At 44.0% G+C, this 57,671-nt stretch carries 50 protein-coding genes, 1 tRNA gene and 2 rRNA genes (1 of these 53 running past the window's edge); 33 read left to right on the forward strand and 20 right to left on the reverse strand.

The window, feature by feature from the left end; translation table 11 throughout:
• Positions 1–80, forward strand: a 5S ribosomal RNA gene (rrf, locus tag ACXAGV_RS14430); the annotation flags it as partial.
• Positions 81–222: 142 nt separating this feature from the next.
• Positions 223–338, forward strand: a 5S ribosomal RNA gene (gene rrf, locus ACXAGV_RS14435).
• A 93-nt stretch (positions 339–431) separates the two neighbouring features.
• On the opposite strand, the gene ACXAGV_RS14440 is transcribed toward rrf (ACXAGV_RS14435), so the two are convergent.
• The 8 genes from ACXAGV_RS14440 to ACXAGV_RS14475 form a co-directional block, all read right to left on the reverse strand.
• Positions 432–962 (reverse strand): acyloxyacyl hydrolase, encoded by a 531-nt coding sequence (locus ACXAGV_RS14440; protein ID WP_474873858.1) that lies wholly within the window; start codon positions 960–962, stop codon positions 432–434.
• 277 nt (positions 963–1,239) lie between these two features.
• A complete protein-coding gene (locus tag ACXAGV_RS14445; protein WP_474873859.1) occupies positions 1,240–2,031 on the reverse strand; it encodes a hypothetical protein in 792 nt (263 codons plus the stop codon).
• 137 nt (positions 2,032–2,168) lie between these two features.
• Positions 2,169–5,258, reverse strand: a complete 3,090-nt coding sequence (locus ACXAGV_RS14450) for an error-prone DNA polymerase (RefSeq protein ID WP_474873860.1) — start codon at positions 5,256–5,258, stop codon at positions 2,169–2,171.
• Between the two features lie 41 nt (positions 5,259–5,299).
• A complete protein-coding gene (locus ACXAGV_RS14455) occupies positions 5,300–6,811 on the reverse strand; it encodes a Y-family DNA polymerase (protein WP_474873861.1) in 1,512 nt (503 codons plus the stop codon).
• Complete coding sequence (locus tag ACXAGV_RS14460) at positions 6,811–7,560, reverse strand: recombinase RecA (RefSeq protein WP_474873862.1); 750 nt, start codon at positions 7,558–7,560, stop codon at positions 6,811–6,813. Before ACXAGV_RS14460 ends, ACXAGV_RS14455 begins: the two co-directional genes overlap by 1 nt.
• Before the next feature lie 248 nt (positions 7,561–7,808).
• Positions 7,809–8,321, reverse strand: coding sequence for a hypothetical protein (locus ACXAGV_RS14465; protein WP_474873863.1), 513 nt, complete (start codon positions 8,319–8,321; stop codon positions 7,809–7,811).
• Between the two features lie 2 nt (positions 8,322–8,323).
• Positions 8,324–10,075 carry a DUF885 domain-containing protein gene (locus ACXAGV_RS14470; RefSeq protein WP_474873864.1) on the reverse strand — a complete coding sequence of 584 codons (1,752 nt, stop codon included), beginning with the start codon at positions 10,073–10,075 and terminating at the stop codon, positions 8,324–8,326.
• A 38-nt stretch (positions 10,076–10,113) separates the two neighbouring features.
• Positions 10,114–10,449, reverse strand: coding sequence for a DUF1820 family protein (locus tag ACXAGV_RS14475; RefSeq protein WP_474873865.1), 336 nt, complete (start codon positions 10,447–10,449; stop codon positions 10,114–10,116).
• 187 nt (positions 10,450–10,636) lie between these two features.
• Between ACXAGV_RS14475 and ACXAGV_RS14480 the strand changes: the two genes are divergently transcribed.
• Positions 10,637–12,274, forward strand: coding sequence for a M28 family metallopeptidase (locus tag ACXAGV_RS14480; protein ID WP_474873866.1), 1,638 nt, complete (start codon positions 10,637–10,639; stop codon positions 12,272–12,274).
• Between the two features lie 267 nt (positions 12,275–12,541).
• Positions 12,542–13,309, forward strand: coding sequence for a glycosyltransferase family 2 protein (locus ACXAGV_RS14485; protein ID WP_474873867.1), 768 nt, complete (start codon positions 12,542–12,544; stop codon positions 13,307–13,309).
• A 104-nt stretch (positions 13,310–13,413) separates the two neighbouring features.
• On the opposite strand, the gene slmA is transcribed toward ACXAGV_RS14485, so the two are convergent.
• Together slmA and coaBC are read right to left on the reverse strand one after the other, a co-directional pair.
• The gene (gene slmA, locus ACXAGV_RS14490) at positions 13,414–14,001 is read right to left on the reverse strand and encodes a nucleoid occlusion factor SlmA (RefSeq protein WP_012516568.1); all 588 of its coding nucleotides are present in this window, start codon (positions 13,999–14,001) and stop codon (positions 13,414–13,416) included.
• A gap of 115 nt (positions 14,002–14,116) precedes the next feature.
• A complete protein-coding gene (coaBC, locus tag ACXAGV_RS14495; protein WP_474873868.1) occupies positions 14,117–15,346 on the reverse strand; it encodes a bifunctional phosphopantothenoylcysteine decarboxylase/phosphopantothenate--cysteine ligase CoaBC in 1,230 nt (409 codons plus the stop codon).
• Between the two features lie 205 nt (positions 15,347–15,551).
• Between coaBC and radC the strand changes: the two genes are divergently transcribed.
• From radC to mutM, 9 genes are all read left to right on the forward strand, one after another.
• Positions 15,552–16,229 (forward strand): RadC family protein, encoded by a 678-nt coding sequence (radC, locus tag ACXAGV_RS14500; RefSeq protein ID WP_474873869.1) that lies wholly within the window; start codon positions 15,552–15,554, stop codon positions 16,227–16,229.
• Positions 16,230–16,321: 92 nt separating this feature from the next.
• Positions 16,322–16,681: a hypothetical protein gene (locus ACXAGV_RS14505; protein WP_474873870.1), complete on the forward strand. Its 360-nt coding sequence runs from the start codon at positions 16,322–16,324 to the stop codon at positions 16,679–16,681.
• Positions 16,682–16,775: 94 nt separating this feature from the next.
• The gene (locus tag ACXAGV_RS14510; RefSeq protein ID WP_474873871.1) at positions 16,776–17,465 is read left to right on the forward strand and encodes a YjbF family lipoprotein; all 690 of its coding nucleotides are present in this window, start codon (positions 16,776–16,778) and stop codon (positions 17,463–17,465) included.
• Positions 17,465–18,214 (forward strand): capsule biosynthesis GfcC family protein, encoded by a 750-nt coding sequence (locus ACXAGV_RS14515; RefSeq protein WP_474873872.1) that lies wholly within the window; start codon positions 17,465–17,467, stop codon positions 18,212–18,214. The genes ACXAGV_RS14510 and ACXAGV_RS14515 overlap by 1 nt, the downstream gene beginning before the upstream one ends.
• A gap of 26 nt (positions 18,215–18,240) precedes the next feature.
• Positions 18,241–20,343 carry a YjbH domain-containing protein gene (locus ACXAGV_RS14520; protein ID WP_474874058.1) on the forward strand — a complete coding sequence of 701 codons (2,103 nt, stop codon included), beginning with the start codon at positions 18,241–18,243 and terminating at the stop codon, positions 20,341–20,343.
• A gap of 331 nt (positions 20,344–20,674) precedes the next feature.
• Positions 20,675–20,911, forward strand: a complete 237-nt coding sequence (gene rpmB, locus ACXAGV_RS14525; protein ID WP_012516576.1) for a 50S ribosomal protein L28 — start codon at positions 20,675–20,677, stop codon at positions 20,909–20,911.
• A gap of 11 nt (positions 20,912–20,922) precedes the next feature.
• Complete coding sequence (gene rpmG / locus ACXAGV_RS14530; protein WP_012516577.1) at positions 20,923–21,078, forward strand: 50S ribosomal protein L33; 156 nt, start codon at positions 20,923–20,925, stop codon at positions 21,076–21,078.
• Positions 21,079–21,441: 363 nt separating this feature from the next.
• On the forward strand, positions 21,442–21,903 hold the full coding sequence (locus ACXAGV_RS14535) for a hypothetical protein (RefSeq protein ID WP_474873873.1): 462 nt from the start codon (positions 21,442–21,444) through the stop codon (positions 21,901–21,903).
• Between the two features lie 3 nt (positions 21,904–21,906).
• Complete coding sequence (mutM, locus tag ACXAGV_RS14540) at positions 21,907–22,716, forward strand: bifunctional DNA-formamidopyrimidine glycosylase/DNA-(apurinic or apyrimidinic site) lyase (protein WP_474873874.1); 810 nt, start codon at positions 21,907–21,909, stop codon at positions 22,714–22,716.
• Positions 22,717–22,832: 116 nt separating this feature from the next.
• Here mutM and coaD read toward each other — a convergent pair whose 3' ends face one another.
• The gene (coaD, locus tag ACXAGV_RS14545; protein ID WP_474873875.1) at positions 22,833–23,321 is read right to left on the reverse strand and encodes a pantetheine-phosphate adenylyltransferase; all 489 of its coding nucleotides are present in this window, start codon (positions 23,319–23,321) and stop codon (positions 22,833–22,835) included.
• Between the two features lie 107 nt (positions 23,322–23,428).
• Positions 23,429–24,154: a 3-deoxy-D-manno-octulosonic acid kinase gene (locus ACXAGV_RS14550; protein WP_474873876.1), complete on the reverse strand. Its 726-nt coding sequence runs from the start codon at positions 24,152–24,154 to the stop codon at positions 23,429–23,431.
• 72 nt (positions 24,155–24,226) lie between these two features.
• Here ACXAGV_RS14550 and ACXAGV_RS14555 point away from each other — a divergent pair, with 72 nt between their 5' ends.
• From ACXAGV_RS14555 to glpG, 8 genes are all read left to right on the forward strand, one after another.
• The gene (locus ACXAGV_RS14555; RefSeq protein WP_474873877.1) at positions 24,227–25,252 is read left to right on the forward strand and encodes a glycosyltransferase family 9 protein; all 1,026 of its coding nucleotides are present in this window, start codon (positions 24,227–24,229) and stop codon (positions 25,250–25,252) included.
• Positions 25,253–25,339: 87 nt separating this feature from the next.
• Positions 25,340–25,813 carry a hypothetical protein gene (locus ACXAGV_RS14560; RefSeq protein ID WP_474873878.1) on the forward strand — a complete coding sequence of 158 codons (474 nt, stop codon included), beginning with the start codon at positions 25,340–25,342 and terminating at the stop codon, positions 25,811–25,813.
• The gene (locus ACXAGV_RS14565; protein ID WP_474873879.1) at positions 25,810–26,985 is read left to right on the forward strand and encodes a hypothetical protein; all 1,176 of its coding nucleotides are present in this window, start codon (positions 25,810–25,812) and stop codon (positions 26,983–26,985) included. The genes ACXAGV_RS14560 and ACXAGV_RS14565 overlap by 4 nt, the downstream gene beginning before the upstream one ends.
• Before the next feature lie 9 nt (positions 26,986–26,994).
• Positions 26,995–29,439, forward strand: coding sequence for a putative bifunctional diguanylate cyclase/phosphodiesterase (locus ACXAGV_RS14570; protein ID WP_474873880.1), 2,445 nt, complete (start codon positions 26,995–26,997; stop codon positions 29,437–29,439).
• 161 nt (positions 29,440–29,600) lie between these two features.
• Positions 29,601–30,797 carry a glycine C-acetyltransferase gene (locus tag ACXAGV_RS14575; RefSeq protein ID WP_474873881.1) on the forward strand — a complete coding sequence of 399 codons (1,197 nt, stop codon included), beginning with the start codon at positions 29,601–29,603 and terminating at the stop codon, positions 30,795–30,797.
• On the forward strand, positions 30,794–31,819 hold the full coding sequence (gene tdh / locus ACXAGV_RS14580) for an L-threonine 3-dehydrogenase (RefSeq protein WP_474873882.1): 1,026 nt from the start codon (positions 30,794–30,796) through the stop codon (positions 31,817–31,819). The genes ACXAGV_RS14575 and tdh overlap by 4 nt, the downstream gene beginning before the upstream one ends.
• Positions 31,819–32,130 carry a thiosulfate sulfurtransferase GlpE gene (glpE, locus tag ACXAGV_RS14585; RefSeq protein WP_474873883.1) on the forward strand — a complete coding sequence of 104 codons (312 nt, stop codon included), beginning with the start codon at positions 31,819–31,821 and terminating at the stop codon, positions 32,128–32,130. Before tdh ends, glpE begins: the two co-directional genes overlap by 1 nt.
• A gap of 157 nt (positions 32,131–32,287) precedes the next feature.
• Positions 32,288–33,151 (forward strand): rhomboid family intramembrane serine protease GlpG, encoded by an 864-nt coding sequence (gene glpG, locus ACXAGV_RS14590; RefSeq protein ID WP_474873884.1) that lies wholly within the window; start codon positions 32,288–32,290, stop codon positions 33,149–33,151.
• A 204-nt stretch (positions 33,152–33,355) separates the two neighbouring features.
• Here glpG and ACXAGV_RS14595 read toward each other — a convergent pair whose 3' ends face one another.
• Entirely contained in the window at positions 33,356–33,769 is a 414-nt protein-coding gene (locus tag ACXAGV_RS14595) for a flagellar basal body-associated protein FliL (RefSeq protein WP_474873885.1), read from the reverse strand.
• A 148-nt stretch (positions 33,770–33,917) separates the two neighbouring features.
• Between ACXAGV_RS14595 and ACXAGV_RS14600 the strand changes: the two genes are divergently transcribed.
• The 4 genes from ACXAGV_RS14600 (at position 33,918) to ACXAGV_RS14615 (ending at position 36,189) form a co-directional block, all read left to right on the forward strand.
• Positions 33,918–34,487: a chorismate--pyruvate lyase family protein gene (locus ACXAGV_RS14600; protein ID WP_474873886.1), complete on the forward strand. Its 570-nt coding sequence runs from the start codon at positions 33,918–33,920 to the stop codon at positions 34,485–34,487.
• On the forward strand, positions 34,484–35,344 hold the full coding sequence (ubiA, locus tag ACXAGV_RS14605) for a 4-hydroxybenzoate octaprenyltransferase (protein ID WP_474873887.1): 861 nt from the start codon (positions 34,484–34,486) through the stop codon (positions 35,342–35,344). Before ACXAGV_RS14600 ends, ubiA begins: the two co-directional genes overlap by 4 nt.
• 163 nt (positions 35,345–35,507) lie before the next feature.
• Positions 35,508–35,882 (forward strand): type II toxin-antitoxin system RelE/ParE family toxin, encoded by a 375-nt coding sequence (locus ACXAGV_RS14610; protein WP_474873888.1) that lies wholly within the window; start codon positions 35,508–35,510, stop codon positions 35,880–35,882.
• A 1-nt stretch (position 35,883) separates the two neighbouring features.
• On the forward strand, positions 35,884–36,189 hold the full coding sequence (locus ACXAGV_RS14615; protein WP_474873889.1) for a helix-turn-helix domain-containing protein: 306 nt from the start codon (positions 35,884–35,886) through the stop codon (positions 36,187–36,189).
• Positions 36,190–36,310: 121 nt separating this feature from the next.
• Here ACXAGV_RS14615 and ubiK read toward each other — a convergent pair whose 3' ends face one another.
• Positions 36,311–36,562, reverse strand: coding sequence for a ubiquinone biosynthesis accessory factor UbiK (ubiK, locus tag ACXAGV_RS14620; protein ID WP_012516595.1), 252 nt, complete (start codon positions 36,560–36,562; stop codon positions 36,311–36,313).
• Positions 36,563–36,672: 110 nt separating this feature from the next.
• Here ubiK and rep point away from each other — a divergent pair, with 110 nt between their 5' ends.
• Positions 36,673–38,688 (forward strand): DNA helicase Rep, encoded by a 2,016-nt coding sequence (gene rep / locus ACXAGV_RS14625; protein WP_474873890.1) that lies wholly within the window; start codon positions 36,673–36,675, stop codon positions 38,686–38,688.
• Between the two features lie 219 nt (positions 38,689–38,907).
• Here the strand turns inward: rep and ACXAGV_RS14630 are convergent, their stop codons facing one another.
• Together ACXAGV_RS14630 and ACXAGV_RS14635 are read right to left on the reverse strand one after the other, a co-directional pair.
• Positions 38,908–41,508, reverse strand: a complete 2,601-nt coding sequence (locus ACXAGV_RS14630; protein WP_474873891.1) for a bifunctional diguanylate cyclase/phosphodiesterase — start codon at positions 41,506–41,508, stop codon at positions 38,908–38,910.
• A 103-nt stretch (positions 41,509–41,611) separates the two neighbouring features.
• Positions 41,612–42,019 carry a c-type cytochrome gene (locus ACXAGV_RS14635; RefSeq protein WP_014947775.1) on the reverse strand — a complete coding sequence of 136 codons (408 nt, stop codon included), beginning with the start codon at positions 42,017–42,019 and terminating at the stop codon, positions 41,612–41,614.
• 265 nt (positions 42,020–42,284) lie between these two features.
• Here ACXAGV_RS14635 and ACXAGV_RS14640 point away from each other — a divergent pair.
• Positions 42,285–42,361, forward strand: a tRNA-Arg gene (locus ACXAGV_RS14640).
• A gap of 2 nt (positions 42,362–42,363) precedes the next feature.
• Here the strand turns inward: ACXAGV_RS14640 and ACXAGV_RS14645 are convergent.
• From ACXAGV_RS14645 to ACXAGV_RS14655, 3 genes are all read right to left on the reverse strand, one after another.
• Complete coding sequence (locus tag ACXAGV_RS14645) at positions 42,364–43,221, reverse strand: helix-turn-helix domain-containing protein (protein ID WP_474873892.1); 858 nt, start codon at positions 43,219–43,221, stop codon at positions 42,364–42,366.
• A 74-nt stretch (positions 43,222–43,295) separates the two neighbouring features.
• Positions 43,296–44,693, reverse strand: a complete 1,398-nt coding sequence (locus tag ACXAGV_RS14650; protein WP_474873893.1) for a sugar porter family MFS transporter — start codon at positions 44,691–44,693, stop codon at positions 43,296–43,298.
• Between the two features lie 10 nt (positions 44,694–44,703).
• A complete protein-coding gene (locus tag ACXAGV_RS14655; protein WP_474873894.1) occupies positions 44,704–46,365 on the reverse strand; it encodes a sulfatase family protein in 1,662 nt (553 codons plus the stop codon).
• A 591-nt stretch (positions 46,366–46,956) separates the two neighbouring features.
• On the opposite strand from ACXAGV_RS14655, the gene ACXAGV_RS14660 reads away from it, so the two are divergent.
• The 4 genes from ACXAGV_RS14660 (at position 46,957) to ACXAGV_RS14675 (ending at position 55,131) form a co-directional block, all read left to right on the forward strand.
• Complete coding sequence (locus ACXAGV_RS14660) at positions 46,957–49,296, forward strand: TonB-dependent receptor (RefSeq protein ID WP_474873895.1); 2,340 nt, start codon at positions 46,957–46,959, stop codon at positions 49,294–49,296.
• A 241-nt stretch (positions 49,297–49,537) separates the two neighbouring features.
• On the forward strand, positions 49,538–51,829 hold the full coding sequence (locus ACXAGV_RS14665; protein WP_474873896.1) for a beta-glucosidase: 2,292 nt from the start codon (positions 49,538–49,540) through the stop codon (positions 51,827–51,829).
• Between the two features lie 11 nt (positions 51,830–51,840).
• The gene (locus ACXAGV_RS14670; protein WP_474873897.1) at positions 51,841–53,547 is read left to right on the forward strand and encodes a sulfatase family protein; all 1,707 of its coding nucleotides are present in this window, start codon (positions 51,841–51,843) and stop codon (positions 53,545–53,547) included.
• Positions 53,548–53,946: 399 nt separating this feature from the next.
• Positions 53,947–55,131 (forward strand): MFS transporter, encoded by a 1,185-nt coding sequence (locus ACXAGV_RS14675; RefSeq protein ID WP_474873898.1) that lies wholly within the window; start codon positions 53,947–53,949, stop codon positions 55,129–55,131.
• 42 nt (positions 55,132–55,173) lie between these two features.
• Here the strand turns inward: ACXAGV_RS14675 and ACXAGV_RS14680 are convergent, their stop codons facing one another.
• Positions 55,174–55,884 (reverse strand): GntR family transcriptional regulator, encoded by a 711-nt coding sequence (locus ACXAGV_RS14680; protein WP_474834267.1) that lies wholly within the window; start codon positions 55,882–55,884, stop codon positions 55,174–55,176.
• Positions 55,885–56,094: 210 nt separating this feature from the next.
• Here ACXAGV_RS14680 and ACXAGV_RS14685 point away from each other — a divergent pair, with 210 nt between their 5' ends.
• Together ACXAGV_RS14685 and ACXAGV_RS14690 are read left to right on the forward strand one after the other, a co-directional pair.
• A complete protein-coding gene (locus tag ACXAGV_RS14685) occupies positions 56,095–57,138 on the forward strand; it encodes a Rieske 2Fe-2S domain-containing protein (protein ID WP_474805514.1) in 1,044 nt (347 codons plus the stop codon).
• A gap of 19 nt (positions 57,139–57,157) precedes the next feature.
• On the forward strand, positions 57,158–57,671 hold the 5' portion of the coding sequence (locus ACXAGV_RS14690; RefSeq protein ID WP_474873899.1) for a PDR/VanB family oxidoreductase. The gene runs 440 nt beyond the window's last position; only the first 514 of its 954 coding nucleotides appear in the window; the start codon lies at positions 57,158–57,160; its stop codon lies beyond the right edge, outside the window.

A 57,671-nucleotide genomic window follows, 5' to 3' on the forward strand; every position in this document is an offset into this window, starting at 1 on the left:
ATTCCGAACTCAGAAGTGAAACGTATTAGCGCCGATGGTAGTGTGGGGTTTCCCCATGTGAGAGTAGGACACTGCCAGGTCCCATTAAGAAAAACCCGCCTAACGGCGGGTTTTTTGCTTTATATAGAAGCTATAGCATTTTATGTATGCGAGCTAACAGAATTTAGTGAAGTTGATAAAGCATCAGCTTTACGCAGTAAACGCTACTGCAAACCAGTTTTTCCTGGCAGCCATAGCGATACGGTACCACCTGAAACCATTTCGAACTCAGAAGTGAAACGTATTAGCGCCAATGGTAGTGTGGGGTTTCCCCATGTGAGAGTAGGACACTGCCAGGTCCCAATAAAAGAAACCCGCCTAACGGCGGGTTTTTTTGCGTTTGGAAGAAAGAAAAATGATGGGGTCAAAGTCACGACACTGACCCCATTTCTTTAGAAATGGTAGGCGTATGATAAGTTAAGGAAGTCTAGTCCTGGGTTGTCGTTATTAAAGCCACCATTTGAAAAGTGCATATAACGCAAAGCAACGTGTTGTTTTTTATCAATCTCTACAAATACACCTAATCTGTCTTCAAATTGGTAGTTAGAGCCAATATCTTTACCCGCTACTTTTTGATCGCCAATGTAGCTTGCGCCAATACCTGCTTCTAAATACACAGGGTATTTGTCATAAAGCGTCGATATTTGTTTCATAAAGACAGGGGTCAAAGACACTCCATAGCTTGTACTGTGCGTGTCATTCTCGCCATATTCCCAAACAACAGCGCTCACTTCCCAGTAAAGCTTAATGTCTCCAAACCAATCTGTAGCTAATGTTTGTTCAAGCGGTCTGTATGCGAGACGCATACCGTCAATATCATCGAACCCATGCATATAGTCTACGCTGACGGTTTGCTTTGCTTGTACGCTACTAGCGGAAAAAATGACGTAAAAAGTAAGTAAAAGTAGTGATAACTGTTTCATAAATGCTCCTTGATCTGATAATCAACAAGCAAAAATTTTTCCAAATAAAAAAGGTAATTATTTCAATTAGATAAACTTTATTTAAGGTCGGGTAGCTAGTTTGCAAAAGTCTATATTACTGACTTCCTTGCAGTTTTTACAAGGGCTAGGAGCTTTGCTTCATTAATCGATCACAGTCTTTGTTTTAAGAAACTACTGTAAGAAGAGCGCAAGTAGCAGACCTTTCAAATGCACATGTGAATAGAAGTGCTGTCGTTCTTGCAATGCGACGGGTTCTTTAATTCCAAACTTCTTCAGCTTGCAACCCCTGTTCTTTTAGAAGCTGTTGAGACAATTTTTCAAAAGAAATTATTCCGTATTTTGCTTTTATACTATTAATTAACTCGGGGTTTGAGGCTATGAAATCATTTAGTTCACTGATGATGTCTTCATGGTAAAGCGTAGATAAAGAAAAAGGAATTTCGTTATGAGGAAGTGTTAAATCTAAAGTAAAGGCATCTTTTTTATAAGGCGGCTGTGAAAAGTGCTGACTAACAAAGTACTCTAAATCTAGCCCATCAACGCGCTCTTGATACAATAGGGCTAAGCCTTGTTGAATATCTGTAACCCACGTTATTTTGGTGCGCTGATTATCTATTCTATCTTGCCAGTTTACGGGTGTGAAACCTAATGGCATAGCAAGATGCTTTATCTTTTCAATACCCTTTCCAGCGTTCTGTCGTTTTACAATTGTACCTGTAATCGCATTTGTTAATGGGTATGAAAAATACTTATCGTTCGACGTGGTAATACTGTTGTACCAACCTCGATTATCTGGGTATACAAAATCTACATTGCCTTTAACTAGCTCGAGTTGAAGCCGCCTTATCGGTAAACTTAAATAGACAAACTCATGACCAGAAACTTCAGAAAACGCCTCTAAAATTGACCAAGCTACCCCTTTATCTACGGGCGAAGAAAAATCGTAGTGAGGGAAGTAGGCTAAGTTTTGTGCGCCAACTATGTATTTATCTGCGTAGGCATTAAAACTAAATGAGCAAATAATAAAAAGCGCAACCCATCGCATCATTTTGTACTCCGAAAATGACAACAATTCTCTACAGGTATAGCGGAGTTATTCGAGTGTTACTTCACGAAGAGGAAGTTATTAATCAAAAAATCGCCATTATGTATACCATAATCTATTACTTTGCCGCTGTAAAAAATTCAGTGAAAATCTCTAGAGTTCAATGTCAGCTTTTCGAGCCAAGACGTACGGTCAATAAGCTTACCTGCAATGATATGAATTACTCCCTCTTTAGAGCGTTCAATAATACCGTTAACCTGAAGAAGTTTAGCTTTTAAGAACGTTTGTTGCTGAGCTCTCGCCGTAGCTTGCCATACCACAACGTTCATATTGCCTATATCATCTTCTAAGGTCAGAAAGGTGACGCCTGCGGCAGTGCCTGGGGCCTGTCGTCCTGTGACAGCTCCAAGTACTTTAACAATAGATTTATTCTTTTTGTCTTTTAGCGAATCAGACCAGCTTATATCTTTAAGCTCATGTTGTTGCTTAAGCAGTGAAATAGGATGGTTATTTACAGACAAGCCTGTCGAGGCATAATCTTCAAGTAAGTTTTCTGCTTCAGAGGGTTTAGCGTCAAGGGTTGCGGCACTTTTATCTGCATAAAAATCATCGGTATCAAATAACGGTAAACGCGTTTGTGTATCCATAATTCGCCAGCGAGTTTCGTACCGGTTCCCTGAAATAGTGCGAAGGGCATCTGCGCTAGCCAGTGCCTCTAGTTCATTACTTTTTATCGATAGCTGCTGTAACTGTTCAACGTTGGTGTAGCCTTCATCTGAACGGTTTTGAACAATAATCTGAGACGACGCTTCACTTAAACCCTTAATAAGCTTAAGACCAAGCTGAATGTACTTTTCTTGGCCTTTTACAACCAAAGTGTGCTCTGCGTTTGACTGGTTCACGCAGGGCGCCTCTACCCGTATATGATGACGCTTAGCATCTTGAACTAACTGAGAAGGAGAATAAAACCCCATGGGCCAGCTATTTAACAGCGCCACGTAAAACTCAACGGGAAAGTAAAACTTCAGCCAGCAAGACACATAAGCTAATACCGCAAAAGATGCTGAGTGCGATTCAGGAAAGCCATACCCTGCAAAGCCTTTTATTTGCTCAAATAAGTTGTGGGCAAACGTACTGTCATAGCCTTTGTTCGTCATACCCCTAATAAGCTTATCTCTGAACTCAAAAATTCTGCCGTCCTTTTTCCAGCTCGCCATGGCGCGCCGCAGCTGGTCAGCTTCTCCGCCACTGAATCCAGCTGCAACCATGGCAAGCTGAATCACTTGCTCTTGAAAAATAGGCACGCCCATGGTGCGAGACAGAACTTTCTCCACATCTTTAGATGGGTAGCTAATGGTTTCGTTGCCGTGGCGACGTATCAAATAAGGGTGAACCATGTCGCCCTGAATAGGGCCTGGTCGCACAATGGCTATTTGTACGACCAAATCGTAATAGCGACGTGGTTTTAATCTTGGCAGCATAGACATCTGAGCCCGAGATTCTATTTGAAAAACGCCTACGGTATCGGCGCGACAGATCATATCGAATACCTGTTTGTCATCTCCGAGCTTAGTGATAAATGGAATACTGGTTTCAACAGAGTATTGTTTATTGATAAGAGAGAATGCACGACGAATAGCGCTTAGCATCCCTAGCGCTAGCACATCTACTTTCAAGAGACCTAAGGTTTCAATGTCGTCTTTATCCCATTGAATAATAGTGCGGTCTTCCATCGCGGCGTTCTCAATAGGAACGAGATCGTAGAGCGGCCCTGCGCTAATAACAAAACCGCCTACATGCTGCGATAAATGTCGGGGCGTACCCAGTAAAGCTTCGGTGAGGGTAATTAACTGCTGTACTCTAGGCTCTTCAGGGTTTAGTCCAAGCCCAGCCAGCTGAGATTTCCACGGAATAACGCTGTCTCGGCGATTGATTTGTTTAACCACAAAATCAAGCTGTGACTCGCTGAAGCCCAGCGCCTTGCCCACATCTTTAAAAGCCGATTTAAAGCGATAGCAAATAACTGTAGCCGCGATAGCGGTTCTTTCTCGGCCGTACTTTTGATAAATGTATTGGATGATCTCTTCACGACGTTGATGCTCAAAATCCACATCAATATCTGGCGGTTCGTTACGCTCTTTGGAAATAAAGCGCTCGAACAGCACACTTATTTGCCTAGGGTCCACTGCGGTTATTTCCAGACAATAGCACACCACAGAGTTGGCCGCAGAGCCGCGCCCTTGATATAAAATGCGCTGCCGCTTGGCAAACTGAACAATATCGTAAATGGTTAAAAAGAAATACTCGTACTCTTGTTCAGTAATAAGTGTTAGTTCTTTTTCTATGATCTGGCGGATCTCAGAGGTTATACCTTCTGGAAAGCGCACTTTAATACCGGCTTCTACGCGCTCCCGTAAATACGATGTAGGCGTATACCCTTCTGGCACAAGTTCAGAAGGGTAGTGATAGCGCAATTCTTCTAAAGAAAACGTGAATACCTGGGCTAGGGCATTGGTATTGGCTATCCACTTCTCAGGGTAAAGCTTCTTTACTTTTTGTATGGGGCGCAAGCTTCGTTCTGCGTTACTCAATGCTTCCCGACCTATTTTATCTACGCTGGTATGCACGTTAGTAGCATGTAATACATGTTGAAGCGGCAGTCTGTCAGCGTGATGCATGAGCACACCTGTACAGGCAATAATAGGGAAAGGGTAGGTAGACTGCAGATGGTTGTAGTGCGCAAATCTCTGATGATCCTGCCCGTCTAATAGGCGCTGAGCACCAATATAGGCATCAATGCTGGAATGCTTTTGTAGCCACTCAGCCCAATGCTTGTCGTGGGCCTCTTTTCCGTTTGGTAGCCAAATGAATTTGCAATGACGAATGGTACGCAAGTCCCACTCGGCCAGTTGATATTCACCTTTCTCAGAACGACGCCTCGCGTTAGTAATAATTCGGCATAGCTCGCTATAGGCCGCTTTGTTCGGGCACAACAGCACAAAAGATAAAGTGTCATCAAATACGAAGTAACTCCCCACAATAAGCTTAATAGGTAGGCCTTGATGTTTAATTTCATCAAAAGCCCTTACCACTCCCGCTACTGAGCACTCGTCAGTAATGGCAAGTGCGTCGTAACCAAGGAAAGAAGCGGTGGTAACAAGCTCTGCGGGGGATGAGGCACCGCAAAGAAAGCTATAATTGCTTTGGCAAAAGAGTTCGCTGTATTTCATGGTATCGCTTTTACCTCTACTTTTTCTTTAACCGCGTACGGCTAGCAAAAAAGGCCATGTACCCACCAGCGGCTCTCTTCGTCTTTGAACACTAACAGCCTTACGCATTGCTCAGTTTGTGCGATGAAATAATCACGCTTTGCTGGGCTGTCATGCCACCACTCGCTATGTAATCGCACGGGGCCAAAGCAAATTTGGGTAGCCTGAATAAGCGGTTTAGGTACATCAAAGGTGAAGGTGGGCGCAATGTCACTGCTATAAGCATAATTATCGATGCAGCTACCGGCGCTCGACTCAGTCATCGTCATATATTCAAACTGGTGGCTGTCGGCAGCGCGCGGTTGAAACGTACTGTTATCGCCTAGCTTCGCGTTTAAGCGCCCAATTAATTGCTTCTGTGCAATATCGTTAAACCTGTCGCTAAAAAAGTCGTCATTCTGCGTATCCATTTCTTCGAACTGCTGACAGGTAAGCGCAATCGCTGTGGCAGGCTCAGGTAACTCCAAATTCTCAGTTTTAAGGCTAAATAACGGTAGCCAACTCTTCACCGAAGACTGAGGCAGTGCAGAGTGAATATTAATATCCATTACAGGTGCTTCTCTAAAATGAATATGCACACTGATGCTGGATGTATATAAGTTTCTTGCCCGTAAATAGTGTGACAAATGCTCAAACTGCTGCGTGACAAAAGGCGTTAGGTGCTGCGTGTTTTCAATATCAAAAGGCAGTAAAGTAAAGTTATCAAAGTGCTCTAAAGGCCTAAATAACGTAACGCGTGGAAAAGTTTCTCCCCTTAACGCAGTAAGATACATAATAGTGTTATTGTCAAAGCGCCGCCCCAGCTCTTGTACCGGCATGGCCAGTAGTTGGTGTACGCAGGAAACGCCCACTCTTGCCAACGAGTCAATGACCTTGGGTGACAAAGCCGTAATAGAAAGCGGGCATGCACTTAGGGCTTTTTTTATATCATCGGGCGTATGTAGGTAGGTATTAAATTTATGAAGCGCTAATACTTTTGCGGCCTCAATTGTCCATGCGCTAGCAAAATGATAGCGAATATCTGCCTCTGCCAGAGCTTGAGTTAAAGTTTTCCACAGTGGCGTATGACCGCCATAGTAATGGATTAGGTTATCTAGCCTTACTGCCAGACCATTTACGCCATTCGAATGAATGTGGCTGTCTAATACGATGTCAGAAGCCAGTGGATAAAGCCGATGTGCTAACTGCGTCAGCATATGCTTTTCGGCTTCTTCACTGAATGGCAGAATATGCACGTAAGGGCATAGCGCCGCTGCTTGGGCAAGTCCATGACCAATTTCAATGCCTTCTTTTTTCGCAATATCATTACACTGGGTAATTTTGTTCGTTTTACTGCAATACACAGCAATAGGTGTATTCGACGGTAATGAGGAAGAACTTCCGTTAGCTTCGCTTCTAGGGTCGTTTCTACGATCGCTTTTTAGCGCTTGCCGGTGCGCATGATTAGTTTTAGCAGCTTTAATGTGGCTGTCCAAGGTAAGTTGGTAACAGTAAATATAAGCCCACAGCATCATTAGCTCACAGAGTGTAATGCCTGATTGGAAAGCGTGTTATGTGCCATGGCCCATTTAATGGCGTGATTGTCAGGGGTCCAATGATGAGAAATAACAATGTTATCTTTGGGCCACCCATGACGCTGTTTGCGTATATTCACCGACAAGGCGTGGGGTTTGCCAAGTAGCGCAATATCTAAAGTGATGGGCAATGAGCTGTCGTTTTGATTCGAAGGAGTGGCTTGTGAATCACTTAAGTTGGCCTTCGGAGAACCTAACTGTGATGCCTGCTGTTGCGGTGGAGTATACAGCAAGCACAGCGCGTCATTATGCGTTGCCGCTACCTGTAGGCGTCGTGCTTCTTTTTGATTTACAGCATTGCTCCACAGCACTACGCAATGGCAAGCCGTACTTTTTAAACATTGCTCTGCTGCCCACAACGACTCTTGTTCAGTGCTTGGTTTTACCACCAGCACTTGTTGCGCTTTAAGCCCTAGGTTTTCTAACCACGATGACTGTAGTAGCCCGGGAGGGTTAATAAATACTACCAGTTTGTGTGTACGGTGTTGGCATATAACCCGTTTAAAGAGTGAAAGTTCACCCACGCCGGTTAACGAAGAGATACGAACAAGGCCTGTAGATGCAACGCCACCATTAAGTGCTTTATCCAGACACGGAAAACCTAGCGAAAACTTAGCTTCACTTTGCTTCTGATCTCTGGCCCGCCAAATATGCGGATGGTTATTAAGCACAGATAACGATTTATTCATGGCACCCAAAATAAACTGTATTTTTATACAGTATTATAGGGCAGCAATAACCCTTTTCAAGACAAAAGGTTTTTTGCTTGTTGGTTTAAGGGCTAACTTACTGATTAGTTTGAAAAGGTAAAAAGATTAAACTTTTAAAAGCGTAGGGATTTGGACTAGGGTCGCTGATCTTACTACATAGCAAAGCAGGCGACCCTGTCATACAGTTAGCGCTGTATCAGCGCTAACAAGGAGAGTAGAGTAGAACGTTACTCTTCAGGTGATGGTTCTTTTGAGGCCTTTGCTGTAGTACCGCTTACAGTTGCTGTAACGGCTTGGCAAAAAGCAATAAATCCATCTGCGGTATTTTTTGCCCACACCATGCGAACGTTACTAGGTAGAGCCTTTACCACTTCACGAATTTCCTCAAGCGTTACTTCTTCATTCTGCAACGCTTTATTTAAAGACTCTTCAAGAGACATACCTTTTTCACAACAAGCCATAATAATGCTTGAAAAGTTGCGCATAAGCGAGTGCAGCGCATTGTATTGAGTTTGGTCTATAAGGCGGCTTTTATAGGCACTTTCAATACGTGCAGTAAGATTTTTCTCCAACGCATCTGTAACAAGAACGAGATTGCGATAAGCATACGTAACCTTATTGCTGGTCTGTTTGTTTGAGTGGCGCAACAGCGCCAGTTCTTTCTGTAAGTTCTGCGCTCGCAGCACAAAGTAAATTAAAAACAGGATAAGTAATCCAATAACACCAAATGCAACGATCATGTTTATTGTGCCTTTTGTTCTTCTATAAACGTGTTGATGTTTTGCTCCAAGATAAACAGTGGAACTGAGCCGTTTTCTAACACGGCACGGTGGAATTTGCGCACGTCAAAACGCTCTCCTAGCGCTTTTTCTGCTTTCTTGCGAAGGCCTTTAATTTTGATTTCTCCAATCTTGTAAGACAAGGCTTGCGCAGGCCAAGAGATATAACGATCTATTTCAGTATTAACGTTGTGTTCTGAAAGCGCGGTGTTTTCCATCATATAATCAACCGCTTGTTGACGGCTCCAGCCCATGGTGTGCATACCGGTATCAACAACCAAACGACACGCACGCCACATTTCGTAGCTTAAGCGACCGAAGTTGTCGTACGGCGTTTCATAAATACCTGCTTCAATACCTAAAAACTCAGAGTACAGACCCCAGCCTTCACCAAACGCTGAAATATAGGTGTTACGACGTACCATAGGTAAGTCTTCAAGCTCTGCTGCCAACGATATTTGAAGGTGGTGGCCAGGCACCGCTTCGTGCAAGGTTAGTGCAGGCAATGCATACAAAGGGCGTTTATCAAGGGCATAAGTGTTTACCCAGTAATATCCTGGCTGGTCATCGCGGCTAGGATGAATATAACGGCCTGTTGTATATTTGGGCGCTATAGCCTCTGGTACAGGCGCTACACCGTAGGGCGTTCTTGGCAGATACTCAAAGAGCGAAGGAAGCTTTGCGTCCATTTTCTTTGCGATAAACGACGCTTCTTTTAGTAAATCTTCAGCGCTGGTGGCATAGAATTGCGGGTCTTCGCGTAAAAACGCAATGAAGTCGTTAATGTCGCCATCAAAAGCAAGTTCATCCACAATTTGCTGCATTTGCGCGCGAATGCGTTTTACTTCAGACAAACCTAAATCATGGATTTCCTGAGGGGTCATATCCGTAGTGGTGTAATGCTTGGCTCTATTGGCGTAATACGCCACGCCGTCTGGCCAGTTATTCGCGGCTATATCTTCACGGGCATTAGGAATGTATTCCTCTACCATGAAGTCGTAGAACATTTGATACGCAGGCAACACACTGCTGTTTATGGCAGCTTTGCCTTGCTCCATTAATGGTGATTTCTGTTCGGCAGTAAAGTACTCAGGAAAACGGGTAAACGGAGAATAAAAACCACTGTCTTCAGCCTTTTCAACAACGTAAGACGCCACTGAGTTCTCAAACCCTTTCAGCACGACTTTAGGTTGCGTGTAGCCTTCTTTTAGCGCTTGTTTCATGTACGCAATTTGTTGGTCAAAATAAGGTTTCAGCGCGTTTAGGCGGCTTATGTAGGCTTGATAATCTTCAACGCGCTTAAACGTAGATAAGTTAGGAAGCGAGGCCATGGCACCATGAAAACCATACTCTGAATTGATAGGCACTAGGTGAGCGCGATACATATACTCGTCCACATAGTTAGCTAAACGATATTGTTGCATCAGCAAGGCAATATAAGCGTCAGTAGAGATATTTTCTTTTTTATATTGGCTTAAGGCTTTTTGAAACGCGCGCCATTGTTCATTTTGTGCTTTCAGAGCTTTGGGAGAATTATCTGGTAATACGTGAGCGAGTGAAGTATCGCCTTCGCGAGAAGCTAGAAGCGGGGAAACCGAAAGCTCATACTGCCAAATGTCATCAAGTAGTTGGTACAAGCTTTCATCGTCAAGGTCCTTTGCAGATGAACTAACGCTGCAAATAAATAGTAATGCAGCTAACAGATAGCGATACATAAGGGTCTCCGGTAACCTTTACCGGAATGATCCGGCGGTTACTCTTTCGTTGGTGTATATATTGGACTAGGGAAAGCCGTTACTTTATCAGATTTATTTTCTAATTTAGTAATTTTGGCTGTTCCTTTTTTATTTACGGCGTCAATGCGTAAAACGTTGTGCATAGGAATATACGTTTTTGTTACTTCAGAAAATTCGGCTTTTAACCTTTCATGGCTAGGATCGACAACAACGCTCGTATGGGTATCCCATACAAAGTCGCCTATCTCGATAAAGCCAAATAAAGCACCTTGTATAAGGGTTTTTACATATAGCTCGTAGCGTTCTCCATTGCTGATGAACTGAACGCGGTAAAGAATATCGTCTTTCGACATGGGTGCTGCTCTTCACTAAAAATATAGATACTCCCGGAAATTGCTCCGGCGTTTGGCCCACAATTTTACCTTGCTCCTAAAATGCGAGCAACGGTAGGAAACACATGGTAAACGTAAGCAGTTTAATGGTATTCCCCCTATTAACTGCGTTACCATGATGCACACTTAGTTATATGGTGAAATTAGAATGATAAAAAAACTCCTGATAGGTAGTGCAATGACAGCAATGAGCTTTGCTACTACTGCACATAACCACGCATCGACAGACAATGCTTTTAACCCTGATACACAGCGAATTAAATCACATCTGTTTTTCTTAGCAGACGATTTACTTGAAGGTCGTGATACTGGCTCTCGCGGTCATGAAATTGCGGCGCTTTATATTGCTACCGAATTTGCCAAATATGGTTTGAAGCCGGCAGGTACAGACGGCTACGTACAAAACGTATCGTTTCGTAAAGCCAATCTGGTTCAAGAGTCTCCTAAGTTTACCTTCACCCAAAACGGCGAGACCATTGATTTTGATTACCCAAAAGAGTACTTAGCTAGCCCAAGTTTGCTCAGCACAGAGGGCAATGTAAAAGGCGAAATGGTCTTTGTCGGCTACGGTATTGTAGCTGACGAGCTATCTCACAACGATTACAAAGACCTAGATGTGGAAGGTAAGATTGTTGTGGCCCTTGCTGGTAAGCCAAGCGACTTTCCATCAGAAGAGGGCGCTCACTTTGCATCTGGCTATCAAAAGCAAAAGTATGCGGTAGACAATGGTGCTATTGGCATGATCACTATCACAACACCTAAAAATGAAAAAGTGCGTCCTTATCAAAGCCGCTTGAACTACATCCATACACCGCGTATGGCTTGGTTAGACGACAAAGGTCAGCCTGCAAATAGCTTTTCTCAACTTAAAGGCGGCGCTTATATGAGTGAAGGTGCTGCGCGCAAGTTATTTGAAGGCGCAGAAAAGAGCCTTGATGACGTTTATGCAGTTCTTGAAGCTGACAAAGTACCGCAAGGCTTTGCATTAAACGGTGTGGTAGATATTAGCAAGAAGAGTGTTCACGACACTATTACAAGCCCGAATGTTGTGGGTATATTAGAAGGTTCAGACCCTGAGCTTAAAAACGAATACGTAGTTTTCTCTGCTCACTCTGATCACATTGGTTTTGCCAAAACAGTGAAGAAAGACAACATTAACAATGGTGCAATGGACAATGCATCGGGTACGTCTGTAATGTTAGAAACTGCACGCTTGTTTAGCGAAATGAAAGAAAAGCCAAAGCGCTCAATTCTGTTCGTGTCGGTAACCGGTGAAGAGAAAGGCCTGCTAGGGGCAGACTATTTTGCTCGTAACCCGACCGTACCTGTTACATCAATGGTGGCGAACGTAAACCTAGATATGCCAATTCTAACCTACGAGTTTGCAGACGTTATTGCCTTTGGTGCGAACCACAGTGATTTACAAGAATCAGTGGAAAAAGCGGCTGCTAACGCCGATATCGAGCTAAGCCCGGATCCATGGCCTGAGCAGGCACTTTTCACTCGCTCAGACCACTATGCGTTTGTAAAACAAGGTGTACCTTCAGTATTTATGGTGCCGGGTCTTAAATCTAAAGATCCTAACGTAGATGGCAGCAAGGTATTTGGCCAGTTCTTATCTACGCACTATCACAAGCCTAGCGATGATATTAATCAGCCATTTAACTGGAATGCGGCGGAGACGTTCACCAAAGTTAACGCGCAAATTGGTTGGACGTTAGCAAATCAAAAGAATAAGCCTAAGTGGAACGATCGCGACTTCTTTGGTAACACGTTTAGCAAGTAACATATATTTGCTCGACACTAAAAAGCAGCATTTTTATGCTGCTTTTGCCCCTCAAGCAGATATTACAATTGTAGCAAGCTCGCCTATGCGTTGGCGATGACTGACCTATTGCAGGCATTAACCTTTCAAGGCCTGACAGAAAGTGCTATTTTTTCGCGTTAAAGTTGGCTTCAGTCAGAATATAAATTGAGGTAACTTTCCTTATCGGCTAGCACTTTTTAAAGATCACCTAATGAATAACGCGCATGAAAAATTAAGGATTAAATCATGAAGATTACGCTTTCTGTGATTGTGATCACAAAGAATGAAGAAGATCGAATATCACGTTGCTTAAGCTCAGTAACAAACATTGCCGATGAAATAATTGTCTTTGATAGCGGTAGTACCGACAAGACCGTTGAGATAGCTAAAAAATTTACTGATAAAGTGTATGTTACTGATTGGCAAGGCTATGGAATCCAAAAGCAAAGAGCGCTGGATAAGGCAGCGTGCGACTGGGTTTTATCGATCGATGCAGATGAGGAAGTAGATTCAAAACTTGCTCAAGAAATAACAAGTCTTTTAAATCAAGATTTTATTGAGCACAATGCTTATAAAATGAGATGGAAAAACATCATCTTCGGTAAACCCACTCGGTTTGGTAGAACTGCGAGAGCGTGTACTCGGTTGTTCAAAAGACAGGGTTCCAGATTTGATGAGGCTATTGTTCATGAAAAAGTAATTTTCGAAGGTGAGACTGGCATAATTAAAAAAGGCTTTTTAAATCACTACTCTATTCGAAATTTTGAGCATCTTCTTTATAAAAACAGACTCTACGCAGTATTGATGGCTGAAAAGAAATTCGCCAAAGGCAAAAAGAGTCATGGAATATTGCTGGCGGTTCTTAGAGGGCTAATCAATTTCATACAAATATATGTATTCAGGCTTGGCTTTTTAGATGGTAGCAGAGGGCTTTTGTACGCAGTAATTTATGCTCAGTATACTTTTAATAAGTATGCAGGCTTGTGGTCTCTCGAGCAGCAAAGTAAACAGTAGCTAATAGAATTAACTACGGTAGATGTTAAAACACTTATCAAAAGATGACTGCAACAAGAAAAGGCGCTCACATGCGCCTTACAAGTTAGTATCTATGACTTGCTTTACACAAACATCTGTTTAAACGCGGCCCATTGTTCATTGAATTGCTCGGTGGGTTTGCGAGTAAAGCCGCTGCGAATAAAGCCGTTAATACGTCCGTCGGTATAACAAATCATCATATTGGCAATAATCGCTTCATCGGCAGAAAGGGTTTTTCCTTCACGCAGCTTGCGTTCTCTTAGTACTTGCTTAAGCTGGGTTTCTAAACGCTCAAAAAGCTTGGCGATACGTGCACGTAGTCGGTCTTGCTCACCCATTAACGCGTCGCCGTTTAAAATACGGGTAATGCCTGGGTTCTTCTCTGCAAAGCCTAAAATAAGGTGAAGAATTAGCTGACAGCGCGTGAGCGAGTCTTTTTCTTCATTAACAATTTTGTTGATACGCGTAAAAAGCGTTTCTTCAATAAATTCGATAAGCCCTTCAAACATTCGCGCTTTACTGGGAAAATGACGATACAGTGCTGCTTCAGACACACCGACTTTTTCCGCTAACTTAGCAGTAGTGATACGTTGACCTGGGCTGGTTTCTAACATTCCAGCAAGTGCTTGCAGAATTTGGGCTCTGCGATTTGTTTTTTTGACAGCAGGCATGACGAAAGTGGTTCCTCCGCTACCGAGTTATAGCAACCCGGGCTCCATGTTAAGTTGGCTTACGCCAAAGCGTTTATATTTATCGTTTTTATTATCGACACTTAATAAGTATCTGTTAGTTTTTGTTGTTTAAAGCGCAACGTTCCGCAATGAGCACGAGCAGCTGCTCGGCTAGTGCATTTTTGCTGGTGGCAGGCAATCGTTTATCGCCGTCTTGCCATATTACATGCAGCGCGTTTTTATCGCTATTAAACCCCAGACCTTCAGCCGTTATATCATTTGCCGCAATCATATCTAGCTTCTTTTTAGCAAGTTTGCCGCGGGCATAATCTTCCACATTTTGGCTTTCAGCTGCGAAGCCTACGCAAAATGGACGGTCTTGTCTGTTAGATACAGTTGCTAGAATATCAGGGTTTTTAACAAAAGTAAGTGTTAACTCATCACCTGTTTTCTTTATCTTATTGTCAGCCACCGTGCAGGCCTTGTAGTCGGCTACCGCTGCGGTGCTAATAAAAATATCTGTAGAAGGGACAAGTTTTTCACAAGCGTTGAGCATTTCATCTGCGGTGGTAACATCAATACGATTACAATGCGTAGGCGTAGAAAGCGCTACCGGACCTGCAACTAGCGTTACTTTCGCGCCCGCTTGAGCCGCGGCTTGCGCAATAGCAAACCCCATCTTCCCAGAGCTGTGATTAGAGATATAGCGTACTGGGTCTAACGGCTCTCTGGTTGGCCCTGCGGTAATCGTTATTTGCTTTCCCGCTAGGTTTGTTAATGCTAATGCCAGCCCTGAAGTCTTATCTTCATTTTCATTTAATACATTGGCAATATCTACAGGTTCAACCATGCGGCCTGAGCCTACATCACCACAAGCTTGCTCACCACTTGCTGGGCCAATAAAGGTTACACCGTCTTCTTGAAGTGTAGCAATATTGCGCTGTGTCGCTGACGCCTTCCACATCTGCTGGTTCATTGCTGGGGCAATAAAACGTTTAGCGGTTGTGGCTAAATAAAGCGTTGTCAGTAAATCATCTGCCATGCCGTGAGCAAGTTTAGCGAGTGTATTTGCTGTAGCAGGAGCAATAAGTAGGATGTCGGCCCATTTTGCTAATTCAATATGCCCCATCGCGGCTTCTGCAGCTGAGTCTAGAAGGTGCTGATGCACCGGATTTCCTGACACAGCTTGTAGCGATAAAGTGCTCACAAACTCTGCGGCAGAGTCGGTGACAACAACACGTACGTTTGCACCTAATGCGGTGAGCTTTCGCACTAAATCTGGGGCTTTATATGCCGCAATACCACCCGTTACGCCCAACAAAATGTTTTTATTAGCAATAGACATAAAAGAACACGAAATCTAAATATTAATATTAGCCTACCATGGTGACAAAAAATCGGGTAGCTGAACAAAAGTCGATCTTGGCGTTTTGATACTGTTTGTCTTATATCTGCTCAACTTCAAAAGAAGAAACCCGCCTTTTATACAGTCGTTAATTTCTTTCAATTCATCTATAACCACTATTTTATGACGTTAACGGACTAAGAGCATGTCGATAAAGGTATGGCCGATAAGCGAAAGACCAAGAGAGAAGCTATTGCAGCACGGTGCAGAAAGCTTAAGTGATGCTGAGCTTATTGCTGTTTTGCTGGGAAAGGGCGTTAAGGGTAAGAGCGCTGTGTCTGTCGCGCACGAATTGCTAAAAGAACTTGGATGTTTGCGAGGCGTGGTAACGGCTACAAAGGAAAGCTATGCAAAAGTGCCTGGCGTCGGGCCGTGCAAATACGCACAGTTTCAAGCGGGGTTCGAAATATTTAAACGCAACTTAGAAATAAAACTTAAGCGCCAAGATGTATTTAATAATGTAGATGATACTAAGCGTTATTTACAGGCTAAATTAAGAGACTGCGAAAGAGAAAAGTTTGCGCTTTTGATGCTTGATAGCCAACATCAGCTTATCGCTTTTCGTACCATGTTTAACGGAACGATCAATAGCGCAGCAGTGTATCCGCGAGAATTGATCAAGCAAGTTATGATCGACAACGCGGCGGCGATCATTTTGGTCCACAATCACCCTTCAGGCGTAGCAGAGCCGAGTCATGCAGATATTCGCTTAACGACAGAGATCAAAAATGCTATGGCATCGATCGACGTGCCCGTGCTGGATCATTTTGTGGTTGGAGATAAAGAAACCATTTCATTTGCGCAGCGAGGCTTGCTAACATAAGAAACTTAAGTCATTTATCGATTATTATCTAGTCAAATGGTTGAAAATGATTTAGCATAGGATTTAGTGGGCAATTTTATTAAAGGACTGTTATGAAGAAGTCAATCATTGCATTATTTGCAGCTGCAACTATGGCAGCTGGTGTTAACGCACAAGAAGGTGAAGGCGGTGCTGGTGCAGGTGGTGCGGGCGCAGTAAGCGGTGGTCTAATCGCTACTGGTGTTGTAGCTGCTGGTATTATCGCTGGTGTTGCAAACAACAACTCTGCAGACGCGCCAGGAAATGGTGGCACTGATCCAGGTCAACCTACTTGTGAAGGTGACGATCCATTGGTAGACGGCGTATGTGTTGGTACAACTAACACTGTTACTGTAACTACTTCTGGCACAAGCACTGTAACTAAAACAATTACTGTGCCTGTTACATTTACTTACGCACCGACCGTACAGTAAATTTAAGAGTATTCGAAAAAGCCGCTTTTTTTAGCGGCTTTTTTTATTTTTACAGCAAAATTTAATTGTTTTTAGTTTTTGTCGGCGTACCTTAATGAAACTACACATTCTATCAGCCGTTTTTGGCCTTCTTTGCCTGTCTCTTTCAGGATGTTCCACAACAACAATTGCCTACTACAATACGCTTAAACTTGCCCTTAAAGACCGCACGGTAACTTATACCGTTGAAGAAATCGCGGCGAGTAAGGCGGATCTTATGCAAATTAAAGCGGGGGAACGAGACGCCGCCTCTCTTGCATTAGCCTACATTGACGGTGATAAGTATAAGTGGGTGTCGGGTGACAAAGTTATCTTCACTATGCATCACGGTATTATTGTGAAAACGGAAGGTTTAGATAACGACCTCTTTTACACAAGCAATTTGCAGCATAATCCGTTAGCCACCAATGATGTTTTGCCTTTTAGCTGGAAGCGTAAAGTTGATGTTGCTTCAATAGGCTACGGGGTTCCAGTGAACTCTTCATGGCGTATTGTGGGGGAAGAAACCCACAACTATCTTGGCTTTTCTGTACCCCTTATTAAAGTAATTGAAACCGTAGATTTTTCAGAATATACCCCCTTTATTGATGTGGGGCTGTCGTGGGAAAATACCTACTTCTTGCACAAACATACGAAAGAACTGCTGGCCTCTAAGCAAAAGTTCAGCCCAGAGGGAGACGTATACGACATGGTTTATTTAAGCCGCGTCGTGCGTCAGATGAAAAAACAAGGAGTAACGCAATAATGAAGTTTATTTCTACGCTTTTTATTGCCTTGGGTCTTATTACATCCTCAAGTTTGTACGCCAATGACGGTATTGTAAGCGTGACGGTGAACAAGCAAACCTATCAATTTGACCGCCCAATTAGACTATCGAGTGTATTGTCTATTGTGGCAGACAGTGGCGACTGGTATTGGCCAACAGCTTCTGTATTTGATTCAACCAATCCAACAGCTGAACGCGAAAAAGAGATAGCGTTGTCGCAAATAAGAGAACTTTTGGTTAGCTTTGATAAAAATTCAGACACCCATAAAGCACTTCAAAATCTCTTAGACCAAGTATCTTCGTGGACGGTGTCTACGCGCATAGATATGCCTATATCTTACAACCGGGCTCGGTTGTTTTTCGAAGACAACCCTATGTTCCAGCCCGGAAAATATTGGATCCGTTTGAATGGACGTCCTAATGTCGTGCATTTCTCAGGCGCTGTAGTAAAGCCAGGTGCCTATCAGCATCAAAGCGATACCTCGATTTATACGGCTGCTCATTCGGTTAAAAAAGCGGTAGACGCAGACAGAAGCGTAGTTTATGTCATTGACCCAATGGGTAACATAGAAGAAAAAGGGATTGCTTACTGGAATTTAGATTTTGCTCAGATTATGCCGGGTAGTCAGGTTTATGTGCCTATTTCTTCAGAGCTTTTCAGCAATAAACTTAAGCAATTAAATAAGCGCGTTGCCGCGTTAGCAGTACATAGGGTTTTACCTCAATGAGTGCGCCATTATTATTTAAGAAAAAGATATCTAAAAAACTAATATCTAAGAAAAAAACACTCGCGCTGGTAATTGGCAGTGCACTATCTTCCAGCACCCTTGCTGATACCCAGCTTCGTGTTACGCCCTCACAAATGGTGCAAGGCGGAAACGGGCTTATACAAACGCCAACTGCGCGTATGCGCGACGAAGGCGGTATGGCCATCAATTATACCGACAATGGTGAATACCGTTTCTGGTCAGTTAATATCCAGCTTTATGATTGGATGGAAGCGACTGCCCGCTACACCGATGTGCGTACGCGTTTATATAGCCAGGTTGACTCCTTCAGCGGCGATCAAACCTTAAAAGATAAAGGGTTAGACGTTAAATTCAGGCTTTGGAAAGAAAGTTACTACCTACCTGATATCAGCGTTGGTTTCAGAGATTTCGGGGGTACAGGCTTTTTTGAAAGTGAGTACGTAAACGCCAGTAAATCGGTAGGACCATTTGATTTCCATTTAGGCTTAGGCTGGGGATATTTGGGGACAGCAGATGATATTACTAATCCATTTTGTGAGGTTAAAGATAGCTTCTGTGAACGCCCTGGCGGATTCTCAGGCCGCGGTGGCAAGGTCGATTACGATCAGTTTTTCAAAGGTACTACCGCGTTTTTTGGTGGCGTAGAGTATCAAACACCATGGGAGCCGTTAACGCTAAAACTTGAGTTTGAAGGCAACGATTACTCCCGAGACAGGGCGGGACAGCTAGAGCAAGATTCTCGCTGGAACGTGGGAGCGGTATATCGCTATAAAGACTTTGATTTCTCATTAAACTACCAACGTGGAAACACCCTAGGTTTTGGTGTGACGTATCGCTTCAATATGAATACTGCGTCTCAAATCAAATTTGACGATGCGCCGCGAAATTTAATGGGAAGAAATGCGCCATCTAATATTAAAGATGTGAACAAATCACGTCTTTATAACGACCTTTATAACTCAGGTGGTTTCCTCTTATCCGATGCTGAAATTACAGAAGATAGCGCGACCTTTTACGGGACGCAGGTCAAATACCGCGACCAAGATGAAGCTATCGAGCGGGTAGGCCGTGTTGCGGCTTCAGAGCTTCCAGATAGCGTTAAAACCTATCATATGGTAGATAATCGCGGTGGCCTTCCACTGGTCGATACTCAAATAGACGCTGAAGCCTTTATCTCAGCTGCGCGATACGAATCGGTCGATGCAGAAATAACGGAAACGTACGTGAGAACATCGCCTTCCGAAGAGGTAAAAGAAGGATACGACCCTGAAAATACCTCGGGTTTCTTCTACAGTGCTGACTTCTTTTTCACCCAGTCGTTTGGTAACCCAGAAGATTTCTTTCTTTATCAAACAGGGTTAATGCTAAATGGCGGCTATGCGTTAAACGAAAACTTCTCGGTGATGAGCAGCGCACGGGTAACACTGCTTGATAACTTCGATAAGTTTAATTATCTCGTTGACGGTGAAGATGTGTCACTACCACGTGTACGTACTCGGGTTCGTGAATATGTGTCTGAAAACGATGTATGGTTAGATACTGCGTTTTTACATTACAAAGACAATATTGCCGAAGACCTTTATGCCCAAGCATACGCAGGTTACCTTGAAACTATGTTCGCAGGTGTAGGCGGAGAAATTCTTTATCGTCCTGTCGATAGTAATGTCGCCTATGGCATCGATATCAACTACGTTAAGCAGCGTGACCCTTACAGTCAAACCGGCTTAGAGGATTACGATGCGATCACCGGTCATGCGAGTGTTTATTGGCAGCCTGAGTTCCTTGATGATACCCAAATCACGGTTAGTGCAGGTCAATTCTTGGCAAAAGACAAGGGTGTTAATATTGATTACGCCAAGCGCTTTGATAGCGGCATTATAGTGGGAGCATATGCTGCCTTCACTGATGTTTCATCGGAAGAATACGGAGAGGGAAGTTTTACCAAAGGTTTCTATATTTCCATTCCTACCGATTTGTTCTTGCTTGAACCGTCGAAAGGTCGTGGTCTGTTCCCTTGGGTGCCAATCTCGCGTGATGGTGGTCAACTACTACGCCGTCCTTCACGGTTAATAGATTTAACAGAAGTTAGGTCACCTTTTTATGACTAAATAAGAAAAGCGCCACGTTATTGTGGCGTTTTTTTTTAGCATTTTAACAGATAGGGCTAGGTTAAAATTTAAGTGCGAATACCCTATTTATTCGTAGCTAAACAGCGAAGAGAAAAGTACAATACGGGCCACAAAAAAGAGTGTTGGTGGTATTTTGCGCAAAAATCGTACGTAAAAGTAACCTTTTTGTACTTTCTTATTGAAATGATCCTGCCTTTGCTGTATAAAATGCGCCCTCTAATTTATAGTAATACGTCATTTGACCCAACCACTGTTTGAGCGCTTGGGATTAACTGACGCGACAGTTATCGTTGTTCTGGAGACAAATACAATGTCAAGAGTATGCCAAGTAACAGGTAAGCGTCCAACGGTTGGTAATAACCGTTCACACGCACGAAATGCGACTCGTCGTCGCTTTTTACCAAACCTTCAAACACACCGTTTTTGGGTTGAGAGCGAAAGCCGTTTTGTAAAACTACGTTTGTCTGCTAAAGGCATGCGTATCATCGATAAGAAAGGTATTGATTCAGTACTAACTGACATCCGTGCCCGTGGTGAGAAAATCTAAGGAAGCCGACAATGCGTGATAAAATTAAACTAGTTTCTTCAGCAGGTACAGGTTTCTTCTACACTACTGATAAAAACAAGCGTAACATGCCAGGCAAAATGGAGATCAAAAAGTATGATCCCGTTGTGCGTAAGCACGTTATGTTTAAAGAGGCCAAAATCAAGTAATTAGCTTGCTTTTGTCTCCACGAAAACCCAGCCTTTGCTGGGTTTTTTGCTTTTGAAACTATGAATATAGATTGTTTTTCCTAAAGATCGCGCTTGATCGCGACAGACACAAAATGATCCCTACGTGTTTATACACGAAAAAGCGCCTTTCCTATTTCTGATCGAACTCCAAATATTGAGCGATCTACGGTTTCAACAAGATAAACGATTCGCAGAATAAAGCCTCAACAACACAAAGTGTTAAGTAGAAAGCGCCTTACAAAAAGCCAAGCAAGCTAACTGTAAACATTGAATTAGCTTATGAGAGAATGAGGTATTACTATAATGCACTATATGTGGCTTACCAGTTGACGGGAACAACGCGTGGCAAGAATTTCTCAGCGAGCAATGAACAACGTGGTTATCGTTGCAATGCTTATTATGATTGCACTGTTTAACTTAGACAGCTTGCTACCTAAGAAAAATACGATACAAACACGCAGTTTGTTACCTGAAGAAGCTTACGTGCTTAAGATAGAGCACGATAACAATAGCTTAGAACGCATAGGGCAACAGTGGCGTCAGAAAGGTCCTGAAACAAGTCTAATAGTTACACCAGATGAACAGTTTTCTCACTGGCAACGCGCTATGCTGCATCCGGTGACGGAAGTGCCTGAATCGATCGTCAGTACTCAGCCATATGTTGTTGTGGTATGGCTTGCCGGCAACAGTAACGGCAATGTTTATGCAATTTACCCCAATACATCACCGATAGTGATCAAATTCGAAAATAACTGGTACACGTTAACCAATACCGATCTAGATAAATTATTACCTTGGACATGATAAATGCCTGAATTACCAGAAGTTGAAGTAAGCCGGCTAGGCATATCACCGCATTTAATCGGCAATACCATTACTAATGTAGTGGTACGGGAACGAAGAATGCGCTGGCCCATACCTGAGGAGGTCTCAAGTGTTGAGGGTCAAAAGGTAATTGCGGTAAAACGCCGAGCGAAATATCTGCTGATTGAAACAGCAACAGGCACGCTGATTTTACACTTAGGTATGTCAGGCAAGCTGCGTGTCATCGAAGCAACTACACCCGTTGTGAAACACGACCACGTGGACATTGTTTTAAATACCGGTAAGTGTTTGCGGTTAAACGACCCTAGGCGCTTTGGTGCAGTGTTATTTCAAGCACCCAATACGCAACAAGCAATGTTCGACAACTTAGGCCCAGAGCCACTTACAGACGACTTTGATGATAAGCACTTGTTTAGTTTATCGCGCAACCGCAAAGGGCCGGTGAAAAACTTCATCATGGATAACGCTATTGTGGTTGGAGTCGGTAACATCTATGCGAACGAAGCCTTGTTTCTTGCGGGCATCGATCCGAGAAGAGCGGCAGGAAACATTAGTGCAGAGCGCTATAAGTCACTTACTGCAACAATAAAGCAAGTGCTCGCTAAAGCCATCGAGCAGGGCGGTACTACGCTTAAAGACTTTGCACAAACCGATGGTAAGCCCGGTTATTTTGCGCAGCATTTAAATGTGTACGGAAGAAAAGGTGAGCCTTGTGAAGTGTGCGGTAAAGCCATTGAAAGCAAGGTGATAGGGCAGCGCAATACCTTTTTCTGTACTCGCTGCCAACGCTAATAGCTAAAAAAGAGTCATAGCGAAAAAAGAGTTATGCTAGAAAGGTTTACAGCTAGAAAACTCGCTTAAAGCAACTTAACACTGTAAAGCGACTGTACTGGACAACGCCGGTTTACCTAACTCTTTTTACCTAACCTGTCTCTTAACGCTTGCTCTACTACGGGGTGGCAAAAACCACTTACGGCCCCGCGATGCAAGGCTACTTCTTTCACTAAAGTAGAAGAAATAAACGAGTTTTCTTCAGCTGGAGTTAGAAATACACTTTCAAGCTTCGGGTTAAGGCGTCGATTCATATTGGCCAGCTGGAATTCGTATTCGAAATCAGATACCGCCCGCAAGCCACGAATCAAAATAGTCGCGCTTTGTTCATCCGCAAAGTCCGCAAGTAAACCAGTAAACCCTACTACTTCAACATTAGGCAGATCGGCGGTAACTTTCTTTATCATTTCTACCCGTTCCTCTAACGTAAAGAGCGGTTTTTTACTTGGATTAGAAGCGATAGCCACAATAACGTGAGAGAAAAGCTGAGATGCGCGTTCAATAAGGTCTGCATGACCGTTCGTAATTGGGTCGAAAGTACCTGGATAGAGTGCTCTAGTGTGCATAAAATTGAATCTTATCGTTGTATAGGGTTTATAGTTCTATGGGGCTACTGTACCACATTAATTTGTGATGCTAAGTGATGTAACCAATACGTTTATAATTCGCAGTCCTAGCGCTTCACCAATTCGTTATAGCCATTTAAGCATGCAGTCCAATCGTCTTCTTTCCAGTGAAATATTGAGTTTTTGGCTTGCTCTTTATGTAAAGAGCGCAGTAGGCGATCTAGATTGCCCTGCTTCCAGCTATCGCCCTGACGTTTTGAACAGCGATCAAAATCAATAAGCCAAATCTGTTTATCGCTATCTATCATGATATTGCGAATATTCGCATCGTGATGATAAACCTGACAATTGTGCATACGCGCTAGCGCTCGTCCCACTTCATGCCATTCCCTTTGTGATAATGGCTGCTGGCACAAAACATGATGAAGGTCGTGGCTGTTAGGGATGCTAAGTGTAATCAGATCTCCGCGGTAGATTAACCCTCTGCGGTGAATGCGAGCAGCAACAGGTACTGGTACTAACAGGCCCTCAGCGCGCATGTATTCGAGCAGCCTAAATTCTTCGAAAGGTCTAGAGCGTTCAACGCCGTTAAAGAAATACTGGTCGCTGAGTACTTTGCCTACTAGGCCTCCCCGCATAAAATGGCGTAAAACCCAGTGTTGATCTTCATGCTCTATAAAGATGGTTGTACCGCGCCCTTTAGCTTGGCCTGTTATTTTGTTTTGCATTTGCCAAAACTCAGGGCTGAACATTTCAGTGTTGGGCTGACTGACCAAGGTATTGTCGAAAATAAAGTGGTGCCCTGCACCTATGTCTCGTCGCATTGTCGCCATGTTGCCCACAACTTATGGTAAATTTCACATTCTAATGATTTATTTTGGTTTTTCAGCAACGAGAGAGCTTCTGTGGCAAAAAAGATTTGTTTAATGCGCTTATCGGCTATTGGAGATGTGTGTCATGCCGTCGCTATGGTTACCCGAATTCAATCGCAGTGGCGCGATGCTGAAATTACGTGGGTAATAGGAAAAGTTGAGTATCAGCTGGTGAAGCTAATGCCAAATGTGCGGTTCATTATTTTCGATAAATCAAAAGGGAAAGCTGCAGTCGAATCCTTGAAAGAGGAAGTCGCAGGTGAAACTTTTGATGCTCTATTGATGATGCAGGTGGCGTTGCGGGCTAATTTAGCCTCACGAGTGATTAAAGCCAAACAGCGCATAGGCTTTGACTGGGCACGCAGTAAAGAGTTGCATTGGCTATTTGCTAATAAGCGAGTTGCTGCCACAAAACACGCCCACGTACTTAAAGGTTTCATGGATTTTGCCGATGCATTGGGCGTACCAGAGACTAAGCCAGTATCGTGGAATATTCCCGTTGCGCCTGAAGATGCACAGTGGGGAGAAGAACAAGCCAAAACCTTGGGGAAATATGTTGTTATTTCACCTGCTGCAAGTAAAGCGGAAAGAAATTGGTTGCCACAGCGATACGCAAGTATTGCAGATTATATCCAAGAGGCTGGTGTCAGCGTGATATTATGTGGCGGTCCAGGAGATTTAGACCGCAAAACCGCAGATGCAATTAAATCGTATGTGAAATATCCACTTAAAGATTTTACTGGGCTAACAACATTGCATCAGTTGCTTATGTTACTCAAGCACGCCCACTTAGTTATTGCACCAGATACCGGGCCTGCCCACATGGCAACCGCCGTGAGTACGCCAGTTATTGGGCTATACGCACATTCTAACCCACGCAGAACCGGGCCTTATAACGACCTTGATAGGATAGTCTCTGTGTATGATGAATGTGTAGAAGAACAAAAGGGGAAACCTTGGGACGCGTTGCCATGGGGTACTCGGGTCAAAGGGAGCCAATTAATGGAAAAAATTACCGTAGACATGGTAAAGCAAAAAGTTGCGCCGTTTCTTGCTTAATTTTTTTATCGTAAGGTAAAACAACCAACTATTATCTACACTTAGCTTTGTGAAGTGTACTTCTGTGAAACAGGGAGCTGTTACTTAATGAAAAAGCCCGCTTTGCGATGGCTGTCCGATATTTACGCTTTTACCACATCAAAAATAGTGCTACTGGCATTAGCAGTGCTAGTACTGTGCGTGTCTAAAGTAAATGCGTCGGAACTTAACGTCATGGTGAATGAAAGCGTAATGGTTGCAGAGCTTAATCGCTCTGAGCTTCGTCAGATCTTTACAGGACAGCGCCAGTATTGGGACAACGGCGCTAAAATAACGGTTTTTGTACTGCAAGACACCGACGAATTACATCGTCAGTTTTGTCGCGATATTCTTCAAATGTTTCCCTATCAGTTATCTCGGCTTTGGGATCAAATTACCTATTCCGGCCAAGGTATCACACCTATCAGAGTGACCTCTTATCAAGCCTTAGTTGATGCACTGGAAAATACAGAAGGTGCTATTGGTTACGTTGAGCGAACTGATATCGTTAAGCTAAGACGCGTTGAGGTAGAACTAAAATGAAAAATCACATTGCTTTTGCGCTCGGTATAGTTAGTTCATTTGTTGCTAATGCGCAAACAGACTTCACATGGCATGGCTATGTTTCACAAGGCATTACCCAGTCGAAAGACAGTAGTTTTATCACCGACGATAATAACGTAACTGGTGAACTCACCGAGATTGGCTTAAATAGTTATTATCAACTTGCAGAAAACATTTCCATTGCTGGACAAATAAATTATCTAGACGGTGGTAACCGCTTCGAGCAGGGTGCTCGACTCGATTATTTATTTGTTGATTGGAAACTGCCTAACTTACCTGGCGGGTGGCGTGGAAAAATTCATGCGGGGCGTTTTAAAAATACCCATTGGCTATATTCCTCTACCAGAGACGTCCCTCAAACGCGATATACCTCAGTGTTGCCTCAATCAGTCTATTTTGACGGCTTTCGTGATGTTGCACTGGGCAGCAATGGCATTTTGACCAGTTTTTCTCATTACGGCAAAGAATATACGTGGGAGCTTAACTGGAGCTACGGGCGCTCAAATATCAATGACTCTCAGCGTGACTTCCTTTTAGGTAATGAAGCTAAAGGAAAAATAAAACAAGACTTTGTGCACCAAGCGAGTGTGTTCTTACAGCCTTCATCAATGACATGGAAAATTGGCGCGAGTTGGCTTAATTCTGATTTCAGATACATGCCATCACAAGATGACAATCGATTGTCAGGCGGGGCTAATGTAGAACGATTTATGCTCTCAGCGCAGTATTTTTCTGAGAATTGGGAATTATCTGCTGAACTGCTTCGTGAAAAGCAAGACAGCCAAGGACTGTTTGCGCCAGATTTCGCTGAGAAGCGCACTGGAGAAGGCGGCTTTGTTCAATTTAGGTACCTTTTTAACAACCACGTTAGCGGCCTGTTGGGCTACGATACATACATCAATGATACCTCCGACAGTAATGGCAAAGACCTAGAGGCAAGGACAGGAGGCCTTATCCCTGCCTACTTTGGGTATCAAGATACGTACACGTTGGGGTTGCGTTGGGACATTGCACCAAAATGGAGAATCCAGGGAGAGTATCACTGGGTTGAGGGGGCGACTCGGGTGGTGAGTTTATTGAACCGTGATGTGGCATCTCACGCTGATAAACATTGGAAAATGTGGTCAATACAGTTCATGTATTGGTTTTAAGGGTAATAAATGAAGGTTCAGGTATCTTTTACCACTAAAACCATCGCTATATTACTGGCAATGGTTTTAACCGTGACCATTGTAATCTCTACCGTGCTAATTCAAGAGTCTGAGGCGCAGGTTGTGCTGCAGCAGCGTGAAAGCCAAATCAGCAATCAACGTCGCGTGCAGTTGTTTGAAGATATTCTCCATAGCCGCATGATCACCCTTATTGATATCATAAGCCGAAGGGATGGCGCGTACTCGAATAACCTCGAAGAACTCCACAGCACTTTAGATGAGCTAAGTGAGTATCTAACGCTAAATTTTCAGGTTGAAACACTTTATCTGTTTGATGAGAATGGCATTGTCGGACAGCCAGCGTATCCAGTTGATGACAATATTGAGCGGCTTGTGGACACTACGCGAGCAACATTTGAAAGCCGTTCATTATTGTCGTGTGAGAATGTATGTACTCACTATATATCAATACCAATAATGACGCAGAGCGATAAAGTGCCGGTTATCATTGTGTCTACTTCTATGCGGGAACTTCTGTATTTGTTTAGCCGGGCTACTGATGTACATAAGGTGGCAATTGTCCAGTTGAATGAATCACAAGAAGGTAGACTTTCATTAAAGGTAGCGAGCCAAGTTACCGCGGCCAATCGACATTACTTAAACTTGCTCGTTGACGCTTTGCCGGCTAACTGGCGTGTTGACGACCTCGTTATCAAGGGAGTTAATGTAGGTTTAGATAGCCAACAGCTTTTAATGAGTCTTCTGCCTTTCGACCATGCTGCTGGCGACCATCCCTATTTGCTCATAGTGCAGGACGTGTCGGCTATGATGCGACAAAACGAGCAATATCGATACGTTGTTATCTCTAGCGCCATAGGTTTGTTTTTGCTTTTCTCTGCGCTACTTTATCTTTTCTTAAATCAATACCGCACAAGGCTTTTAGACATAAGCGAGCGCCTGCCTATGCTGGCAGAGCATAAGTTTAATGAGTTTTATACAGTTGCGGCCAAGCGCCGAAAACTGCCTGTGTTTAAGCTAACTGATGAGCTGGACGTGGTTGAGGAAGCGGCGAATGATTTAGCGCGCCAGCTAGAAAGCTTTGATGGTCAAATGGCAATCAATACCGCTAAGCTTGAAAAAATGGCAATGTTTGACGTTCTCACTGGACTGCCTAATCGCAATATGCTGACGTTTCAAATAGAGAAACAATTGGCCAATTCCGTGCGAGACGAAAGACTGGTTGCCTTAATGTTCATGGACTTAGATGACTTTAAGAAGGTTAACGATAGTCATGGGCACGACGTGGGCGACAAGCTGCTTAAAGCCGCAGCGATGCGAATTTCAAAACCTATTCGGGAATCTGATATTGCGTCTCGTTTTGGTGGCGATGAATTTGTTGTGTTGCTGTCTAACATAGAGAGCAAAAAACATGTCGACACGGTCGCGCAAAAAATTATCGACGAGTTTCAAGAGCCTATCATTGTCGATGGCGTTACTTTTTACGTTTCAATCAGCATTGGTATTGCTATTACTAACCACTCACGCGCCACGCCGGTTGAGCTGCTGCGTCACGCCGATATTGCAATGTACGAAGCTAAGGCAAAGAAAGGCGCTGCGTTTAGGGTGTATGACGCCACAATGAACCTTAAGGTAATGCAAAAAGTTGAGTTAGAATCTGAAGCCCGTGAAGCCCTTAGAGGTAACCAGTTCAGCCTTGCCTTGCAACCGCAAATTGACATTCACAGCGGCAAACTTATGGGCTTTGAAGCGCTATTGCGCTGGTATCACCCTAAAAAAGGGCATATTTCACCCGGTGACTTTATTCCACTGCTTGAAAATACGTCGTTTATGCTCGAGCTAGATTACTGGGTTATCACGCGCTCCACCCATTTGGTACGTGAGCTTAAAAATAGCGGCTATCCAGATATCAAAGTGGCAATTAACTTATCGTCAGGGCAGTTCCTAGACCCCAGCTTGCCTGAGTTTTTACAGCACCAAATCATCAAAAATGATATTGCGCCTGACCAAGTTTGCCTAGAGCTAACGGAAACCGTTTTGGTCTCAGACATCAAACGGGCAACGGAAATAATGCAAACCATACGCGATATGGGTTGTATGTTAGCCATTGACGACTTTGGAACCGGCTATTCATCTTTAAGTTACTTAAAATCATTACCAGCCGACTTTATAAAAATAGATCGCTCTTTCGTTGCCAACATCGCCAGCAGTGCAGATGACAGAAACATTGTGCATTCCACCATATCCATGGTGCGCAACATGGGCATGCAGGTGGTAGCTGAAGGCATTGAAACCAATGAGCAATACGAGTTGCTTTGTCATTTCGACTGTCATCAAGGCCAGGGCTATCTTATTAGCCGTCCTATACCTGAAGTAAACCTTTGGGATACATTAAGGGACAAAGTAGAAAACGGTTTTTGGAAAGACTTTGCCTAGCACTCAAAACAAATTAGCGTGATTCAAGCGTTTTTTGTAAGTGTGCTGAATAATTTACAAACTTAGTCGACAAACCCATTAAATACAGCGCAAGGGTGTGTACCCTTTCATGCGCTTTCATTACACTAGCGGTTTTCATATACCCACACTTGGAGAATGGCATGTCTGCGGCATTTATTTCTCATTTGCAATCGCAAATTGAAGCCACGAAAGAAGATGGTTTGTACAAAAAAGAGCGTGTGATCACGTCGCAACAACAAGCAGATATTGGTGTTGCTGGTGGTGAGCATGTCATAAACTTTTGTGCTAACAACTACCTTGGCCTAGCAAATAATGAAAGCTTAATCGAAGCGGCGAAAGAAGGCTTAGATAGCCATGGCTTCGGTGTAGCATCTGTGCGATTCATTTGCGGTACACAAGACATTCACAAGCAACTAGAAGCCTCTATCAGCGACTTTTTAGGTACAGAAGATACCATTCTTTACCCGTCTTGCTTTGACGCAAATGGCGGTTTGTTTGAAACACTGCTTGGCCCGGAAGATGCCATTATCTCTGATGCACTAAACCATGCGAGTATCATTGACGGCGTGCGCTTGTGTAAAGCCAAACGTTACCGCTATGCCAATAACGACATGGCAGCGCTAGAAGAGCAATTAAAGCAAGCCGATGCCGACGGCGCGCGCTTTAAAATTATCGCTACCGACGGTGTATTCTCAATGGATGGCGTTATTGCCGACCTCGCCTCAATATGTGACCTAGCTGACAAATACAATGCCATGGTAATGGTTGATGACTGCCACGCCACGGGTTTCTTGGGTGAAAACGGTAAAGGCAGCCACGAGTACTGTGGTGTAATGGGTCGTGTAGACATTATTACAGGTACTTTAGGCAAAGCCCTTGGCGGCGCGTCAGGTGGTTATACGTCGGGCAAAAAAGAAGTTGTAGAGTGGCTACGTCAGCGCTCGCGTCCTTACCTATTCTCTAACTCAGTCGCGCCACCTATTGTTTCAGCATCATTAAAAGTGTTTGAAATGATGAAAGAGGGTGATGGGTTGCGCGCTAACTTATGGCGAAATGCCAACCATTTCCGCAAGCGCATGGAAGAAGCTGGCTTTACTCTTGCCGGTAAAGATCACGCTATTATTCCAGTGATGCTTGGTGACGCTCGCTTAGCCAGTGAAATGGCCGACAAACTTTTAGAAAAAGGCATCTATGTTATTGGCTTCTCTTACCCTGTTGTACCTAAAGGGCAAGCTCGAATCCGTACGCAAATGTCAGCAGGTCATAGCCTTGAACACGTAGATAAAGCCATCGATGCTTTCATTGAAGTAGGCCGTGAAATGGGAGTGATCTCATGAAGTCGCTTGTAAAAGCAAAAGCGGAAAAAGGTATTTGGCTGCAAGACACGCCAAAGCCTGAAGTAGGGCACAACGACCTACTGATTAAAATTCGTAAAACCGCTATTTGCGGTACCGACATGCACATATACAACTGGGACGAGTGGTCGCAAAACACTATCCCAGTGCCTATGGTAGTCGGCCACGAATACGTGGGCGAAGTAGTGGGCATGGGCCAAGAAGTGAAAGGTTTCAACGTCGGCGATCGCGTATCTGGAGAAGGCCACATTACCTGTGGTCACTGCCGTAACTGTCGTGCTGGGCGTGTTCATTTATGTCGTAACACAGAGGGTGTGGGTGTAAACCGCCCTGGTGCTTTCGCTGAGTATTTGGTAATTCCCGCATTCAACGCATTTAAAATTCCAGACAATATCAGCGACGACCTTGCGTCTATCTTCGACCCGTTTGGCAATGCCGTTCACACAGCGCTAAGTTTTGACCTAGTCGGTGAAGATGTGCTTATTACAGGTGCTGGACCTATCGGTATTATGGCTGCAGCAGTCGCTAAGCACGTAGGTGCGCGTCACGTAGTGATTACCGATATTAACCCGTATCGCCTTGAGCTTGCTGAAAAAATGGGTGCTACCCGTGCTGTTGATGTAAGTAAAGAAAACTTACAAGACGTTATGGACGAGCTAGGCATGACAGAGGGCTTCGATGTGGGCCTTGAAATGTCTGGTGTGCCAGTAGCCTTCAGAGACATGCTCGACAAGATGAATCACGGCGGCAAAGTGGCCATGCTGGGCATTCCTCCGCAAGACGTTGCTGTCGATTGGAACCAAGTTATTTTCAAAGGTTTGGTGATAAAAGGCATCTATGGCCGAGAAATGTTCGAAACCTGGTACAAAATGGCGAGCTTACTACAAAGCGGCCTGGACCTTTCACCCATCATCACCCATACCTTTTCCGTTGATGACTTTCAGAAAGGTTTTGATACCATGGGGTCAGGACATTCAGGTAAAGTTATTTTGGATTGGCAGTAATGACAACATTTTCACACATTAGCGTAAGCGACGTGGCTAACTTTGAAGGCGAAGTCACCATTGTGGATATTCGCGATCCCCAATCGTTTGCTAATGGCCATATGCCCAATGCGGCACCGCTGAACAACGACAACTTTGGGGCGTTTATTGATCAAACACCCAAAGATATCCCAGTTGTTGTGGTGTGTTATCACGGCGTAAGCAGTCAGCAGGCTGCGCAAGTGATTGCTCAACAAGGTTTTGAAACCGTTTATAGTATGGACGGGGGCTTTGAAGCGTGGCGACAGGCGAAGCCGGTAGTAACCGAATAGCGATTTTATAAAGGTGCACAATGTGCACCTTTATTTTATGTTTTGCAGGTCCTTCACTATTTCAGTATAAAGAGTCAGTAACGAGAGCTAGGTTTCCGCACTCTCGCACATCTTTATCGCTTCACACTCTTTTTGCTTTTGGGGTAACAACTAGTTTATGGGTCATCCTTTAATCGCGTTTAATCAGCAAAGTCCTGCGCACCTTCTCGCCAACTATTTAACCAGTCAGCATATCAACGCCAAGGTCGTACAGCACGACAAAGAATTCGTGGTTGTACTGGATAATAGTGAGCATAACGATCGCGCAAAGGTTATCGCAGAAGATTTTTTAGCAAATCCAACAAACCCTAAATATCAGCAAGCGGCTTGGGACAGTGGTAAGAACGTACAGCTGGCCCCATCAGGCAGCGGCTTTTCGTTAAGTAAAATAATGTCCGATGCCGTTAAAGCACCGTTTACGTCTGTGGTGTTTATGCTGTGCGCAGCGGTGTACCTATTATCTTTATTTGGGTTGTTTGCCCCCATAGCACAGCACTTACTGATGCAACCGTTTTCTGTTTTGTTGCAAAATCACGAGTGGTGGCGGCTACTTGGCCCGGCGTTTATTCATTTTTCAGTACTTCACATCGTATTCAACTTACTCTGGTGGGCCATGCTGGGAGCCAAGATTGAGCGTACGTTGGGCATAAGCATGCTGCTGATTGTTTTTGTAATATCAGCCACGGTTTCAAATGCTGCACAAGCGCTATTCAGCGACCCAGTACAAGGTAATTTACTCTTGTTTGGCGGTCTATCTGGTGTGGTATATGCCGTAATGGGCTTTGTGTGGTGGCTTGGTTGGCTGCGCCCAAGCTGGGGGCTTTCGCTGCCAAACTCCATTGTCGGCTTTATGCTGGTTTGGCTAGTACTTGGCTATGCCGACATTCTGTGGGTGAGTATGGCAAATGCAGCGCATACGGCGGGCCTTATTTCAGGCTGCTTACTTGCCGCTACGTTAAGCTTAGGTTCTGGAAAGCGTTAGCAGTTGATGAAAGCAGGGCTTAGAACCAAAAGATACTGAAGTGTCTAGGTATTACGACGTATAAGTATGAGATAGCATGCCGTTCTAACCTAGAAAATTAGCGTGTTACATACTAAGACAAAAATGGTAAAACTGCTTTAGAAACAAAAAAGCGAGCTGGTTAAAAGCTCGCTTTTCTGTTGGCTTAGGCAGCTTTTATTCTGCTTAAGCACCCTGGTACAAATACTTAGTAAAGATAACGTTCTTAATCACTTCACCACCGGTTTCTTGCTGCATGTGCTCTTGAAGTGCTTTTAAAATAGCGCGACGAATATCTTCACGGCCGGTGAGCGACTTTACTTTCTCTGCAGGCTGCTGCCCGAAAATTTCAATGGCGGTAGAGCGTAGCAGCGGCATGTGGTGTTCGGCAATTTCCAGTTGGTTCACATCGTGAATCATTAATTCAACCGATACGCGAACATAACCCAGCTTCTGTGCGCTGTCGCTAATATAGTTGGTAACAATCTCTGGTTCTAAGCCCAAATAAGCATAGTTGGCTTTATCTTGTGCCAATGCTGAGCTGCAACCAAAAACAAAAAAGCTAACCGCTAATATACGAAAAGTTAGTGACTTAAACATAGTGAAGCCTGAAACACCAAAATAATAAATTCACTTGGTAGTGTAGCAAATCTCTGATCAAACACACTACTGCAAAAGTTTAACCAAGTGAAAATATTTGGACATGACGTGTTATCATACCAACAGATTCATTATTCGGGCTTTTCGTGTGAGTTTTAATGCCACTTTTCCAGTGGGTTTGGCGGTTGACTGGCAAGCACCTTCTGGCATCACAATTCCAAATGCGCAGCTAAAAAACTGGCTGTTAGATACCGGGTCATTAACCGAGCGGGTGCAATCATTATGCGACCATTTCTCGCTAGAGCTTATCGGTCAACACACGCAAATACCTCACGATAACGAATTGTCGCTGCTACGCAGTAACGGTAATACCAGCTATCAAGCCCGTGAAATTCTATTATGTGGCGATCACCAACCATGGGTATTCGCGCGCTCTATTATTCCCCAAGCGTTTGTAGACCGTGAGCTTTCTGATTTAGGTCGCGAGCCTCTGGGAAAACGCTTATTTAACGACACGCGGTTCACCCGTTCACAATTCCAATTGTGTACTGCCCAAGCTTCTCAATTTGGTATTAACAGTAACCAAGTTTTGTGGGGAAGACGCTCGTTGTTTACGTTAGACAACTACAGCATGATAGTGTCTGAAGTTTTTCTTCCACATTCTCCGGCTTACAGTCAGTCAGCCATAAGCGAAAAGGAAAGCGAGCAACAGTTATGAAGCATAATTGGAATGCGTATGCGCGACTTATGCGCCTTGATAAACCCGTAGGGATTTATTTACTGCTGTGGCCTACATTGTGGGCGCTGTTGATGGCGGCTGAAGGTTTACCGCCTTTAGGCATTACGCTTATCTTTGTGGCTGGCGTGGTCGTAATGCGTTCAGCAGGCTGCGTTATCAATGACTATGCTGACAGAAAAGTGGACGGACGCGTAAAGCGCACAACACAGCGCCCGTTGGCAACGGGCGAAGTTAAGCCTAAACAAGCACTGCAGTTATTTGGCGTACTTATCGCCATCGCGTTTATTTTGGTGCTGTTTCTTAACTGGCAAACTATCGCGTTATCTGTTGTAGCGCTTTTGCTTGCTGCAAGCTATCCCTTCATGAAGCGTTATACCCACTTGCCGCAGGTGGTATTAGGCGCGGCATTTGGCTGGGCCATACCTATGGCTTTTATGGCCGTGCTAGAAACTGTACCAACGTACGCTTGGTGGTTGTTTATTGCTAACTTACTATGGACAGTAGCGTACGACACCATGTACGCCATGGTAGACCGCGACGACGATTTGCAAATCGGCGTTAAATCTACCGCTATATTGTTCGGTAAAAACGACGTGCTAATTGTGATGTTGTTGCAGGCTTGCGCGCTAACCATTTTGTGGTGCATAGGCTTAACAATCAATGCGACATGGCCTTACTACACAGCCGTGCTGTTTTCTGCTTTGCTATGCGTACGCCAATATCAGCTTATTAAGCGCCGCCAGCGCGAAGGCTGTTTCACCGCGTTTATTGAAAACCACTACATTGGTTTAGCCATTACGCTTGGTACGGCGCTGCATTTTTGTTTGGTAAGGTAAAACTTACCAACAGCAAACTTCAACCTGAACCAATGTCCCCTTATAACTAATTTATAGCCAGTCTAAAGTATTCACTAGCTTATACAGGCACGCGCTTTAATCACTAAGTGTTTTTAAAGCTGTGCGCAAATTGTGCCACTAAGTGTTATACTTTAGGTGTCGAATGGAATCTATACGCATATATAAATTGAAGTGGTTCAAGAGGTGGGCTAGTAAGGAAGGTTTATCAGACAGCTTGCTAAAATTAGCAATTGCAGAAATGCAACAGGGATTAGTTGACGCCGATTTAGGTGCAAACGTGTATAAAAAGCGAGTACCTCTTTTGAGGCAATGCAAAAGTGGAAGTTTAAGAACCCTCATAGCTTTTCAATTGGATAATAAAGCCTTTTTTATTTACGGTTTTTCCAAAAACACCCGCTCTAATATAAGTGTTAAAGAGATGAAGTCTTTAAAGCTCTTAGCTAAAGAGCTACTGAACTACAGCGAGGAAAAGCTCAAGAAAGCTATTGATTCAGGTAGTATTGAAGAGGTGAGATAACATGAAAGAAAGCATTTTAGATGTAGTACATAGTACTGCAAAAGATTTGAGCGAAGCCGGAGTAATGGATAAGCAGACTATGCATAAGTTTGATGCATTATGTTTACCCAAACTCAAGCAATATGATGGACAGCGGATAAAAGCGATACGTGAAAAAGCAAGAGTAAGCCAAGCTGTTTTTGCTGCCTATTTAAATATCACGCCATCTACAATCAAGCAGTGGGAGCAGGGGAGTAAAAAGCCTCGAGGTACTTCTTTAAAGCTTCTAAACCTTGTTGAGCAGAAAGGTTTAGAGATCTTGATGTAGCCTTCCAAAGCCTTAAAAGACCTTTGAAAAGAGAGCGGTAAAAGATTTAATGTTTTATTTCATCTAGCTCAACAAAAAAGCGCCATAAAGGCGCTTTGAGTTTTCTATAAGCTGTGAACAACTATTTTTCAGCTAGTTTCGCTTCTAGCTCGGCTATGCGACTTTCCATAGCGTCTAGCTTTTCGCGAGTGCGAATAAGCACTTGGCTTTGAATATCGAACTCTTCGCGAGTCACTAAATCAAGTTTCGACAGCTGCGACTGCAATACTGTTTTCACTCGGCCTTCTGCTTCTTCAGCCATGTTTTTAACGCCTGGTGGTACGGCATCAGCAATTTGTTTCGCTAAATCTTCGAGTTTCTTCGGATCCAACATGGAATTCCCTTATAATGCGCAGCTTAATTATGAAAGCTATTCTATCGGTATCGTCGCGACATGCAATGAAAACCGTGTTACTCCCAAACGTACGTTGTTTTAGGAACTAAATGAAACTAAATGAAGCTCAAGAATCTGCCGTAACCTATGTGTCTGGACCATGTTTGGTGCTGGCTGGGGCGGGCAGTGGTAAAACCCGTGTAATTACCAACAAAATTGCTCATTTAGTTAGAAACTGCGATATGCCAGCACGCTATATTGCAGCGGTAACCTTCACCAACAAAGCAGCACGTGAAATGAAAGAGCGTGTGGCGCAAACCTTAGGTAAGCCAGAGGCGCGAGGGTTAAAGGTATCTACCTTTCACACCATGGGCTTAACTATCATTAAAGCCCATGTAAAAGACTTAGGCCTAAAGCCGGGGTTCTCGCTGTTCGATGATAAAGACTCGTTTGCTCTGCTTAACGACCTAACGTCCGACACCATCGATGGCGATAAAGATCAGCTTCAGCTACTGCAAAGCTGCATATCGAATTGGAAAAACGACCTTATCTTGCCTGATGCTTTATTAAAATCAGCTACCAGCACGGGCGAACGAGAGTTTGCTGAAGCCTACAAGCGCTACCAAGACAACCTAAAAGCCTATAACGCACTCGATTTTGACGACCTTATTCTGCTGCCCACGCTGCTTCTGAAAAGCAGCGAAACAATAAGAGCCAAATGGCAAAGCAAAATTCGCTACCTGCTGGTGGATGAATACCAAGATACCAACACCAGTCAGTACGAGTTAGTAAAGCTATTGGTGGGCGAGCGAGCCCGCTTTACCGTGGTTGGTGACGATGACCAGTCTATCTACTCATGGCGTGGTGCAAAGCCGCAAAATCTACATTTGCTTCAAGAAGATTTCCCGCGACTGAACGTGATTAAGTTGCAGCAGAACTACCGCTCGTCAGGGCGTATTCTGCATTGCGCGAATATTCTAATTCAGAACAACCCGCATTTGTTCGATAAAACCCTGTTCTCTGAACTGCAGTACGGCGAGCCGCTTAAAGTGATAGAGGCGAAGAACGAAGAGCATGAAGGGGAGCGAGTGGTGGCTGAACTGCTGGCGCACAAGTTCATGAACCGCACGCAGTTTAAAGACTACGCCATTTTGTATCGCGGTAACCATCAAAGTCGTATTTTCGAAAAGCTGCTAATGAGTAACCGCATTCCGTACAAAATAAGTGGCGGTATGTCGTTCTTTGGCCGCGCTGAGGTGAAAGACATCATGGCCTATTTACGGCTTTTGGTGAATCAGGACGACGATAATGCTTTGTTACGTATTATCAATACGCCAGGGCGCGGTATAGGCCGCGCTACGCTAGAAAAGCTGGGTAACTTCGCCAATAGCTTGGGCGTGTCTATGTTTGAAGCGGCAACCCACCCAAATTTAAATAGCGTGCTGCCCGACAAAGCTTTTCACTCGGTTTCCACCTTTGCCCGCTGGGTAGTTGAACTGTCGGACAATGCAGAGCGTGGCAATACCGCTGATGCGGTGCGCACCATGATCCGCACCATGGGCTACGAAGAGTGGCTATATGAAACCAGCGCCAGCCCCAAAGCTGCTGAAATGGCCATGGCTAACGTAAGTACCCTATTCGGTTGGGTGAACGACATGCTGGAAGGCAACGACCTAGACCAGCCCATGACGTTGACCGAGGTAGTGAACCGCTTAATACTGCGCGACATGATGGAGCGCGGCGAAGACGACGGGGAAGGGGACCAGGTACAGTTAATGACACTGCATGCTTCGAAAGGCTTAGAGTTTCCCATTGTGTTCTTGGTGGGTATGGAAGAGGGCTTATTGCCACACCAAAGCAGCATTGACGAAGATAACGTAGAAGAAGAGCGCCGGCTTGCTTATGTAGGTATTACCCGCGCCCAGCGCGAGCTAATTTTTAGCCTTGCCAAAGAGCGCCGACAGTTTGGTGAGGTGATAAACCCTGAGCCAAGCCGCTTTTTATTCGAGTTGCCGCCCGATGACGTTCAGTGGGAAAACCAAAAGCCGAAGGCAACGAAGGAAGAGCGCCAACAAAAAGCGCAGGTGGGTATTGCTAACTTAAGAGGTATCTTAGGTAAAAAGTAGTAGGCAAGTATCGAACTAAGTTAGCGTTATCAAAGAAGACTGGTCGGAATAACCACATTGAGAAATTTCCCGGCCAGATGTCTTGGGCACACATCGTTAAGCGAGCATCAGCTGAAAGCGGGTAGTTAGTTTACAACGGTTACAGATGGCGTAATTGGAATCTTACATCAACTATTTATTTGCTTGGGAAGGCTTTCGGTCGTAAGTAAACGCTTACTTTTAGCTAGCTAATGACGTCATATCAAGCACTTTTGCGTGCTTCAATATCTTGCCCTGACAATATGAACATTCAATTTCACTAAGGGCATCAAGCTGTGCCTGAGAATCCACACCTTCTGCAATTACCTGGAACTTCAAATGCTCAGAAATAAGCATAACCGACTGAATCAGCTTTAAGTTCCGCTGAGAGCGCGGCAGCGATTTTACAAATCTGTGATCAATCTTGATGAAGTCGAAGGGGTAGGCAAACAGATAGCTAAGCGAAGCCAAGCCGCTACCAAAGTTATCAAGCACAAGGGTTACGCCAGCCCGTTTAAGCTTTTTAATTGCCGGTAGGATAAACTGCGAACGGCGGTTTAAGTCATTTTCATCAAACTCAAACACTAGCTGGCTCGGCGTAATGTTAGATGTTGCGATCACATCTATCATTTGATTAACCATAGAGGCCTGCAGTAAATGATTAATCGATACGTTAACTGCTATTTTGTTGATAGGCTCATCGGTATTTTTATAGTGATTTAGCAACTCGCACGCTTTGGTCAGCTGAAATAAATCGAGGTCTAGGGTAAGACCGCTGTGTTCCGCAACTTGTCTGAACTGCTCGCGTGCTATTTTGCCGTAGGCAGGGTGAGACCAGCGAATATACATTTCTTTATACAGGGTGCTGTTGTCATTTAAATCAATAACGGGCTGTAAAAAGTAATCAAACTCTTCTTCACGCAGCGCGCGCCTGAACTCGTTTTCTAGTTCAAGTTCTTCAATAAGCCTGTCGCGCATGCTCTTATCAAACATGACAAAGCGACCGCGTCCAAGCGTTTTAGCCTGGTACATGGCGGCATCAGCGTCACGCAATACTTCATCTGCGCTGCGATAATAGGTTTCTAAGTGGGCAATACCCACGCTGGCACCTGAGTACATTTCTCGGCCATCCAGTAAAAATGGCTCTGAAATTGATGAAATGATACGGCTTGCTACCTCTTCAACATCCGCTTCATCTTCAAAGTTATCCAAAAGCACCACGAACTCATCGCCGCCTAAACGGGCTAACAAGTCATGACCGCGAATACATAGCGCAATACGCCTAGCTACTTCAATTAAGAATTCATCGCCGGCATGATGACCTAGCGTGTCGTTTATGACTTTGAAACGATCTAAATCAATAAATAACACCGCAAACAAGTTTTCGCAGTAGCGCTGCTTACTAGCAATAGCCAGCTCTAAGCGGCTAGTGAACATGGCGCGGTTGGGTAAATCAGTTAGCGAGTCGTGGTGAGCATCGTGAATGAGTTTAAGCTCAATCTCTTTACGCTCTTCAATTTGCTGTTTAAGAAACTTGTTCGCACGATTAAGCTCTGCGGTACGCTCTTTTACACGCTCTTCAAGCTGAATGTTATATCGCTGCATAGACTCGGTGTTGCGTTTTCGCTCAATGGCTACTGCAATATGATGTGAAACAAAGCGAAGAAGCTCTTGGTCGCGGGCATTGTATTTTGCCAGTTTACCGTAGGTTTGAACTGCAATAACCCCGGCAATTTCGCCTTCAACGACAAGTGGCGACCCAAGCCACGAGTTAGCGCTATTTAACATAGTTTGCGCTAACGAAACGTCAATTTCCCCTGACTCTGCAAGTTCCAATACTCTTGGCGGGTTGATAAGCTCTGCTTGCCCAGTGCGCAATACAAACTCCGTCAGCCCCAATCCAAGCGGCCTGGCATCAATTTCACTTTGTTTGGTATCGCTAAAATAAGGGAACTCTAACAAGCCCTCTTCTTTATTGTGAATGGCTATGTAGCAGTTTGGGGCACTAATTAGCCTCGCCAAAATTACATGCAAACTGGAATAAAACGCATCCATATCTCCTTCAAGATTAGCGGCAAGCTCAGAAATCTCGAAAAGTGCTTGTTGCAACGACTCTACTTTTTGGCGCTCAAGAATTTCTTCCTGTAGGTCATCGTTAATTTTTCGCAGCTGGCGGGTTCTTTCACGGATAGTGCGCTCGGTGAGCTCTCTATTTTTTACCCTATCTACGGTTGTAACAATATGCTGGGAAACAAAAAGGAGAACTTCTAAATCCTCCTGGCTGTAGTGCACGCCTTCATCGTAAGTTTGCACTACCATTGCTCCAATAACTTGACTGCCGCGCTTAAGAGGTACGCCCAGCCATTCAACGGGTGGCGAGCCCACAAGTTTAATACCGTATTCTGAAGCTAAACGTTCTTCGTCATCGCGCTTGTAGAACAAGTGATGGCCGGTTTTTAGAATATAACCGGTCATGCCATCCATAAGCTGTGCAGCGGGTAATTGCCTGACAGTTTTTTCGTCGAATTCATCAACAAAATAGGCAAAGTCGACAATGTGGGTTTCTGGTTCGTAAAAGGCAACAAAGAAATTGTCTGCATTCATGAAGTCGGCAATGATTTCATGAATAGCGGAGTAAAGGCGATTTAGGTGGCTTACAGAACTGGCAAGTTCAGAAATATCAAAAAGCGCCTTCTGAACACGTTCAGCGCGCTTGTATTTGTCGGTAAGCTGTTGAAGCTGCGGTATAAGTTCGCGCAGTTCCTCTTCCGTCAACTCGTATTGCGTCGAATCTTTTGACATTCCGTTCGCCAGTAAAAAAGTAACGTTTCCCCAATAGGCTAAACTACCCGAATAGTAGGTGAAACGCTACTTTTTCCATCAAGTTGATGCTATTTATCAGGTATTAGATACCTTCAATCATGTACTCAATAGCGGCTTTAATTTCGTCATCAGAACAGTTGCCACAGGTACCGCGAGGAGGCATAGCGTTGATGCCGTTCAAAGCGTTTTGCCATACACCATCAAGACCGCGCTCGTCCAAACGAGGCTGCCAGTCTGCTGCAACGTGAACTTTAGGAGCGCCCAGAACACCTGCAGAGTGGCAAGCAACACACGCAGAGTTATAAACGTCTTCGCCAGACTTTGCGCCGCCCGCTGCGCCAGCGCTACCTTCTGCCGCTGCACCTGCAACATGTACCTGACCTACCGGCTTAATGCGATCGGCAATTTCATCGTTACTCATTTCTTGTGCTTGTGCTGCAAAAACAGTTAGCGCAGTAGCAGCAACAGTTAACCAAGTCTTTAATTTCACATCTGTCTCCAGGCAATGATGAATTTGTTTAAAATATAACTGGCCAGATTATAACGGTTAATTGGGGTTGAACAACTATTTGAAGCCAATTACCTATAAAAAGTAAGGATTTTTAACACTGATGCCAAGCCAACTAAAGAGATTTTAATAAATGAGTTGAAGCCAGCCCGTGGCGTCAGTATTATTACGCCCCGTTTGCTGCATGCGTTTAGCCACGTAGTTCATTACAGTAAACGCTCGGTGATTATCTCACTGGTACTACAAACCGCCCTTAGCTCAGCTGGATAGAGCGCGGCCCTCCGGAGGCCGAGGTCAGAGGTTCGAATCCTCTAGGGCGGGCCATTTTATTTGTGGTTTTTGCGGAAACTAGAAGGCGTATAGTGAGTCGCTTTCTTAAAAAATTTAGTGAAATGAGCTTGGTCTTGAAAACCCAGACGCTCTGCTACGGCAGAGATATTGATATTCGAAAAAATCAAAAGCCTTTTCGCCTCATCTAATAAGTATTTGTAAATCAATTCTGAAGCGCTTGATTGAGAATACTGCCTGCAAATTACATTAAGATGAGCGCTACTTACTCCTATCTTATTCGCGTACCATTTTACTTGGTGTTGTTCGCAACCATACTTTTTAATTAGCATCTCGTAAAAGCGGACTTTATGTTCAGATCTAGACGGCTTAATCACAGGTTGACTTGTTGATGGCTCAACCCTACCGAGAATAATTAAAAGTTGTTGAAGTAACGCTATTGTCATCGCCCCGCTGCAAGCGAAGACGTTCCGAGCTTCGTCTTCCAGCTTTTGGCACAAATAGACGATATCATGTATGTACTTTCCGTCTAAACTCCCTATTAATGCGTCGTCAATGAAACCCAAGGAATCTACATTCTGTGCTATTTGTTTTACCACGGGTGAAACAACAGATAATACATGCCCTTTCGACCCCACGTCCCAATCAAACCCATGAACAACATTTTCAGGTATAAAAAGCGCGCAGGGAGCAGTCACTATCGTATTTCTGTCATCGAGTTGAGCTCTACAACCGCCGGTCGTGATAACAAAAATTTGGCAAAGCGCCTTGTGACGATGAGGTAGTATCTTCCACCCGTGTTGTTGGCTACGAACGGTCAGTGCTTCGCTATGAAAGAAAGCTTCGAACTCGTCAAAGCTATTCTCTACATAGAGCTCGAGATTTTTAGCGGTCAATTTTGACCTCCGTCGTGAACCATTCCCCTGCTTGACGAGAGTTGATGACAATAGCGTCACTTTTGGTGTTGCTGTTACATTGCTTCAAGTGATTTGCCTTTCGTCTCTTTCACGAACTTCACGACAAAGAAAATAGATAAAAATGCAGCAAGCGCGTAAAGACTATAAGCACCAACCAAACCAATTCCTAAAAGCAATATTGGGAAGGTTATTGTAATGAGGAAGTTGGCGACCCACTGTGCAAGGCCACTTATAGCTAAACCAGACCCTCTTACTTGATTAGGAAACATTTCACCTAACATTACCCACATCACGGGCCCCCACGATAAATTAAAGAAGAAAACGTAAACATTAGCCGCCACTAGAGCGAGTGTTCCCATATGACCCGGCAGCTGAAGCTGTCCTTCTATAAATTGTCCGCTTTGAAATGCGATAACCATTAACGCTAGTGCTGTTGCCATACCGACTGAGCCGACAGTGAGTATGGGCTTTCGGCCCCATTTATCGATCAAGGTAATGGTAATAATACAAGCAAAGATACTCAGCCCTGCACTGAGTATATTTATTAGTAATGCATCTGACTCTGTAAACCCAACTGCTTGCCACAATACGGCACCGTAATAAAACACCACATTTATACCAACAAGCTGTTGTAAAACGGCTAGACCAATACCTACCCATACAACAGGCCTAACTTTGTTCGTTGATGTGTCGAAAATGTCTCGCATTGAAGGCTTATGATCAGCTTGCAGCGAGTTAGATATCTCGTTGTATATAAGGTTGGCCTGCTGTTCTCCAAAAAGTGAACTTAACACGCTTTTGGCTTTTTCTTCTTTTCCAGAGAAAACTAAATATCTTGGGCTTTCTGGTATGAAGAAAAGTGCGAAAAAAAACAAACTTGCTGGGGCAAGTTCTACCCAAAACATCCAACGCCAAGCTTCAAATTCTGCCCACAATATGTCAGTTGATTTGCCTGCCGATAGCGCCAATGCATAGTTGCTAACAAATGCCGAGAAGAGACCAGTAATAATGGCAACTTGTTGAATAGTCGCCAAAGCGCCCCTGTATCTAGCTGGTGCAATTTCTGCAATATAAGCCGGTGACATGACGGAAGCTGCCCCTACAGCTATCCCTCCAAGTACGCGGTAGATAACAAATTCAATCGAGCTACTAGCGAGCCCCGAGCCTAACGCTGAGATAATAAAAAAAACTGCTGCGACAATCAGCAGGCTTTTCCTACCAAAAATATCTGCTAATTTCCCCGCAAAAAAAGCGCCAATAGCACAACCTAATAGCATTGATGCAACGTTAAAACCTGTGCCTATATCATCGGCATTAAACGCAGATTGCAGTCCGTCGATGGTCCCATTAATCACGCCACTGTCGAAACCAAATAAAAAACCGCCAATAGTCGCCACCAAGCTGACCAGAATAATAGTGAATCGGTTTTCGTTAGTGTTTGCTTGTTGCACAAACTTTCTCCTAGTTGTTTTTATTTAGACCTTCCATGAAGGGAAAGTAGAGCTCACCTTTTCTTTCCTTTTCTATTTTCAAAGGAGTATCAGGGAATAAGCCGTTGTATTTATCAAATCTATTAGGTTCTACTTTCCACCAATCGGGAAAGGGAGCTGCTTCTAAACCCTCTTTTTTACGTAAGTTCAACCCCTCTGAAAGGCGAGCGTTGAAAGGAACCGAAGGCTTCGCATCTGTTGCTGGAAATAAAGATTGATAAAGCGCTTTGCGAAGAGGAAGCAGCTTTTCTGCGTAATCAGGGTGGCGAATTAAGTTTTTCCGCTCATCGGGGTCAGTACTTAAATCATACAGTTCTTCTATGTCCCAAACGCCGTGGTACTGAATGTATTTAAGGTCGCCTCGTCGTATTGAAAATGTGGTTGGGGTCATAGGAAATGAATATTCCCAGTAATACTCGTACACAAAGTCTGGGGCATTCCACTCTTCTTCCTTTACCGCACCCGTGGCAACGGGTAAGAAGCTTTTCCCTTCGAAGTGACTTGGTGCCGCTATACCAGCAAGGTCTAGAAATGTTGGGGCTAAATCAAGGTTTCGCACTAATGTATGGTTGCTCTCTCCTTCAGGCAGCAAACCAGGAGCACTTATAACAAGCGGTACCTTAATAGAGCTTTCATAAGCATTTCGCTTATCAATTAGTCCGTGCTCTCCAATCATAAAGCCGTTATCGCTGTAGAAAACAACCATAGTATTATCAAAGAGATTTTTCTTTTTCAGATAGCTAATAATTTCGCCTAAACCATCGTCTACCGCTGACAACGTTGCGTAATAATTTTTTAAGTAGTCACGCATTTTTCTGTCACTGGCATAGAAAAATTCGGCGCCATGCCAGCTATTTCTTTGATTGTGAACCCACATAGGCTTGTTTTTAGCATCTTCTTTTGTCACGTTTGCGCTTTCAGGCAATGTAAATTCGACATCCTTGTACTGGTCCTTGTGGCGAGCGGCAGGCGTTGCATCTGAATGCACTGCTTTATGGCTTAGATAAAGTAAAAATGGCTGTGTTTGGTCGATATCGTTATCTAGCCACTCAAGTGCATAGTCGGTTAACTCGTCTGTGATATAGCCTTTTTGATCAACGTGAACACCATCCACGTTTAGCTGGTTTACAATCCCTTTATTGCGTAATGGTGGAGGTACCCGGTCTTGCGGATAATAGGTTCCCTGACCGGTGAAACTTACCCATTTATCGAAGCCTTTACGGGGCATATCTGAGTGAGACCCCATATGCCATTTCCCAAAAAAGCCCGTTTGGTAGCCCGCATCTTGTAAATACTGAGGGAAAAAGGTTAACCCTTCTTCGCTAGAATTATTATTATCAACGATCTTATGATTGCGAGTAGACATGCCTGTCAAAATTGATGCACGGCTAGGTGAGCACAAAGACGAAGTCACCAATGCATTTGTGAAGTGCACGCCGGTTGAAGCCAAATCATCAATATTGGGGGTTTGGAGCGTAGGCTGAATGAAGCCCATTCCGTCATATCGAAGATCATCAACTAATACAAATACAATGTTTCGCTTCTGGCCATGCTCGCTTTCAGTTGCCGAGGCCTGGACAAAAAGAGTAAATACACTGCAAACCGTGATAAAAACCTTTAATGTGCGCTTCAATTTATGCTCTCCAAAAAAGTGCGCCGCTCTAGCGGCTCACACTATTGCGAAACTTCACAGTCGTCTGATGGTTCAAGCGAGATGTAATGTGATCATGTCGAGGTGAAGTAAGATATGGAAAAGTAATGCGTGCCCCAATCAAGCGCTGAGCTACCTGCAGTGAATGTAACCTACGGCGTGTATTTCGTCGCTGGTCATGAAACAAATTACTTTTAACATTTCAGTAACCACCGATCCTAGAAAAAGCCGCGGTAAGGTAAAAATCGAAATTACAGATACTAAATATCTCTATACTCGATAGACGTTGTTGCCGTTATTTTTTTCGATGTTTACTCGGCTCAATAAAGGAACGAAGTCCACGGGTTTAGCTGCGTTTAGAGCTCAGGTGTTAAACGTTTTGCTAAGTATCATAGTTTGCGATAGGTGGGTATCACGAAATCGGAGTGTTCAAACGTTTCTATTTGGTTAAATTCTTGTAAACCGTTGGATGGCTAGATTCAAAGACCGCTTTGTGAAACTAGCTAGCACATAACGCATTTTAATAACGCGGCACAAATAACACTCTCGAATGACTACTGAGAAGAGGGACACATGAAAAGCACATCAAAATTTAAACAGTCAGCGCTGGTAACCCTTATAGCAGCTGTTTTTGCTCAATCAGCCGTTGCGCAGAACGCTGAAACCGAAGCCAAAGACTCTGAAGGCTTTGAAGTTATTATGGTTAAAGCACAGCGTACTTCGCAAGATATTCAGAAAGTACCGGTAAGTGTACAAACATTATCTTCTGACGATTTACAAAAACAAAGCATCAATGAAATCACTCAACTTTCAACGCTGGCGCCTACATTACAACTAGGGCAAGACAACACCTTTGCCATTCGCGGTATTGGCACTCAAGTGTTTGCAGAAACCATTGACCCGAGTGTGGCGTTGGCAATTGACGGCGTAAGCTTAGGGCGAAATGCGCTTGCTGGCCAACCATTCAACGACATTGCCTCTGTTGAAGTACTCAATGGCCCTCAAGGCTTGTTATTTGGTAAAAACGCATCCGCAGGTTTGGTAAACATTACAACAAGAAGGCCTGAGTTTGATGAATTCTCAGGTAATGTCTCATTAGAATATAACTACAGAGATACCACGCCCACAGATGCCAAAGGGCACATTATCAGAGGGACGGTAAATGTTCCTGTTTCAGATAATTCAGCGCTTCGTGTAAATTTGCTCAAATCGTCTCAAGATCCGCTTATCGAAAACGTGTTTCCTAATGACGATGTAAGAACAGACTTAGGTCAGGATAAATCGGGGATTAAAGTTAAGTACCTTTATGAAGATGGCCCGTTTTCTTTATACGCGATTGCCGATTACAACGAAAACGAAGGCACGGCTGAGCGCTACAGCCGAACCTATCGAACCGTAGATCCAAATAGTGAGTTATTGGACTTATTTGAGCCAGACAACATTGTTCCAGGCCCTGAAAATATGACCAACAATTCAGATGGTGCAATGTTTAGCGACGTAGAGACAGGTGGAGCGCAAGTTGAGTTGGCGTATGAGTTTGATAGCGGTATAGAGCTCATTAATATTGCTGCGTGGCGTTACTTCGAAAGCGATACTAATTTGCACAATGACTTTGCATCTAGAAGAGACATTGTTGATAACCCAAATACCAACGACTACGAGCAATATTCAAACGAAGTGCGACTCGTATTCCCAAAAAATGACGATTATTCAGGGCAGGTTGGACTTTTCTACTTTAATTCTACCTCTGATATGACCAACAGCTTAGACGTTGAAGGCCCTCCTCCATTTGTTGCAGTTGGCTTCCCATTTTGCGTTGGCGCAGAGATTTCAGGACCACCGCCAGAATGCCCGTATAGCAATGACGTTTTCTTAGGGAACGACAGCGATACTGAGCTAAAACAGGAAAGCTATGCTGTTTTTGGTCAGTTCGACTTTTACTTGACCGATAAATTAACGGCTGTCGCAGGTGCTCGCGTTACGCAAGACGACATTTCAACAGACGTTTTACAAATGCAGCGTAATTACTTTGTAGGGATAGGTGGCCCGCGTGGTCGATTCCAAGAATCAGTCGATAATACCAACGTCAGTTGGAAGCTGGGCGCTAACTATGAGTACACCAATAAGGTCATGCTGTACGCATCGATTGGGCAAGGCTATAAAGCACCTGGATTTAATACAGATAACCAAGGTAACCCAGATATTCCATTTGCAGTTGAAGATGAAATATCGACCACGTTCGAGGCCGGTGTAAAGAGCAGACTGCTAGATAACAATGTTATCTTGAACGTGTCTGTGTTTAACACTGATTTTGATAACTACCAAGCGCAGTCGTTTAATCTAGACGCTCAAGCGTTCATTATTCAAAATGCGGCAAGCGTAACGTCCCGAGGTGCTGAAATTTCATTAAAGGCCATGGCAACTGAAAACCTCACACTCCAATGGGACACGTCATTACTAGACGCAACGTTTGATAACTTTGAAGGTGCATCGTGTACGCCGGATTCTGAAGTTTGTGGTCCTGACGATGCGTTCTTTGATGCCTCGGGTTACACGCTACCAATGGCACCTGACATTACATCAACGCTGCAAGCAAACTATGAACAAGAGTTGACCGAAAACATGTATGGTTTTGTGAATGCAAACGTATACTACCGCTCGGAAACGTCTTATGGAATTGGTTCGCCTCAGAGAGAACTTGATGCAATAACAACCTTAAATTTGAGTGCCGGTATCTCTACCTACGATGGCTTAAACGTCTCTGTTTTCTGCAATAACTGTACTGATGAAAAATATCCTGTTTCTATCGGTTTTGACGCAGGTGAAAACAATGCCGGGTTAGCCTCAACCGTACAGACATGGGGACTTAACTCAATGCGTACCATTGGTATAAGAGTATCTCAAGAGTTCTAATAATCTAAAGCGCTAGGCCTACGCCTAGCGCACTTTTCACTCATTAAAGACCCCAAAAATTCGATATCCTGTAACTATCGTTTTTAACGATAGTTATATATCCAAATTATCAACTATTTCTCACTTTGTGATTCTTTTAGCATAATTTGTTAATTTTGTTTTAAAATTTTTCGACGATGTTGCGATTTACATGGCCTGGCAAACAGGGCAAAAGCGCGCATACTGCATGGAAAAAATTCATATGAAGTTTATAAAAAGATGCTCTGTTTTGATGGTTTTTCTTTCCGTACCCACTTTTTCTTCAGCTAATACGTCAGACGAGCTTAAACTTGGCAACGCGCCAGTGGAAGACATTGTTAAAGCAATGACGCTAGATGAAAAGGTAATGCTTGTTCGAGGAACGGGCATGGCCATGGAAACCGGTGGGCCGCAAGTCGGTGTAACTAAAGATAAAGTGCCTGGCGCCGCAGGAACAACTTATGCGATAGAGCGACTAGGTGTTCCTTCCATCGTTTTTGCCGACGGACCTGCAGGTTTGCGTATCTCGCCCACTAGAGATGACCATGAAGCAACCTTTTACGCCACTGCTTTTCCTATCGCAACTTTAATCGGTTCAAGCTGGAACCTTCCTCTTGTTCAAAAATTTGGGCAAGCGGTAGGTAATGAGGCCAAAGCGTACGGCATTGATGTGATGCTAGCGCCTGCATTGAATATACACCGGCATGCCATGGGAGGGCGGAACTTTGAGTATTTTTCTGAAGATCCCGTTGTAAGTGGAATGATGTCTGCTGCGTATGTTGAAGGCCTGCAATACCAGGGGGTAGGTGCAACGCTAAAGCACTTTGTTGCTAACAACCACGAATGGAATCGTGATCAAATTGATGTAGAAGTAGATGAAAAAACGTTTAGAGAAATTTATTTAAAAGGGTTTGAAATTGCCATAAAAGAGAGCGCACCATGGGCGTTAATGTCTTCGTACAATAAAGTTAATGGCGAATATACATCAGAAAGCAGTGCTATTTTAACGGACACCCTTCGTCACCAGTGGGGGTTCGACGGCGTTGTGATGACGGATTGGTTTGGTGGCGATAATCCCGTAAAGCAAATGTCGGCGGGCAACGATTTATTGATGCCTGGTATGGATCATCAAAATGCTATCATCAAAGGTGCCGTTGAGAACGGTGCACTAGAAGAGTCTGTTTTAGATCGTAACGTTAGCAATATTTTGAATCTAATTGTCAAAACCCACTCGTTTAAGAAAAGCACGGTCACCAACAAACCACCCCTTCAAGAACATGCCAAACTCGCTCGCGAAATCGCTACAGAAGGGATGGTACTGCTTAAAAATGAACACCAGGCACTACCTTTACAAGCTGGTGCTTCAGTTGCGTTGCTTGGAAATAGTTCGTATCAAACAGCAATTGGCGGCACTGGCAGTGGCGATGTTCATGAAGCTTACAGTATTTCAATAGCGCAAGGGCTTAAGAACGCAGGAATACATTTAAGCGAGGACTTATCATTACGTTACGATAAACACATCGCAACTGAAACTGCCAATTTGCCTGTATCTCACCATCCTTTAGCGGACATGATGCCAAGCCCTGCATTAGGTGAATTAGACATATCAACAACACTAGCTGAAGCGCTTGCACAAACCCACGATGTTGCCATCTTTACTTTAGGTCGCAATTCAGGAGAGTTCGTAGATAGAGAGCGTGAAGACTTTTATCTTACAGAACATGAACAGGCTCTTTTAACTGAGCTATCACGCGCTTTCTCGGCCAAAAACAAACCTTTTATCGTTCTTTTAAATGTTGGCGGTGTAATCGAGACGCAGAGCTGGAAAGAAAAAGCTGATGCCATATTGCTTACTCATCTACCTGGACAAGAAGCGGGTAATGCAGTGGCTGATATACTTACTGGTGAAGTAAGCCCGTCAGGCAAGCTTGCATCAACGTGGCCACTTAAGCTTGAAGATTATCCATCAGATAAAGGCTTTCCTGGTTTTATCACCGATAAAGAAGCAGAACCGAATGGCATAACCGGCTCTCAACCTTCTAAAGTTGTTTATCAAGAGGGGACACGAGTAGGCTACAGGTACTTTGATGGGGCGAACGAAGCGGTAGCATTTCCTTTTGGCTTTGGCCTTTCATACGCTAACTTTAGCTATCAAAACGTGTCTTTAAGCAGTACGTCTTTTTCAGATGAGGTGAAAGTTAAGGTAACGGTTACTAATACCGGGGAGGTGCCTGCAAAAGACATCGTTCAGCTTTATATTGGTGCACCACAAGGCCTACAATCCTTAATTAAAAAGCAGTTGAAGCATTTCGCTAAAACAACGCTGTTAGCGCCCAAGGCGTCAGAAGATGTAGTCTTTACCTTAACCGCAGAAGATCTCATGTCGTTTAATACAGAAAAGAACGCTTGGTACGCCGAGGCCGGGTTGTATGACGTGCATCTTGCTTCTTCATCTAAAAACATTTTTTCAACCCAGCCCCTTGAGTTGAAAAGCCCCATTTACCAGCCGCTTTAAAGGAGATTGCGATGTTAAGAAAACTTATAGCGATAGCATTATTAGCGGCGAATACGTCACAGGCAATGAGCGCTGAATTTAATGAGCAACGAGACAGCGAAAAGCCGAATATCGTTCTTGTTGTGGCAGAAGATTTAAGCGCGCGTATTGGTGCCTATGGTGACGACGTTGCGCGTACGCCAAACTTAGACAGCTTGGCTAACGAAGGCGTAATGTTCAACAATGTGTATACCATGGCTGGTGTTTGCGCACCATCTAGAGCGGGGCTTATCACTGGTGCTCCGCCACACAGAGTAGGCCTTCAGCATATGCGTACAGCAGACAGAGAGTATTTTGGTGTTCCGCCTGCACAGGTCAAAGCCTATCCTGAAATTCTTCGTAAAAATGGGTACTTTACTTACAACGATATCAAGACCGACTACCAATTTGCCAAAGGTGCCGTTGGCGTGGGGCCTTTTACTATTTGGAGTGCTAACGGAAATGTTCGCAACCCTGAAGACTCGTTAGTGCCTTCGGCATGGAGAACACATGACCTGCAGGGTAAACCGTTTTTCCTAAACTTAAACCCTTTTATTACACACGAGTCAGCGCTGTTTATACCAGAAAATACGCCGCCTCATTTACAACAAATGAACCAAATCAGTGAGGGGATCCGCGCAAACTACCAATTCAGTACACCCGACTTAGATAAAATTACGGTGCCTCCTTATTTAGTCGATACAAAAGAAACGCGGCAGGAAATCGCGAGGTTTTATGAGAATATCGAGGTGATGGACCAACAAGTTGGCGCTGTCATCGAGAATTTGAAGAAAGATAAACTGTGGGACAACACCATCTTTATATTTACCACCGACCATGGTGATGCGTTGCCTCGCAGTAAGCGCGAAGGGTTAGTATCAGGTATCAAAGTGCCAATGATTATGCACATTCCTGAAAAATATAAACCTGATTGGATGCCAGGAAGTGGCCAAACGATAGACAGGTTAGTGTCTTTTGAGGACATTGCCCCAACCCTGTTGGGTTTTGCAGGAATCGAAAGGTTACCCTATATGCAGGGAATTGATTTGTCTGATGACGCACCGGTCAAACGGCACTATATTTTTGCTGATCGTGCCAGAATGGACGCTGTCGACCTTCGCTCTTACTACGTGTTAGACGAAAAATATCAGTACGTACGCAACTACGCTACCCAACCAAATGGCTCTGAAATTAAATTCAGAAACGTACTCTCATCAGTTAAAGCGTTGAACAATGCTAAAGCGAGCAACACGCTTACAGCTCAGCAGAAAAAATGGTTCGACAGCAAGGTGCCAGAGGAGCTTTATGACTTATCAAAAGATGCCGAGCAGCTTGTTAACTTAGCGAGCAATCCGGATTACGCCCATGTTCTGTCGCGTTTCAGAGAGCAGTTGGATAACTGGCGTAATCTTGGTAGTGACTACAACTTAATTGAAGAGAACGTATTAATTCAAGATAGCGGAAATCGTCATGACGCGCAGCAAACAACCCTTCCTGCCGTTGCCGAGATTGATGAGATCACAGGTAAAGTTTTCATAGCCCCTAGAACAGAAGGTGCATCCATAGGCTATAGCTATGACAACAAAGTATGGCAAGTTTATGAGAAAAGCTTTGTACCAGATAGTGCGCACAATAAGCTTTTCATCAAAGCGGTACGCTATGGCTGGGCAGAAAGTGAAGTTATCACATTAATGTACTAGCCACCACTAAGCTGGCTCTGCAAGGCTGCGCCAGCGCCTTCAAAGGAATCTCTCTGTAAAAAAATCTGCTACAGCCTTCTAGTCCAGCTGTAGCTATTTTTGTAATCTTTCAATACCTAACTATTTGCTACCTCTTATTCCTTAAAACATTTTCCTTGCGATAAAAAGTACATCTAGCTAGCGGCGGGTCGGAGAGAGAACGCATAGCTTAGACCAGCACGTATCAGTGAAAAGCTCACTCATGAATATGTCACAAGGGCCTTTTATGAGCACATACAGTAAGTATCGCCATTGCCAATACCTGTATATCGAGGCGAACAATTATCCTTCGAATCCTATGCAAATTACTATCAAGTGAGATAAGCGGTAGAGACAATAAAAACCAGAAGGGGTACTTGTATGACTGCTTTAGATAAACAAGGCGTAGCGGCGTCTAAACATGGTGTGATTTTAGTTTTAGCAGCCATTATGCCCACTATGGCAATCATTTCTTTAGTACCAGTTTTGCCGCTATTTATGAAAGAATTTGCCTATATAGAAGGCGCTGAATTTCTAGTACCAATGGCAATGACAATCCCCGCGCTTTGTGTAGCACTGTTCTCTCCCATAGCCGGATGGCTATCAGATAGAGTTGGCCGAAAGCCAGTGTTGCTTACCGCGCTAATCATCTATGCATTCATTGGACTTGCACCCTTCTTCCTCACTAATTTGTTCCATATTATTTTATCTCGCGTGGTGTTAGGTATGGCAGAGGCTGCCATTATGACGGTCGCAACAGCACTCATTGCAGATTACTACACGGGTAAAGAACGTCAGCGATGGGTAACAATACAAATTGCCAGTGTCAGTATTAGTGCAATAGTACTTATTGCCTTTGGCGGTATTTTAGGAGAGCTGTTAGGCTCAAGAGGCCCTTTCTTATTGTATATTCTCGCTCTACCCATAGCCCTCTTAGTCCACCGGGTTTTGTTTGAACCTTCCGCGTCTTCTAAAAATACCGCATCCGGCGTGAGAACGCCGTGGCGCGACATTCTTCCGATACTTATAACAACGTTATTTGTTGGTGTAATCTTCTATACCATCATAGTTAAATTAGGAGAGATATTAGCGCTATCAGCCGAGGTCTCACCAGGTGTCATTGGGGGGATTGGTGCCGCTGCGAATATCGGTGTTGCGCTAGGGTCTATCGCATTTAAAAAAGCCAAAGGGTTAACTGGCCCATCGCTTATAGCTGGTGGTCTAATGCTAGCTACTTTAGGCTATGTGGGCGCGGCGGTTTCCACGTCGTTGGTTATGACTTCTGTATCTGTGGTGATAGCTTGCTTGGGCTTTGGCTTGTTACTACCCACCACACTCAACTGGGTATTGAAAGTGCTACCAGTAAATGTTCGCGGAAAAGGCACTGGACTGTGGACTGGCGCATTTTTCCTTGGGCAATTTAGTGCGCCAATTCTGGTTACCTTACTTCAGGTAGAGTTTGGTGGTCTGTATAACGTATTGATGCTATTTGCGACGCTAGCGTTTTTGGCCGCGCTACTAGCGCTTGTAAAAACAAAGCATGCGCAGCCGCTTGTTGCAAAATAGCCGATAATTAAGATTCTCTGCGGGCCCTCATGCACCTAGGGCCTACATTTTTCTAGGCTTGTATAGCTTATACGTATTAGAATTAAACAAGTCGATATGATTGATAGTGGCAAGAGAGTGCTCTTTTAATAAAGCCTCCACACGCGCACCTTGTCCTTTTATCATGGCATCTGCAATAGCATGATGCTGAGTATGAGCGTATTTGAGGCGATGAAACTCTCTGTCTAATTGGTTCGGGTCGTATGCAATGGCACTTACCGAGGCGAAAGGAAAATGTTCATTTAGCTGCAACGCACTTTTAATCGACGTGTTTCCGCTTGCGTTGATAATAATATCGTGAAATGTTTCGTTCATCTGTTGATATGCTTCTATGCCAGCCTCATCAATGCTGCCATCAACAAATAGTGCATCTCCTTGTGCCAAGCACGTTTTTAGCTGTTCAATTGTGTGCTCGCTGCATCCTATCTCAACCGCTTGTCTGGCTGCTAGCCCTTCAAGTACACCGCGTACTTCTACCGAATTCGTAATTTCTGTGACGGTGACTTCTTTTACTCGATAGCCTCTAGCAGGAAGCTTTTCAAGAAGTCCTTCCTGCGCTAAAGAGCGCAGCGCAATACGAACCGGGGTTCTTGATACTCCCAAGGCTTCTGCAGCTTGCGTTTCTGCCAGACGCTTCCCAGCAGGGAATTCACCCATCAATATTTTCTCTCTAAGAATACTTACTACGGCTGGGTTCGTTTTTGTCTCGCTCATAATTCACTTACATACATCGAAATTGGATCCAATTTACCGTTTTTAATCAGTGCAACTCAAGCCCTGTTTCCTGCTAATTGGCGATTATCAAGGGTGCTTAGGACCTTAAAGGACACGTTATTTAATTATTGGATCCAATTTACGTTTAAATAACTTGATTTTAACGTGTTATGGCATATATTGGATCCAATTTTGGATGGGGACAACAATATGAAAGAAAAAATTTATCCGTTAAACACATGGTATGTAGCGTGTTATTCACATGAAGTAAATTCTGACAAACCATTAGCACGTACAATTTGCGATGTGCCGCTGGTTTTTTTCCGCGATAGCAATAAAACCGTTGCTGCGGTTGAAGATTTTTGTCCCCACCGCGGCGCACCTCTTTCGCTAGGCTATGTTGAAAATGGAAAGTTGGTGTGTGGCTATCATGGCCTCGTGATGGGGAGAGAAGGTAAAACCGACGCTATGCCCAAGCAGCGGGTAGACAAATTTCCTTGCATCAAAGCGTTCAAAGTCGTCGAAAAGTACGGCTTTATCTGGCTGTGGCCGGGCGAACAAGACCTTGCAGATGAAGATGCGTTACCTAATCTATTTTGGGCTGATAGCCCTGACTGGGCTTATGGTGGTGGGCTGTATCACATTAATTGCGATTATCGGTTAATGGTAGATAACCTTATGGATCTCACCCACGAAACCTACGTGCACTCAACAAGTATCGGGCAATCAGAAATAGAAGAAGCACCAGTAAATACAAAAGTTGAGGGTGCGCAGGTAGTGACGTCACGCTTTATGGAAAATATTGTAGCCCCTCCATTTTGGCAAGCGGCTTTGGAAGCTAATGATTTACCTAAAGAAGGAAGCGTAGACCGATGGCAAGTTTGTCGCTTCGACTTACCCAGCCACATTATGATTGAAGTGGGTGTTGCTGTGGCGGGAGAAGGCGGTATCAATGCGGCACCAGATAAAAGGGCTGGCAGTATCGTTGTCGACTTTATAACGCCAGAATCTGACCAATCCATACATTATTTTTGGGGAATGGCGCGAGATTTCAAAGTTGATGATACAGCACTAACTGAGCAAATTAAGCAGCAGCAGGGAGCGGTATTTGCTGAAGATCAAGAAATCTTAGAAGAGCAACAGAAGAACTTAAACTTATATCCCGATAGGCAGCTTCTCATGCTGGATATCGATTCTGGCGGTGTTATGGCCAGAAGAATGATAACCCGCGCTATCAAAGCTGAAAGCCGTTAAATCACGGGAGATAAAGTTTATGCAAAACGTTAAGATAACACTTAAAGAAAAGCTCACCGATAACATTACAAAGCTTAAACTAAGTGCCGTTGATGGTACAAGTCTGGCGCCATGGGAACCCGGTGCACACATAGAACTGCATTTAGCTAATGGGTTACTCAGACAATACTCCTTGTGTGGCGCTTCTAACAATAGCGACTATGAAATTGCAATTCTGCGTGAAAGCAATAGCCGTGGCGGCTCATCGTATATTCACGATGAGTTGGAAGCAGGTCATGAGCTACAAATTAGTGAACCCAAAAATCACTTCCCGTTTACCCACACCGCTAAGGATACTACAGTGCTATTTCTTGCCGCAGGAATTGGCATTACGCCTATTTTGCCTATGGCAGAGTTATGCGAGGAAAAAGGGCTGCCCTTTGAATTTAGTGTGTGTGCAACTAATGCCTCTGCAATGCCCTACGGCGACAGAATAAGGCAGTTGCCAAATACGAAGTTCTACTTTTCTAACGATACTCAGTCGTCTCGACTTA

Source organism: Alteromonas sp. ABH4_453, from assembly GCF_056160665.1.

Bases quoted from the DNA above. Each gene is read 5' to 3' on its own strand.
- coaD (WP_474873875.1), bottom strand. From the start codon at position 23,321: ATGCACACTAGAGCACTCTATCCAGGTACTTTCGACCCAATTACGAAC.
- rep (WP_474873890.1), top strand. From the start codon at position 36,673: ATGAAACTAAATGAAGCTCAAGAATCTGCCGTAACCTATGTGTCTGGA.
- ACXAGV_RS14485 (WP_474873867.1), top strand. From the start codon at position 12,542: ATGAAGATTACGCTTTCTGTGATTGTGATCACAAAGAATGAAGAAGAT.
- ACXAGV_RS14570 (WP_474873880.1), top strand. From the start codon at position 26,995: ATGAAGGTTCAGGTATCTTTTACCACTAAAACCATCGCTATATTACTG.
- ACXAGV_RS14560 (WP_474873878.1), top strand. From the start codon at position 25,340: ATGAAAAAGCCCGCTTTGCGATGGCTGTCCGATATTTACGCTTTTACC.
- glpE (WP_474873883.1), top strand. From the start codon at position 31,819: ATGACAACATTTTCACACATTAGCGTAAGCGACGTGGCTAACTTTGAA.
- ACXAGV_RS14505 (WP_474873870.1), top strand. From the start codon at position 16,322: ATGAAGAAGTCAATCATTGCATTATTTGCAGCTGCAACTATGGCAGCT.
- ubiA (WP_474873887.1), top strand. From the start codon at position 34,484: ATGAAGCATAATTGGAATGCGTATGCGCGACTTATGCGCCTTGATAAA.
- mutM (WP_474873874.1), top strand. From the start codon at position 21,907: ATGCCTGAATTACCAGAAGTTGAAGTAAGCCGGCTAGGCATATCACCG.
- ACXAGV_RS14675 (WP_474873898.1), top strand. From the start codon at position 53,947: ATGACTGCTTTAGATAAACAAGGCGTAGCGGCGTCTAAACATGGTGTG.
- ACXAGV_RS14610 (WP_474873888.1), top strand. From the start codon at position 35,508: ATGGAATCTATACGCATATATAAATTGAAGTGGTTCAAGAGGTGGGCT.
- ACXAGV_RS14455 (WP_474873861.1), bottom strand. From the start codon at position 6,811: ATGATGCTGTGGGCTTATATTTACTGTTACCAACTTACCTTGGACAGC.
- ACXAGV_RS14670 (WP_474873897.1), top strand. From the start codon at position 51,841: ATGTTAAGAAAACTTATAGCGATAGCATTATTAGCGGCGAATACGTCA.
- ACXAGV_RS14475 (WP_474873865.1), bottom strand. From the start codon at position 10,449: ATGTCGAAAGACGATATTCTTTACCGCGTTCAGTTCATCAGCAATGGA.
- ACXAGV_RS14470 (WP_474873864.1), bottom strand. From the start codon at position 10,075: ATGTATCGCTATCTGTTAGCTGCATTACTATTTATTTGCAGCGTTAGT.
- radC (WP_474873869.1), top strand. From the start codon at position 15,552: ATGTCGATAAAGGTATGGCCGATAAGCGAAAGACCAAGAGAGAAGCTA.
- ACXAGV_RS14515 (WP_474873872.1), top strand. From the start codon at position 17,465: ATGAAGTTTATTTCTACGCTTTTTATTGCCTTGGGTCTTATTACATCC.
- rpmG (WP_012516577.1), top strand. From the start codon at position 20,923: ATGCGTGATAAAATTAAACTAGTTTCTTCAGCAGGTACAGGTTTCTTC.
- ACXAGV_RS14680 (WP_474834267.1), bottom strand. From the start codon at position 55,884: ATGAGCGAGACAAAAACGAACCCAGCCGTAGTAAGTATTCTTAGAGAG.
- ACXAGV_RS14550 (WP_474873876.1), bottom strand. From the start codon at position 24,154: ATGGCGACAATGCGACGAGACATAGGTGCAGGGCACCACTTTATTTTC.
- ACXAGV_RS14480 (WP_474873866.1), top strand. From the start codon at position 10,637: ATGATAAAAAAACTCCTGATAGGTAGTGCAATGACAGCAATGAGCTTT.
- ACXAGV_RS14445 (WP_474873859.1), bottom strand. From the start codon at position 2,031: ATGATGCGATGGGTTGCGCTTTTTATTATTTGCTCATTTAGTTTTAAT.
- rpmB (WP_012516576.1), top strand. From the start codon at position 20,675: ATGTCAAGAGTATGCCAAGTAACAGGTAAGCGTCCAACGGTTGGTAAT.
- tdh (WP_474873882.1), top strand. From the start codon at position 30,794: ATGAAGTCGCTTGTAAAAGCAAAAGCGGAAAAAGGTATTTGGCTGCAA.
- ACXAGV_RS14465 (WP_474873863.1), bottom strand. From the start codon at position 8,321: ATGATCGTTGCATTTGGTGTTATTGGATTACTTATCCTGTTTTTAATT.
- ACXAGV_RS14630 (WP_474873891.1), bottom strand. From the start codon at position 41,508: ATGTCAAAAGATTCGACGCAATACGAGTTGACGGAAGAGGAACTGCGC.
- ACXAGV_RS14460 (WP_474873862.1), bottom strand. From the start codon at position 7,560: ATGAATAAATCGTTATCTGTGCTTAATAACCATCCGCATATTTGGCGG.
- ACXAGV_RS14665 (WP_474873896.1), top strand. From the start codon at position 49,538: ATGAAGTTTATAAAAAGATGCTCTGTTTTGATGGTTTTTCTTTCCGTA.
- ACXAGV_RS14450 (WP_474873860.1), bottom strand. From the start codon at position 5,258: ATGAAATACAGCGAACTCTTTTGCCAAAGCAATTATAGCTTTCTTTGC.
- ACXAGV_RS14660 (WP_474873895.1), top strand. From the start codon at position 46,957: ATGAAAAGCACATCAAAATTTAAACAGTCAGCGCTGGTAACCCTTATA.
- ACXAGV_RS14615 (WP_474873889.1), top strand. From the start codon at position 35,884: ATGAAAGAAAGCATTTTAGATGTAGTACATAGTACTGCAAAAGATTTG.
- ACXAGV_RS14685 (WP_474805514.1), top strand. From the start codon at position 56,095: ATGAAAGAAAAAATTTATCCGTTAAACACATGGTATGTAGCGTGTTAT.
- ACXAGV_RS14565 (WP_474873879.1), top strand. From the start codon at position 25,810: ATGAAAAATCACATTGCTTTTGCGCTCGGTATAGTTAGTTCATTTGTT.
- ubiK (WP_012516595.1), bottom strand. From the start codon at position 36,562: ATGTTGGATCCGAAGAAACTCGAAGATTTAGCGAAACAAATTGCTGAT.
- ACXAGV_RS14440 (WP_474873858.1), bottom strand. From the start codon at position 962: ATGAAACAGTTATCACTACTTTTACTTACTTTTTACGTCATTTTTTCC.
- glpG (WP_474873884.1), top strand. From the start codon at position 32,288: ATGGGTCATCCTTTAATCGCGTTTAATCAGCAAAGTCCTGCGCACCTT.
- coaBC (WP_474873868.1), bottom strand. From the start codon at position 15,346: ATGTCTATTGCTAATAAAAACATTTTGTTGGGCGTAACGGGTGGTATT.
- ACXAGV_RS14595 (WP_474873885.1), bottom strand. From the start codon at position 33,769: ATGTTTAAGTCACTAACTTTTCGTATATTAGCGGTTAGCTTTTTTGTT.
- slmA (WP_012516568.1), bottom strand. From the start codon at position 14,001: ATGCCTGCTGTCAAAAAAACAAATCGCAGAGCCCAAATTCTGCAAGCA.
- ACXAGV_RS14575 (WP_474873881.1), top strand. From the start codon at position 29,601: ATGTCTGCGGCATTTATTTCTCATTTGCAATCGCAAATTGAAGCCACG.
- ACXAGV_RS14510 (WP_474873871.1), top strand. From the start codon at position 16,776: ATGAAACTACACATTCTATCAGCCGTTTTTGGCCTTCTTTGCCTGTCT.